Source organism: Bacillus sp. NTK074B (assembly GCF_017303375.1).
Classification (GTDB): domain Bacteria; phylum Bacillota; class Bacilli; order Bacillales; family Bacillaceae_B; genus Rossellomorea.
Genome location: NZ_JAFKOH010000008.1, coordinates 169,761 through 219,211, shown reverse-complemented (window position 1 = coordinate 219,211; position 49,451 = coordinate 169,761). Strand labels below are relative to the sequence as shown.

Below are 49,451 nucleotides of genomic sequence, written 5' to 3'. Positions count from 1 at the left end.
TGCACCACAACCTAATTGACAGAGCATCGTAAATCTAAGTTTGGATGCAAATAGCAACAATCTTTGGGAAAACAGCCTTTTAGTAAAAGGAGAGAAGAGCATGAATAAGGAGAATAACAGAAGAGACGATCTGGAATGGATCAAGGTGATAGCTACATTATGTGTGTATTTGTATCATTGCTCCATGTTTTTCAATCCATTCGACTGGCATGTAAAAAATAATCAATTAGATTCACCCGTCATCCTGGCTTTTTCCCTTTTGATTGGGAGTTGGATCATGCCGATCTTCTTCATCATCTCGGGTATCAGCTCATATTATTCGTTACAACGGAGGAATTGGGATAGGTATGTAAAAGAAAGGTTTATTCGCTTGGGCATTCCCCTCCTATTCGGTGTATTGGTTCTCACCCCTCCCCAGGTCTATGTAGAAAGAAAGGCCAACGAGCAGTTCTCGGGATCATTCCTTGAATTTTTGCCACATGCTTTTAAAGGAATATATGTGGAAATTGGAGGAACCGGAAATTTTGCCTTTTTCGGGTTACATCTATGGTACTTGCTTGCACTCATGGTTTTTTCCCTGTTAACAACGTACTTATTTGTAAAGACCAATCCACTGAAAAGGATCACCGTTTTTCATCTGCTGGTCTTTCAACTGACCATCCTTCTCGTAACGATCTTTATGGAGAGTATTCATCTCGGTGGGTGGGATCTTACTGTTTATCTTCTATTCTTTCTTGCTGGTTATTATGGTTTCAGCAGCAGTTCTTTGCTCGGGCTTTTGCATCATCATTTTCGTGTTTATCTTTCTGTTGGATTGGCTTGTCTTATCCTCTATACTGCATGGTTCATAAAGGGACTTCCACCTGAGGATTCTCCGGTATCCTTTCTCTTTACATGTTTCATGGTAATCGGGAGCTTCAATCTAATCCTGGCATTTTACGCTTTAGCCAACCGCTATTTGTCCTTTTCTAATACATTTCTCCAGTACAGCAGTGAGGCTTCCCTTCCGTTTTACATTCTGCACCAGCCTGTCATCATTATCATGGGGTTCTTTATCAGGGACCTGAACTGGCCTATTTGGGTAAAAGCGCTCATCCTTGTTAGTCTCTCGTTCGGAATCATCTCCATCGCCTACCATGCCCTGATCCGCCGTTTCTCCTTTACGCGCATCCTGTTTGGGATCAAAGAGAAGAAAAAGTCCGTCCCTCAAGCTACGCAGATGAGCCATAATACGCATCCATAGGCAGGGACGGACCTCTCACAGAGAGGTCCGTCCCTTTCATCGATACTGCTTCTTCTTTCTTCCTTTCTTCTTCAGTAAACCTCAAACTGCTTCAAGCTTGTGGGTTTTCCCACTAGCATGCCTGATTTAAGGCATCCATTCCAAAATCAGAATAATGATGCGGAACCTCCAGCAATCAAGCCGCCGTGTCGATTTTTTTTGACAAAAGCCCCCTCCCACAAAGAGGTCCGTCCCTCCCGCTTAACGCAGGGAGGGACGGACCTCTGTTGTACTTGGAGGGGTTGATATTTGCCCTTTTTCCTGTTTGTTGTAGGGTGGGAAGGATAGGATGACGGATGTACCTTTTTCCGGTTTGCTTAGGACTTTGATGGTGCCTTTCATGCCTTCGACGAGTTGGAAGACGGTCATCATGCCGAGGCCAGTTCCGTTCTTGCCTTTCATGGAGAAATACGGTTCACCGAGGCGCATGAGCTGTTCCTTGTTCATGCCAATCCCCGTGTCATTGATGACAATGAATACCTTTCCCGCTTCAAGGTAGCTGAAGAGGCGGAGCGTTCCACCGGTATCCATGGCCTCCATGCCGTTTTTCATGACGTTGATGAGAACTTGCTGAAGCTTATTCGGATCTCCCTTGATCGAATGGTGATGGAGGATATTCGCCTTTAGGATAATCCCTTTTTTGGCGGCAAGGGGCATGATGATTTCCTTTGACCGGTTGATTTCATCCCTGATACTTACTTCTTCCTCAAGTTCTGGGTGAGGCCTCGCAAAGTTCAGGTATTGGTTGATGACTTCTGTCGCCCGGTCGATTTCACTGACGGCGACCTCTGAGAGTTCTTTATTATTGGTCATATTGTTTGGATCTTCATTGATTAATTGAAGGAATCCTTTCACAGTCGTCAAGGGATTCCTGACCTCATGACTCATGCTGGCTGCCAGGTGACTAACGACCTGCATCTTCTCGTATTTAATCGATTCCAATTGAAGAATATAAATGGTCCTGATGATTTCACATAAGTAGAAGACAAAAAACGTAGATCCTGTCAGGACCGCTGAGTAGATTGGGAACGAGCTAAGCTGACCAAAATCAAAGATGACAGACGGTAGCCAAAAAGAAAGAACCGAGTATACGAAAGACAATGCCGTATACGCATAGACCCTCGCCTTCAATGCCTTGTTTGCCATTTTAGGACGCACATACAAAATGACGACAGTGAACAGGATCGCAATGATCATGGTAATGATGACTCCCGTCCCCATCATCGGCAGCCGGATCACAACCATCGTAACCGCAAGCCACGGCATGACCTTCCTGCCACCGTAGATCCCTCCCAGTAAAAAGGGAATGCAGCGCAGGTCATATAGGAACCCATCTTCCAACTGAACAGACAAGCCCATACTGACGAGCATGAGAAATGAGCTGATCAGGTAGATCGAAAGAGATGACATTTGAAGCTTATGTACTTTATTTCTTGATAGATAGTGAAAGTTCAACAGCAATATGACAATTAGAATGACTAGGAGATTAATCAGTAGACCGGTCAATAAATCAAAATGATTCATCGGAATAGCATCCCCGCTTTCGATTATTTTTTTAATATTAAAAAAATAATTCCTCTTTCCCTATTATAACGGAATTTGGCCGAATGTGAATCACCATTAAAAAGTCCTATCTATTTTTCATGAAAATGCCCGAATCAGTGAAAAGAGAAGAAAAAACCCTCAAAAATACCTAAAATATCGTATTCCATTAATGATTTTTGAAAGATGGGGTTTGGGCATACGTGCAACTTGGCAAAGTTGATAGAACCATGGGGACCATGGCTCCTATTCAAAAAACGGGCCAGGGGACCTATCCTCATGGTCTCTTCTGTCCCCCCTGATCTTTTTTTCTCATACCGGGATCCGGATCACAAACTTCGTCCCTTTTCCCTTCTCGCTGAACACATCGATCGTCCCTTCGTGCATGAGCACGAGCTGCTTCACGATGGAAAGGCCGATGCCGAATTCCCCGTAAGGGTTGTTCGTTCTGGAAAGATCTGCTTTATAGAAGCGGCGCCAGATCGACTTGATTTCATCCGGATCCATGCCGATTCCGGTGTCTTCGATTTCGATGCGAGTTTCCTTTTCATCTGAAGACCCCTTTAACGTAATCGTTCCACCGGACGTGAATTGGATGCTGTTTTTCGTAATATTGATCAGAATCTGGATTAGCCGGTCGTAGTCGGCATGAATCCTGGCCTCTTCACTGGCAAGGATTCTGATGTCATTCCCTTTTTCCTCTGCCTGGAAATCAAGCTGTTCTTTGATGACTTCGAAAGCATCAAGGATAGGCAGGGTGACTTTGTTGAGCACCACCTGATTGGATCTGATTTTTTCATAGTCCAGATTTTCATTGACAAGACGGATGAGTCGCTTTGTTTCCTCGCTGACGAGGCCGAAGCTTTTTTCCTTCTGTTCTTCAGGGATCATGTCGTTCCGGATGCCTTCGATAACACCCCGGATCGTTGTAAGCGGCGTTCTCAGTTCATGGGACACATCCGCCATGAACTGGCGCCTCCTGCTTTCAAGATTATCGATTTCCTCTTTGGATGCCTGAAGTTTCGTGACCATTTCATTGAAATCTTCGGCGAGATCCCCGATTTCATCGAAGTTGGAGCTTGGGACGTGAACATCGTAATCCCCTGATGACACTTTTGATGTTGCCTCCCTGATGCGCTGAATCCGTTTCACATGGAGCTTGGATAAGAACAAGCTCACCAGGACGGAAATCGCCAGCGCCAACAGGACGATATATAAAAGATAATGATTGATTTCACTCAGCATTTCCCTTGTCCCGCTGATCGGGGATATCAAGATCAGTCCACCCGTCAGCTGATCGTTGACGATCCGGGGCATGATGACAAGGGATACCGCCTGGTTGAAGCGTCCGAAATCTTTTTTCAACGGAACGGTTTCACCGCTTTCGATCTTCTCCCACTCTTCCTGGGAGAGCTCAATGCGAGGATACACCCCGCCCCTCGAGAAGGAGACTTCCCCCTGACGATTGAACGTGATCACATCGATATTCCGCGCATGAAGCAGGTTACTGTACTCTTCCAGATAAAGGGGTCTTCTCGGACTCGGACGCTCTAAATCCGATAAAATTTTATCGCCATATGTCCTGAGCTCCGTCACCTTATTTTCGTACACAAGATTCTCCACATAATGGGAAAACAGGAGGCCGAGGATCATGAAAGCGATGATGAGGACGCTCGTATGGCTGAGAAGCAGCTGATACAAATACCTAAACTTCATCGCCGACCGCCGTCTCATCGAATTTATAGCCTACGCCCCATACCGTATGCAAGTAAGGCTTGTCCTTGCTTCCGATCTTGTTCCGGAGCCGTTTGATATGGACATCCACCGTTCGCTCGTCTCCGTAGAAATCATATCCCCATACCCGTTCGAGGAGCTGTTCCCTTGAGAACACCTGACGTGGATGCTGGGAAAGGAAATAGAGAAGTTCAAACTCTTTCGGCGTCAGATTCGTCAGGGGGGCACCGTTCAAAAAGACTTCACGGGTTTCCTTGCTGATCCGGAAATCCGATGTGTCGCCCACATCCGAAGTGCTCTTCTCCCCTTGATAGCGACGGGTCACGGCACGGATCCTCGCCATCAGGGCAAGTGGAGAAAAGGGCTTGGTCACATAATCATCTGCACCGAGCTCAAGTCCGAGAACCTGATCGGACTCACTGTCCTTCGCCGTCAACATGATGATCGGGACCTGTGATCCTTCCTCCCTGATCTTCCGGCAGATCGTCACGCCGTCCATCCCCGGAAGCATCCAGTCCAGAATGACCAGATCCCACTCGCCTTCCTTAAAGGCTTGATACCCATCAGCACCATCATGGACAAACTCACCTTTTATATCCTCTTTCGAAAAAAACATTTCAAGCATGCTTGTGACGCTTTGATTATCCTCTACCACCAGCACGTTCATCTCCATCGCTCCTTTCCGGGACAGGCCATGGGGACAGGTACCCTGGTTCATGCGCCACGGTACCTGTCCCCACGGCTCCCTCTTCCTTCAAGTATAGTCGTTTTTCACGATTCGTTCTACAATGGAAAAACCCCCGCTCAGATGGCGGGGATTCCCTGACTTATAAGGCTACACTTTCAGATTCTGCCGATGTTTCATCCCTTTGGTCAGCATCGTGAGGTCCTTTTCCATGTCCCGGACCGTGATGCCCTTTACCGCCCAGGGGGAAAAAGAAGCCTTCCCTATCCTTATTGAATGGGAAGAAATCGAGTTTCTTCGCTTCATCGGGATGTTCGGTCAGTATTTCTTTCATCAACTCTTTCGATGTTTTGCCTTCTGTTTCAATGCCGATTTCTTTCGAAGCTTTCAGGATGGAAGCGTCAAAAATTTCCTGCCTCAACTCTTGATGATCTTTTCCGTCTGTCTCGATCCCAAGGTCTTTTGCCTGTTTCATGAGGACGGCTTCCCTTACCTCATCCGCAAGGGCTTTCAGGTCCTTGCCGTCGGTTTCAACTCCAAGTTCTTTTGCCTTTTGCTTCAATACGGCTTCTTTTATTTCTTGAGCCAGCTCTTTCTGATCTTTTCCATCAGTGGAAATCCCCAGTTCTTTTGCCTTATTGTTTCGTTTTACTTGACGGATTTCCTCCATAATAGCTCGAGGATCTTTCCCTTCTGTATCAATCCCTAATGCTTTCGCTCTTTTCTCAAGCTCTGCCCCCATGATCGCTTTGGCAAGTTCACGTGTATTCTTATCGGTGGTGTCAACGCCCAATTCCTCTGCTTTATCCCTCAACTGATCTTCATTCAGATGAAACTTCCCAGGTCCGCCGCGCTTACCAAATTCATGATCTCCTATCACTGCCGAATCACTTGTCTTCCCTGCAATCTTCTCTTCAGCTGCGAAAGCCGGAAGAGCCGCCGCGATACCAATCGCTAATACTCCGGCCAACGCTATTGTTTTCTTATTCTTCATTTGAATCCCTCCTATTATAGGGTGCAGCTGCACTAACAGTATTTCCACCAATTATGACCAAATCATGAACAAACCATGAGGGGATTATGAATCTTTCAACAGATTTTCAATTTTATAGTCCTCTTTCTTTTCCTGGAGCCACGTTCCATACTCCGCTTGAAGGGCCTGATCGAAGAGGATATCTTTGATTTCGTCTTTATGATCGGCAAGAACGGCCTCTTTCGCTTCTTTCTTGCCCGTCACCTTGATGATGTGATACCCGAACTCGGTTTTCACCGGCTCGCTGATTTCACCTTTTTCCATGGAAAACACCTTATCATCAAACTCCTTCACCATTTCACCTTTCCCAAAATAACCAAGCTTCCCGCCTGACTCGGCATTCGATGTATCCGTGGAGTACTCTTTCGCAAGTTCCGCGAAATCGCCTCCGTCATCAAGCTTCGCCTTCACTTCTTGTGCCGTCTGTTCATCATCCACCAAAATATGACTGGCCTCTATCTGTTCCTCTTGAGCAAACGAATCCTTATTTGCATCAAAGTATTCCTTGACTTGATTATCTGTAATGGAGACCCTGTCTTTCAGCAGCTTCTCCGTCAGCAGATACGTCTTAATATTTTCTTTCACACTATCCAGATCCGCCCCGCTTGAAGTGAGCGCCTCGTTGAATGCCTTTTCACTGTCATATTGTCCTTTAATATTCTTAAGTTCCTTATCGATTTCACTATCCTTCACCGTGAGATTTTCCTTCTCACTCTCAAGCTTCACAATCTTCTCGGCAATCAGCGTATCCAACGCGCCATCCCCGTATTGATCCACTAGGGTGGAATACAAATCGTCTTTCGTAATCGACTCGTTCCCAACCTTCGCTACCACATCATCTCTGGAAAAACCGAATACAGCGAGCAGTGCTCCGATGAGGACCACCCCTCCGACGATGCTCCATAGTGTGATCGATCGTTTTTTATTCGTCACGAACCCGTACTCCTTTTTTGTTCATTTAAATGTACTGGGTGTTGTTTTGGTGCCCTCGTTTTGGTGCCTGGTACAATTCGGGCGGTTGGTACCAGGCACCTTTCACTCGGTTGGTGCCTGGTACGTTCTAATCGTTTTTACCAGGTACACTCCCTTTATACTGCCCACCAAGTCAAACCAGCTGCCTTACCCATTCATCATCGCATTACTAGTCAGTTTCAAACTCACCTTCATTTTCTTACCTTCCCGGATAATGGTCAGGTCGATCTTATCCCCTACGTTCAGGTCTCCGTACAGCTGCCTTCTTAAATCCGACACATTCTCCACTGACTTCCCGTTCATCTCGGTAATCGCATCGCCCTCTTTTATCCCGGCGTCAGCCGCTGCTGAAGTTGGGTCGACATTGGCGATGACTACACCGGATTTGACTGACTCTGGCAGATTCGGCAGGTACGAGCGTGGAATATCGGACAGGTTCTTCATTCCGATTCCGATATATGGACGCTCCACTTTTCCTGTTTTAATGATTTCGCTGACAATCGGCATGAAGTCCTTACTTGGGATTGCAAATCCGAGTCCTTCTACGCCGGAGTTCGAGATCTTCGCGCTGTTGATCCCGATCAATTCACCCTTGGTATTCAGGAGTGCGCCTCCACTGTTACCTGGGTTGATGGCGGCATCTGTTTGGATGACGTTCAGTTCAGACTCTCCTTCTGACGTTTGAACCGGGATGGTTCGGTCCACGGCACTGACGATTCCTTGTGTCACCGTTCTGGAAAGATCCAGTCCGAGTGGATTCCCGATGGCGATCACCTGTTCACCGGCACGCAGGGCACTGGAATCCCCGACTTTCAATAAGTTGTCTGCGTATTTGCCGTCAATCTTCACGACGGCAAGATCCGTCAGTGGGTCGGCTCCGATCAGTTCACCCTCCGTCTTTTCTCCATCATAGAGGGATACTTCAATCTTGGAAGCCCCTTCGATCACGTGATTATTCGTGATGATAAACGCACTGTCCCCGTCTTTTTTGAAGAGGACGCCTGAGCCTGTCCCGGCTGCCGCATCCTGGGATCCTCCCATGCCATTCTGCTGCTGATAGTTGACGATTCCGACGATGGACTGGGAGGCATCCTCCACGATACTTGCTACATCCCCACTGCCCGCAGTGGATACGGTCGTTGGCGTGATTCCTGAGTCTGCGGCCGTATCGGTCTGCCCTTGATGAGTGGATTGTTCGATACTGTCCTGGGCCAGGTTCTGATAGTAATCCGTTTGAGGCAATACGGTCAGGGTCAGGACGGACCCGATGATCCCGGCACCGACTGTGTTCAGAAACCCACGTCCTCTAAATGTCTTCTTCGGTTTCGGGCTTCGCTCCATGCCTTCTTTCTTCTCAACTTCTTCTGACTCTATATGCTGGGTTTCTTCGTTTTGATTATGTTGGTCTAGCATTTCACTACCTCCTAAAGTGGTTTTGCTCTGTTAATCTTTGTTGTTACATTCATCTTAGAAGGTAAATATGACGAAACTATTAACAATGTGTGTACAGGGTGGGAAGATTTCACGAAAAAAAAAACCACGGTGACATTTCGTGGTTCACAAGTCCATTTTTAAACTGGGACAACCCGCCCATCCCACTCTCTCTTAAACTTCGTAAGCGACTGATGGCGCTCCTCCCTGTCATCACTCACAGCCTTCACCGCCACTTCATATAACTCTTCGCTCAGTCTCCATTTTCCCCTGGAACGATCCCTCTCCCCGCCGAACAAGGCAAAGGCGGTGGCTCCCATCACATACACATTGGTGATTTCATCGATTTCGGCACCAAGCTTGAATTCCTCCGGGGACATGAAGCGTGATGACCCCCACATCCTGCCCATCGTATTGATATAAGGGTGTTTTGCATAGAGATCGATATCACAGATCAACGTCTTTCCTTTTTGATAGTCATAGAGAATGCTGCCGTCATAGAAATCGATGGCCACATACCCTTTCTCCGCAGCATGGATGTGAAAGTCGAGGATATCACGGAACACGTCAACCCTTTTACTGTCAGGTAGCTGCATGAACTTCTCCCGGGAACGGGGATACATCCTCCCCATGCACTCCCCATCTGTCCTTCAAAAATGGCAGCAAAACCTTCCCCGACTTCCTCGGAGCGGATCAATCTCGCTAAATGGGGATGGGCCAGATCTTCATACACTTTCACGGCATCCTTCAACCAGGAGACCGCTTCTTCCGGTTTGCCTTCATATCGCGCGGTCGGGGCACCGGCGAACTTGATGAACCGTCTCTCTTCACCGTTCCTGACTCCGAAGCAAATATTGCCCGAGTCCTGATCATCATATACTTTAAAGACCTCTCCGTACTTTTTAATAAAAGAAAAATCGAAGGGTGCCTTTAACTTATGAGGAATGCCATCGATGTACTGAACGTAAAAGTCCTCCACATACCACGTCGGTACAGGATGCCTCATCCCGTCAAACCACCCCAGCACTTCCTTCGCCTGTTTCTTCATTGTCTCCACTTCCTCTTCCCCGAACCTCATGGCCCACGGGAGGGACGACAGCATATTGCTGCTGATGTAAAAGGCCAAGAGCTTGAAGAACTCTTCCGGTGGTCGCCCGTTAAAATAGCCGTTCAGCTGTCCCGTGGCAAAATGAGGACTCGCCGATGCACTGAAGGCGATTCGGTTGAATTCTTCCCACGGATCACCGAAATCATGGCGATTGAAATCGATGATGGACAGTTCACCCTTTTTCGAAATGACCATATTTCCCACGTGGTAATCTCCGTGATGGAACGTTTGTGGACGGCCGGCGAGGAGATGTCTGTTTGCCTCTATGTATTCTAAGATAAGATCGCCGCTTTCAATCGTATGGGGACAATCCTGATACTGCTCTATCTTCTTATTTACTTTCCCGTTGAACTTTGTTTCCCACGTTTCTTCCTCTAAAGGCGCAGGTGTAGAGTGGATTTCCCGTAAATAACGGCCCGACTTCAGACCAAGCTCGTATTGCTCCGTATCCGTAAGCTTCGGGAGTATCTCCGCAGCATCTTCTCCCTCACACCAGGTAAAAAGGGTATACACTAGTTGGCCATCATCACCCATTCCAAATTCCAAAGGCTTCGACATTGGGAGGCCCGATTCAGCCAAACGCTTCATCGCTTCAAATTCGCTCTTCTTACTTTTATATTCAGAAGCGTCCGCCGTCCGAAGCAGCAGCCTTTCACCCGACTCGGCTTCCACATAATACTTCTTATCACTCGACCAGCCTTTGGTGATCGGTTTAATTTTTTTAAAAACATAATTTGTTTTCACTTCAAGCATGTGACACCTCCATAGAGTTTCAAGTTCTCATCTCGCATTCGCAAACCTAATTTTACCAGAAGGTAGTCCGAAATGGGAACGTCTGAGGAATACATTCGAAGGATATATTTGGTTATGTTAAAATAATCCAGGTACTGTATTTTGAACAAAAGATTGGAGCTGTAACAATGAAGAAAAAGAACCTATTTATCGCCACAGCCTTATCCGCCATGTTATTGGTGGGGATGTCCGCCTGCAGTTCATCTTCTGAAGAGGATGCTGCCAATCAGCCTGAGTCGGAGGCCGTTCCGGCAAGCACAGATAAGGGGGATTCATCGGTATCGGATCTCAATGAAAAGGACCAAACAGAAGGAACATCCGCCGCATCTTCCGAAAATCATGGCACAGACAACTCAGAACAGGATCATCCAGTCAAAAAAGCAGAAGGCAAACAAACCTACATAGAAAAACTGGACAACATCCAAAAAGAACTGGATGCCATGCCGGAAAAGAAGGATTCCGATAAAGGCGTCACCAACGCCATGAAAAGCTACTACGGAGTGTCTTACGAAAAATATGATCATGCTTTAAATGAGATATATGCTCTCCTGAAAAAAGAGCTGTCTCCAGAAGTCTTTGCAGATTTAGAAACGGAACAAGTGAAATGGATCGAGGAGAAAGAAGAAAAAGCAGAGAAAGAAAGGCTGAAGTATGAAGGCGGGACGTTTGAAAATGTGGCTTGGTACATTTCGTTGTATGAGTCGACGAAGGATCGGTGTTATGAGTTGGTGAATCAATTCATGACGGATTAACCTCTATTTCAAGATGGATTCTAACTGTCAATGGACTAATGGTATTGACCATTCTGTTATCAACACCCATGGTTCACTGTTTACTGACATTTTTCAAGACTTTATTCATTCCTCAGGCGAATATAGAATAAATTCAATTAATTTGCAAAGACCCGAACGAATGGGCTGACAAAAGCATATAGTATCCCATAGACAGAGAGGTGGGAAACTGTGCAGACTGTAGTAAACCTTTACTGTATGAAGGTAAACAGCATATCCGGAAATGGCTCCATTACCATTGGAGAAGCGGTGCATAACAGCCATACAGCGAATAATAAATCTCAGGGTATTAACTCTTCATACGGTGATACTTCCCCGACAGAATCAATGATGGAAAATGTATATATTGATCCAGATGTAAATGATCAAACGTCCGTGGCCAATGCGGATTCAGTCAATGCGGGAGCACCTTTGCCGGTTCCTGTACCGGTTGACCCAAGAGAAGCCGAGAAGGAGGATCCTCATGCCGTATCAGATCAACATATTTAATATTAAAGTAAATGGTGTGACGCAGAACGGAAACGTTGATATCGGTCCAACGGTACACAACAGTCATACGGCGAATGCAAAATTATTCGGCGCGAACTTTTCATTTGGTGATTTATCGCCTACCGGCTCACAAATGAATACTGGGGTACTTGACCCTGATGTAAGCGACCAGGATCAAATTGCCAACCCGGCTATCCCTTACACAGTTCAAGTGTAAACTTTACGCTTCCTAAGGAGAGGTGATGTGTGAATGGACATGGAAAAGATGAAAAAATGGCTCGAACTGACCAATCAATACAAAAGTGATAATTTCTGGAGCAATATTTTCGACAGCCAAAATCCTTCCCAGTTCTTTCAAACAGATGATGATTTCCCGAGATATGATGTGTATCAGAATGAATCCCATATATGCGTCATCCTTGAAGCCCCCGGCTTATCTCAAGAGGATATAACCTTTTCATTAAGTTCCAACACCAATCTCCTCATCAAAGGGGTTGTCAAACCGATATACCCTAAAGAAATGGAAGTCAGGTCGGAACGGTTTTGCGGGGAATTTGAGCGTACAATTCCCCTTCCAGAACCGACCGAAGCTAAATCAATCAATATCCAATTTCTTAACGGACTCATACAGGTTGCTTATCCCAGAAAAATTGAAAATGTGACATTTCATGGAGGCTCACAGTGAAAAAATAACTAAAAGAATGTGAGAATATGTTATATACTTTCTTTCAGAAGAAATTAACTTCACTCATCAAAAAAAGCATCGATGCAGAGCAAAATGAGATGAAAGACAAGATTAAGAAGCTGGAAAATGAAATCGAATGGCTAAAAACGGGGCTTGTATCAGAGGTCCGTAACAATCTGGCCACTCAGCAAGAACCTTCAAAGATCGTAATCGAGCACCTATCGATTGAGAATGTCAACATTGACCATGCTGATTTGAGCAATAACTTCGGTAATCTTGGAATTAAGGATTTAAAAGGACAGTTATTTATTGGTACGACGTATGACAAACTGTCCACTCATCAAAAGCTGGAAAAAGAAATGTCCCTGCCTGCAAAGGAAAAACAATTTTCCAAGTCACCCCTTGCCCCAACTGTAAATGTCTCGTCCAGAAAAGGAAACTAATGCTCTCCAAACGACATTCCTTCAAAGATGGAATGTTTATTTTGTTGGGACAAACCTTGAAACATTTGGGGGCTGTTTCTTATGCTTTTCATACAGCCAGCATAAGAAGCAGCCTCTTCTGCCAGAAAAAGCGATCTTCCCGGACTTTCGTTATTCATTGATTACTTTCTCGAAATCATTATAGGCTAATATGGCAGCAATAAGTGACCCAATTAGAAAGAGTACAGATCCTCCAAGGGTAAACAATCTGCCAATCAGGATGGATTTTGATTCTAGAACCTGCTCATTGTTCATTTTCACCATCTCCACTCATTTAGTGATATACCATATGCCCAGTTCTTCCGAATGGTTCCCATAAGGTTTTTCACCATCATAGGCGTTTACATATATACTACAACGGTTAATCCTACATGGGAGAAATGATAAAAAATGAACTTGCAGTCATATGGAATTGAACTGACCCCCATTGGATCAGAATCTCTGGGGTGCAGGCGACCCCAACTTACGCCGTAACTGCCACTCTAATATTCAGATATGTGAATCAGCTGTGGAAGAATCAAAGAGACTTGATCCCCCTTCCCTCATAAGGGTAGAACACACCAAGCTAGTTAAGACAATATCCAGGGGGCTATGAAACCCAATTAGAAATCCTGGAAAAACAATATTCCATGTTAGACCGAAGTGCAACGAATCCTCCAAAAAGTCAACCACATCGAAAAACAACTGGAAATACAGCCTCTACCCCTGCAACCGTAATGAGGGACGGACCTACTAATCCTGGTTTTTGATTTGGTGAATTCCGAATCAAGAGGTCCGTCCCTGTAATTTAACGAAAGCTGTCCCCCCTTCTCACCCAAAAGCATTCCATCTGTCAAAATCGCGCTTACGGGGTAGATTTGTCGGGCTTAATGAAGAATAATACGAGCAGAAACATCATGATCCCAAGTAGTCCTGCACCTATAAGACTGGCATTCAGGAGTGATTTCATGACCATTGCCATTAAGGGTGGTCCTGCCGCTACCCCGATGAATCTTGAAGAACTGTAGAAAGATGAGATGGTTCCCCGCTCCTCTTTCTCAATATTTTCAGTGATCAATGCATCCATCGTGGGCAGCAGGGCACCAATGGATAGACCGAGGACGCTCGTAACGACCAGGAGAAGAACCAATCGCTGATCTACCCACCCGATACAGGCAACACTGATGCTCATGAGTATGAGGCTAACGGTCATGATCAGTTTCATCACCTTCAGATCCCCCTTGATCTTTCTTCCGGATACAAACGACGCGATACAGAGAGCCAATAATGGGATCGCCAGGACAAATCCTTTCTTTACCCCATATAAGTCATGCACCTTCTCAAGTGAATCCGAGAGAAAAAACAAGACGCCGAATAAAACAAGCATGATATAGATCCCGACAAGAAACACAGTAAAGATCCATTTCCCTTCCTGCTTGAAAATCTTCTTCGTCTTCTGGAGGAATTCAGACAATGCCACGGGCTTCTCTTTCTTCTTTGGAACCTTTACAAAAAACCACACGAGGAGGATCGAAACGAAACTGAATACTGAAATTGAGAAAAAAGGAAGATACCATAAATACGCAGCAAACAAAGCCCCCAATATGGGACTTAACACTTTACCGAATGTATTGGATGTTTCGATCAGTCCGAGGCAGGAGCTTGTTTTTTCATCATCATCCTTATACAGGTCCCCAACAAGAGGTAAAATGATCGGCGCTGCACCGGCTGCCCCGATCCCTTGAAGAACCCGTCCGATGATGATCCACGTAAACGGATCATCCATCTTCCACGAAGCAAATCCTGAAACCAGCCCACCTAGCAAGGCAATCAAAAGGCTCGGTAGAATAATGATTTTCCTCCCAAATCGATCAGACAGATAGCCTGCGACCGGTATGAGGAAGATAGAAGCAATCGAGTAACTCGTGATGATCATACTCGTTTGAAAAGAGCTGATACCTACTTTTTTTTCGAATACGGGCAGTACAGGGATCAACATGGAATTCCCAAGGGTCATCACCAATGGGATCGAGGCCATGCTGACCACACACCAATTGCTAATTTTCTCACATTGCTGTTTCACCTAATCATCCTTTAAACTGATGTATTATTTAATCAGTATGTGAGAACTTGCCGATCATCATCCTCTTGAAAATATTGAATTATGTCCAATTAGTGGAAGGATCTGAATGATTTATGTACCGGGGGCATCACAATGAAAGAAGATTTCAGGCAGTACAGGCTACCCGGGTGGCTGCCTGATTCATTTGTCGCCGCGACCCTTGTTGCAGGGGCAGGAGACATAAAGAAAGACCGGGGTACCAGCCATCCCCGGGTCTTTCTTCACTCCACCACTCCAGTCCTGATGATGACAAAATCGATGTTGACGTTCACTTTGATGTCCTTGAACATATCATGCCACTCTTCATCAGTCAGATTGGAATGGATTGATTTCGTTCGATATTCTTCACCAAAACCAAATACATCGGATGATTTGGACTGACAGTAGGCGAGGAGATCCTCGATTTCATTGGTATTTTTTTGCTCAGCTTTTTTTCGATTAACGACAGGTTTTCGTTTTTCTTTAAATCAACATTACGGATGATCTCCTGCAAGCGTGCATTGATTTGGATATTCAAGTCGAATTCCATGGATTTCGGTTCGACAAGTTTGATTTCGCTTTTACTTTTGATCGTATCCAAGGCGACAGCGATATCTGAGGATGGGACCTCTTTGTTTCTTGTTCAAAAACATATGCAGCCCCCTCCCATTATGTAGTAGTACCATCCTTGTCTGTTCGGGATGAAATTATACTCTTGGGGTGTGAATGTTCTGTCCAAAAAATGCCGGGGTCAGGAAGGAGAAGAAAGACCTGCACAGAACTCTTTCAGACAAGTCTCCTGTAAAGCTTACGGTTTTCAAGAGAGGTGAATGGAGAGGAAGATTATTTTTTTACTGCGTCTAATTCCTTCCACCAAAGTCAAGAAAGGTAAAAAAAAGAGCCACAGGTGGCCCTGCGGCTCTATTCCTCCGGTTCCAAGGGACCCGATCTTATGATCCCGCTAATTCAAAGAGAGCTGTTTCCCCTTTTCACCCAGCAGCATCCCAGCTGTCACAATCGCGCATACGGCCAGGACCACCAGGATAATAAACACGGTGTGGAGACTGGACTCTAATGCGTGGCCGCTTAACTGATCGCTCAGCCACAGGCCGGAAACCGCGATCCCGATGGACTGACCGAGGTTTCGCATCAAGTTGAATGTTCCCATGGCAGCTCCCCGGACCTTCCATTCAACAGAGGATTGAACCGCCACCGTGAAGGCGGTGAGGGATAGACCGAAGCCAAAGCCGATCATGGCGGTGACAACCATCATCAACGGAACGGTCGTATTCTCCGTTAATAAGACCAACCCGAGACATCCCGCTGTAATGACTGAGATTCCCATGATGGTGATTCGCCCAATCGAGGTTTTGGCCATCAACTTTCCGGACAGCACTGCAGCGAACGGCCAGGTAATCGACATTGGGAGCATCGTCACCCCGGACATGGTGGCGTTTAAACCGGTGACTCCCTGAACCCATAAGGGAATATAAAACGTAACGGCTACCAGAATAAAGCCAAGCATAAAGCCGGCAATCGTCGAGATGGTAATAAAGAGGTTCTTGAATAATGTCAATGGGAGCATGGGCTCTTCCGCCTTGGATTCAATCCAAAGAAACAGGCTGATTCCAACGGCAGCCACAATCAGCAACGTGAATATGCTCCCCGTCATATGATTTTGTTCCTTCAGGAGCGTCAGAGCATATAGGAAGGCAGTAATACTGACAGCAAACGTTATAATACCGCTATAGTCGATTTTGTGCTTTTTCTTCTCGATGTTTTCCTTTAACGACGTCCATAATAGGAAGAGAGAGACAATACCGAATGGCAGATTCATATAGAAGATCCAGTGCCATGAAATCGTATCGACAATAAACCCTCCGGCAAGGGGCCCTGTAATGCCGGCGATCCCCCAGACGCTGCTCATCCATCCCTGCATCTTCGCCCGCATTTCAAACGTAAACACATCGCCGATGATGGTAAACGGCAAAGTCGTGAGGGCTCCTGCCCCGATCCCCTGAATCAGACGGAACAGGACCAGCTGCTCCATGGATTGCGATAATCCTGATAGCATGGATCCAGCGAGAAAGATGCTGACCCCGATGGTAAACATGATCTTTCTCCCGAATAAATCAGCCAGCTTCCCGAAAACGGGCGTACTGATGACAATCGCTAATAGATAGACAGAGATGACCCACGTATACAGCTCACTTCCGCCCAGGTCCTCCACAATCTTCGGCATGGCCGTACTGACGATCGTACCTTCGATAGCTGTGAGGAACGTGGCAATTAAGAGTGCAAAGACAACAGACTTTTGTTTGGTTTCTTGATTCATATTGTCATAATCCTTTCTTCTATGTACATTCATGATAATACTGGACAAAAAGCTTTCTATTTTTTATATCCCACATCTATCTTAACACTCAAGAAGGCGGAGGGACCGACCTAATGCTTCCTTTTATCTGTTATGTTGGAAGCGGGAGAAGCGTCCCCATGCTTACCTGCCTGGAATGAGGATTTGACTGGGATTCTTGAGGAAATGGATTCGAATCCTGCGGGTTTTGAACTATTCATCCGGGAATATCCACAATCAGACCGACGTGTCGAATTTTCTTTATAATCATGAAAAATTAAAAAGGGCCTGACTCACGTTACCGGAAGTCAGGCCCGAAACTATTCCATTCATTCTAGCATTCAGAAGCAAGAGAACCGTTCCCACGCTTCTTTATCCAGCCACTTCACCAAACTGACTATTATAAAGATCAGCATAGAATCCGTTCTCTCGAAGAAGTTCTGCGTGAGTTCCCTGTTCAATGACAGACCCTTGGTCCATGACCAGAATCAGGTCGGCATCCTTAATCGTCGAGAGCCTGTGGGCGATGACGAAGCTCGTTCTGTTGTCCATCAACCGGTTCATGGCTTGCTGGATCAGAAGCTCTGTCCGGGTATCGACACTGGACGTCGCTTCATCAAGAATCATGATCGGAGGATCGGCCAGTATCGCCCCGGCGATGGTAATAAGCTGCTTCTGTCCTTGAGAGATATTCGATGCTTCCTCATTCAGGACCGTATCATAGCCTTCCGGAAGCGTACGAATGAAGTGATCGGCATGGGCCATCTCGGACGCACGCATGATCTCCTCTTCCGTTGTCCCCGTCTTACCATAGGAGATATTCTCCTTGATCGTCCCCTTAAAGAGCCACGTATCCTGCAGCACCATCCCGAAGCTTTTCCTCAGATCACTTCGAGGGACGGACCTTGTGTCGACGCCGTCAATTTTAATTTTACCGTCATTCAATTCGTAAAACCGCATCAACAGATTGATCAGAGTGGTTTTACCCGCTCCGGTCGGCCCCACGATGGCAACCGTCTGGCCGGGCTTCACATGAATGTTCATGTCGTTGATCAACAGATTTTCGCTATATCCGAAGTTCACCTGATTGAACACAACCTCGCCTTTCGGACGGGAAAGATGAGCGACCGTTTCTTCTTTCACTTCTTCTTCCTCATCCAACAGCTCAAATACCCGTTCAGCCGCTGCCACCGTTGATTGGATGATATTCGCGATATTCGCCGTCTGGGTGATCGGCTGGGTGAACTGGCGCGTGTAGGTGATGAACGCCTGAATATCACCGATGGAAATCGCCCGGTTCGTCACCAGGATTCCTCCGACCACACTGATCAGTACATAGCTGATGTTTCCGATGAACGTCATGATCGGCATGATGATACCGGAGATGAACTGGGCTTTGCTTCCCGCTTCATACAATTCATCATTCACCGAATCGAACTCGACACCAGCCTTCTTCTCATGGCCGAACGCTTTCACGACTTGATGTCCCGTGAACATTTCTTCAATGTGTCCGTTCAGTTGACCAAGGGTCCGCTGCTGATCGCTGAAATGTTTTTGCGACCGTTTCAAAATCGGACGGATGGCGAACACGGAAACCGGTAAGCTCACCACGGAAATGAGGGTCAACAAGGGACTGATGGACAGCATCATGATGATGATTCCGACGATGGTCACCACCGACGTGATGAACTGGGTAAGACTTTGCTGAAGCGTACTGCTGATCGTATCAATATCATTCGTCATCCGGCTCAGGGTTTCCCCGTTCGGACGTCCGTCGTAATACTTCAGGGGAAGCTTTTCAATCTTTCGATTCACATCTTCCCTTAAATCATACGCCGTCAGCTGGGCAACGCTTGACATGATGTATTGCTGGATAAAATTGAAGATGCTGCTGAACAGATAGAGTCCGGCAAGAAACAGCAGGATCTCCCCGATTTTGCCAAAGTCAATTCCTGCACCGGGCACTCCCTTGAACTTCGCATAGGCACCTTCGAATAATTCCGTAATGGCATTCCCCATAATCTTTGGACCGATAATAGCAAAGACCGTGCTTAAGATGGCGGCAAAAAGAACGGCGAACAACTGCCCGCGGCGCGGCTTTAAATAACCAAGCAGACGCCTGAGGGTTGCCTTGAAATTCTTGGGCTTCTGCCCCATCATCATCATGTTTCCGCCGCCGGGTCCAAATCCTCCGTGACCTCCGCCTCTTTGAGGTTTTCGTTCCTTACTCATGCCGATTCCTCCTCTGAAAGCTGTGATGCGACGATTTCCTGATACACCTCATTGGTAGCAAGCAGTTCCTGGTGGGTACCGATCCCGGCTACTCTTCCTTTCTCGAGGACGATGATCCGGTCGGCATCGACGACTGTGCTGACCCGTTGAGCGACGATGAGCACCGTGGCGTCTCCGGTTTCTTTTTTCAAAGTGGCACGGAGCACTGCATCCGTTTTATAATCCAGGGCAGAGAAGCTGTCGTCAAATAAATAGATATCCGGCTTCCGGACCAGTGCTCTTGCAATCGACAACCGCTGTTTCTGACCTCCGGAGAGATTGGATCCGCCCTGCTCGACTTCCGCCTCGAATCCACCCTCCATCCTGCTGACGAAGTCTTCTGCCTGGGCGATCCGTGCGGCCTCCGCCACTTCTTCATCCGTCGCATCTTCTTTCCCAAAGCGGATATTCTCCGCGATCGTTCCTGTAAAAAGCGTCGCTTTCTGGGGGACAAGTCCAAGCTTGGATCTGATTTCCTCCTGAGAAGCTTCCCGGATATCCACGCCGTTGACGCGGATGGTTCCACTCGCGACTTCATAAAAGCGTGGAATCAGGTTGATAAGGGTTGTTTTCCCAGATCCGGTCCCCCCAATGATGGCCGTCGTTTCACCGGGATTCGCGGTAAAACTGATATCCGACAGGGCAGGCTCTTCGGCACCAGGATAATGGAACGAAACCGAATCGAATTCAAGGGTCCCTTCGTGAACATCCGCTCGATCTGTTCCATTATCTTCAAAAGAAGGCTTCATTTCGAGTACTTTGTTGATCCGCTTCGCCGATACATCGGCACGTGGCACCATGACAAACATCATTGACGCCATCACGAGGGCAAACATGATTTGCATGACGTATTGAATGAAGGCCATCAAATCCCCGATCTGCATTCCGCCGTTATCGATCCGGATGCCCCCGAACCAGATGACGGCGACGACGGTCATATTCATGACGAGCATCATCACCGGCATCATAAAGGCCATGATTTTATTCACCTTGATCGACACATCGGTCAGTTCCTTGTTCGTTTGCTTCAGGCGCTCCTTCTCTTCCGGTTCCCGGTTGAACGCACGGATAACGCGAATCCCCGTCAAATTTTCACGAAGCACAAGGTTCAATTTGTCCAACTTTTTCTGGACGGTTTTAAATAACGGGATCCCTTTATATAAAATCAGGAGGATCGAGCCCACCAATACAGGCATCGTCAAGATAATGACCAGGGATAGCTTTGCGTCCATCAACACCGCCATGATGATCCCACCGATCAACATAATCGGAGCACTGATGATCATCCGGAGCATCATGATTACAACCTGCTGTACCTGGGTGATGTCGTTCGTCGTTCTCGTGATCAGGGAAGCCGTCCCCACTTCATCGAATTCCTGGAGCGAGAATTTTTCAATATGATAAAAAAGTTTCCGGCGGACATCGCGCCCCAATCCGATGGCGGCTTTCGAAGAGTAGTAACTCGCCACAATGGAGGCCACTGCACCGAGGGCGGAAACGCCAAGCATGAATCCGCCAATCTTCCATATATACGGGATGTCCCCGACGACGACACCTTTGTCAATAATGTCAGACATAAGCGTAGGCAAATAAAGGGTCGACATGGATTGAAGGAAGATCAGCCCAAAGATCCCGACGACCATCCATTTATACGCCGATAAATGTTTCAATAACTTGATCATGTGGCATCCTCCTTTTTCTCTTTTTCATCAAAGAAGTCGGCAATCCGCTCATGGGCCTGCAAGAGTTCGGCAAACTCCTTTTCTGACAGCATCTCCACGGCCCCGGCCGTCAGCTGATGGACGCTCCCTTCCTTTTTGTGAATGCCTTTTAACATCGTTTCCCCCTCACAACTGAGAGAGAGAAGCATTTCCCTTCGATTATCCTCCACCTGCTGCCGATGGAGGTACCCTGCCTGGACAAGGCCATCGACGGCTTGACTCAGTGTACTTTTCGGCAGGAACGTTTTCTCTCCAACGACTTTTTGAGTCAACGCTTTCTCAGGGGCAATCGTCACTAAAATCGTATATTGTGGGACCGATAATCCATTATCTGCAGCCGTTTTCTGAACGAACCTCATCATCGTCTTATTCACCCGTGAAAAGGAACGCAATAACTGCAGCGCTGAAGTGATCCTCTGATTATCCATTGGTATGCCCTCATTCCTTATTATTCATATAGTTAATTGTTCGCAATGGAACTGTTATAGTTTATTCCTTTTCTAAGAGATAGTCAAAAGGATAGGCTCGATATACGTTTAAAAGAATGTAAGGTCCGTCCCTCTCAAATCTTCTTCATACCTCAGCACAAATAAACGTCCCCTGCATGGCTAAGGGACGTTTTCTATACCGTTTTTCTCTAATGTGTATATTTCAAACGTTCGATTCTTCATTCTTCCTTCCCTTGATAAGGTGGATGGCCCGAGAATCATACGTTTTCAGTGCCATCGTCCGGGATTCGGAAAGATCATGAGAATGATGATGGTCTTTCTTTTCAAGGGTCATCCCCCATGGGTCCACGATCACTCCGCCGTTTTCCCTTGTTCCTTCTTCTCGAATTTCTCATTGTACATGGCCTGATCAATGGATGAAAAAAGTTCGTCCAGCTTTTCCTCTTTTGTGGAAACAAAACCGATTCCGGAACTCATGGAAACATCCAGGCGACGCTCGGCCCATGCTTGATTTTGCTGTTGGATTTTATTCTGTATCATGTGACGGACCTCTTTCACCTGATTTTTCTCATGAGGGATATACAAAAGGAATTCATCGCCACCGAAGCGAAAGACCCGATGGTGAACGGCTGTGATTTCTTTCAGACATTGGGCAGTTTCACAGAGGATCTTGTCGCCTATCTCATGCCCCCAAGTGTCATTGATGCCCTTAAATTGGTCCAGATCCACAAATACGACAGTACCCGGCTCTCCAATAGAAGGGAACCCTGCCTTGAAATATTCCCACGAAGCGCGATTCTCCACCCCGGTCAACCCGTCCGTTAAATAAATTTGTTCCAGGTCGCTTGCTTTCTTGAAATAGTGAACGGATGAATAGATAGCATAAAGAAGAAGAACAGGGATAATGGCAGAGGCGACACCATACGCTTGAGACAGTAACACCATACATATGGTGACCAAATAGGTGCTCAGATAGCCCCAATTCAAATCCTGCCTGATCAACATAATCTGTTTTCCCATATGTTGATGCTTCCTATATGAAACAATAAAGGCTGAAATAAAACGATTGACGAGGAAATGGACGGCAAGAGACGGGATGATCCAAAAGAGGGCGTCTGGAAAAGAGTCCCCGAACGGCGGATGCCATTGCACGGTGGTGGCCCTTGCAGCTAAGATCCCAAGGGACAGGTGACCGAAAGTAAGCCAGATATCCCTCCATCTCTCCCCTTTCTTCCATAATGATATGACCATTCCAACAAACGTGATCAAGATGGAATAGTGATAGGGAAAAAGCAGCGCAACATACAAGATCAATCCAATGGAAGGTCTCCAATATGTTCCACTCGGCAGCTTCACGGCTTTCGGAAACATAACTAATAAAAAAAGTGTGATGACAAGGCTCTCCTCCAACAACCGAGTCTCCCATCCCCCTCTTGCCAAAACAATAAGCCCGTAGAGGAAACTACCGATTCCACATAAGGCAATGAGGATGAGAATATAACGCTTCCATCTATGGTTATAATCATTTCTCATTTTTTTCATCCTATCTTCATAAATTCTTTGACTAGGAAAATACTACTATACACTCTCTTAAATTGTATAATACTTTTTTCCTTTTAACCAATAGATTAGAAGGGTGTGTGTGCTAAGGGATGAATCCTGCCTTTGTGACACTCTACCATGAATAAATAAGAACGCATCCAGACAAGCTCAATAGAAAGCTCGGAAACCGTTTTCTTCCACAATTTTTACAATCATATTGATCCATCAAAAAAGAACCCTCTTTCCACAAGAAGGCCCTGCTTCCTATTTTCATCTCAATTTCACTGGTGAATGTAAACGGTCAGCATCCCGGTAGGACCGATAAGAAACAAATCGCTTACCCTCTTTAGATCCGTCCAGATAGAGTATGCGGCCACTCCTTGTTTCCAAATAGAAATCATACTGGTTCAAATTCAATCTGAAAAAAGAAAATGAGTTTCCCAGGAGATCCATCTTCGTGGCTTGAGATTCAGGGTGCAGCTGAATAAAAAACGCCAACTCCTGAACAGACGATGAGGGGATCTCTGCCACCGAATAGTACGTTTCTTTCACATTGTCCTTCAACTTACTCATAGCTGCCCTGGCCTTGTCTTTTAACGTTCTTCCGGCTAATTCCATATGTCCACTCCTCTAACGTTCCTATTAAGAAGAATCCCCTAACTGTCTGAGAATCATCCGTTAAGCAGAATCAATTCATAAGAACCTTGAATGAATAAAATTAGATCTCCGAATAAACCGATGCAAAAAAAGACGACAAGCACTCTTATCACTTAAAATCGCGAAAGGTTCATTCCTGTGATCCCCTTTCATCCATACCCCTGGACCCACCATCACCATTCCAATCACGCTCACATCCATTTCGGCAAGGTAGACCTCCCCATCCCGGAGTAACTGGATGAGAAAGGTTGCCCCAAACCCGGTCAAGATCAATGCTCCTGTAAAGATGAGCCCTTTTTTTAAATAGCCAACTCCTGTCTTCACAAGTGGAGACTTTGAAAGAGAGAAACCGTCAGAACGGGTGTCAACATGGAGCCTGCTGACGTGAGAATCATTACTTTCCGATTGCTCTGGCACTTGTCCGGTTTCAAAAACTCCTGGATCGCAACAAGCCAAATCAGGGTGGTCAGTAAGGAAAGCATTCCTGTAGACATCCTATCGACTCCTTTTTCTTCTATATACGGAATGTGTTTGAACAAAATTTCAGTTAAAAATATTCAGTGATATATAAAAAAAGTAATCCTAATCCGTCCAAGACCAAGATGCTGTTCAAAAACATTGAAACCTTGTTTCTTTTTCGAATGGCTACAATTAATTCGAATAAGCTCATATACACCCAAAACCCAATCATCGCCATCCAGCCTTTATAGTCATTAAAGGGGGCTTCATCGAACATATACTTTGTTGAAATAATGAGAAGGATGACAAGGGGGACCGTTCGAAGGAATGTTCTTTTCTTAAATGGTGTTTTGTTATTCATTCGATTCTCCTTTCCCCTGCTGCTTTATCAAGAGGTCCGTCCCTCAGTTTGATTATCCAAGGACTCTCACAAAATCATGCATTCCGATTGGTGATGCTTTCCCTTGGATATTTACCCATGATGTTCAAAATCAGAGCATACACTAAGCATGTTTTGACCTCTTTATCTTTTTTAATATCTATCAGAATGGACCTTTCCTTGATTACCCACTGATCTTCCCGATCAATTTCACAACCTCTTCATCTTCCCCTGCCTGAACCGAAACATTCTCAACACTGTCCACAATCTTCTGCGTAAACGACTCCATAGACTCCTCGATCTGCTCACCACTCGGCCAGTGCGACGGAACATCATACACATTAATCGTCCCATCCCCATTGCCGCTGTAGGTGACGGTTCCGTCAGCCATGCCTTTACCGCTTAACATGATGACGTCTTCCGGATACGCGACGCTTTCGTCATCATAAGGGTTCACCTTTTCCCCAGCCGGAATCTGCTGGACGTTCAGTTCTCCTACATCCTGATTCCCGATCACCTGCAGCCATACTCTGGCATATTCGATTTTTTCTGAAGAGTAAGAGGAAAGCGGGTCTTCCTTATCATCCAATTGATCTTCTGCCGTGGCTTCTTGTAAATCGACTGAATCCACTTCTTCCTCCGCTTCTCCTGATGGTTCCTCCCCGTTATCACTACTTTCACTTTCCTGTTCAGGCTGTGCCTGTTCCACCACTTCCTGTTTGTCACCGCTGCACGCCATCAGCAGGTAACCCAAGGCAAGGATCATAATGAATACGATTCGTTTCTTCATTTCCGCCCCTCCAACACTCTTTGTATAAAGGCTGCTTTCCCTTCCGAATACGCTTCCCGATCGTGGGAGAATTGGTTCGCCAAATGCATCTTGAGCTCGGCATATTCTTCTTTTAAAGAAGGATCCCCGTTCAACCGGTCCCTGAATAACCGCTGCTCGTCCCACCGGGGTTCCCCTTCCGGCATAAGATGGAGATGGGCCACACGCCTATCATCCTCCACTTTGATGAAAAATCTCCTCCACGCTCGGTTATCCAGCTCAACCGGGACAAAATGCCATTCATCCTCCGCAAGTACCCCTGCGATTTCGTCAACGTCCTCAAAGGACGGAATCTTCGCCATGACGTCAATGATGGGTTTTGCAGGAAGGTCATGGATCGCCGTACTTCCGATATGCTCCACTTCATGTACACCAAAGGGGCGTAAAGAGTCCATGAGTCTCCTCACTTCTTCTTTTCCCGCATTATTCCATTCCGGATGTGGAGCTGCAATCTCAACGGATTCCACCGCCCACTTCGGCCAATCTCTACTTTCCATCAACCGTCACCACCTTCTCCAATTCAATTTCATCCCTGATCGGAATCCCATCATTGCCGACCAATGGGATCTCCGGCTTGATCTGCCTCGCTTTCTCTACGGCATTCCGGTGGATCGCCGCCATCACGAAGCCCCTCTTTTGGTAAAATTTCAGAGCCGCCAGATTGTCATTGGTCGTGATCAACGTGATTCGCCTCCATCCATTTCCGGCAGCCATTTTCTCTACTTCTTTTATCAGGGTCGTGCCGATTCCCTTTTCCTCTTCCAAACTATCAAGGGAGATAATCTCGCATCCCCCTCCCTTGACCACATATGTAATCAACCCTACAATCAACCCGTTATCAAGAAGGACGGCAAATCCGTCCAAAGTAGCACAGTCATAGATTCCGCTTGAAACCACCATCTCAGGGCTTCCCCAATGCTCATGGAAAAAGGCAATCAACTTCTCTTTCCGTATCTCTTTCAGTGACACGACGTTCATCCATGTTCTCCCCTTTTTCAGGTACTCTACTGGAAGATACCACAGATCAAATTGTAAAAAAAGGAAAAATAAAGAAATAGCTATGATAAAATAGAAAAAGTCGATAACACCTACAAAAGGAGAAACAAGCATGCAACTGACCGTTAGAAGAAGAACCCATGAAGATATCAATGAATTCCTCACCTGGACGTATGACGGAATCTACTCGTTTTACGATAATAATAGTCAAATAGAAAAAATGGATGGATTGAAAGAGAGCGTCCACTTGGAACGAGCCTTTTCCGTCGTGGACGACATATGAAGGTCCGTCCCTCCAGCTTAGGTAGTCCTTTTCCCCATCCTATGATGAAAAGTCGTTCGATTGTCTGTTTTTAGTTGATTTCTGCTCTTAAAAGGGATTCGAGGTAAGGATTTTGGATGGATAGATCCCATAGAAAATCCCTCCGATTTGATAATCAACCCAATTTGTACGTTATTCCCCCCTGATTCTCCATTATTCATCCTGTTTGGAATCTATTCCCCCCTCTTTTCGATTTATTCATCCGCTTTTAGAATAATTAATCCTCCTTGTCGAATATTCTTTACATGTGAAGTGCCTGTCCGAGTACTCTGTATGAGGGACGGACCTCCTGCATCCCCTTTTGGATAAAATGATTTCTTCATTTGGAGGTCCGTCCCTCACAATGGGCTTATGTATCAGGCACACTCCCTTTCCCCGTGACATATGTTGATGAAGAGTGTTCACGTTTTTGGTGCATTTACCTAGTTTTGAAATGCTTTTGTGTAGAGAGCCATTGGGTATTTTGTTTAGGAGGTAATGGAGAGAATGAATAACTTTCATAATGAACTTCAAAGTCTGAATATAGGTGATTTCCAGGCAACGCAGCCGGTTTCATGGGATCAGAATATGTATGACCCGAATGATGAGCGGCTATTCCTTGGGTTTGGAGGGTGTTTCGGATTTGGGTTTTCGTGCTTCTTCAGCTGCTTCGGATGCGGTGGCTGTGGTGGTTGTTTCCGCTGTGGAGGATGCGGCAGATGCGGTGGCGGTGGCCGGTGTGGCGGATGCGGCAGATGCGGACGCTGCGGTCGTTAGTCAGCCTTTGAAAATGTAAAAAGATCCCTGCATGAGTCCGTGCAGGGGTCTTTCTTTATACATAAGGGACAAATTGGCTGTCATACGATGATAATGATAGTCACATTTGTGGATGTAAGGAGGAGCACTATGACGAAATTGGACCCTTCTATGATGGTAAAGATGAAAAGGGACACGTTTTACCTCCCTGAACCAAACAGCGGTGTTTACTTCAGGAATAACCAATGCTCTTTCCGGATGCAGGGAAGCGGGATCGATCAATGGGTGGAGAAGCTGCTGCCGATGTTCAACGGGGAATATTCGCTTGAGTATTTAACAAACGGACTGCCTGAGCCTTATCAAAATAGAATCATGGAAATCGCGAAGGTACTGATTGAGAACGGGTTTGCACGGGACGTTAGCCGGGATCCTCCACATGAACTTCCCTCTCATGTTGTGCAAAAGTTTGCCTCACAAATCGAATTTGTTGATAGTCTGGAGGGCTCGGGTGCTTCACGATTTGAAACGTACCGCGGGGCCAATGTCCTGGCAGTCGGATCCGGCACTTTCCTGACTTCACTCGTTTCCTCCCTGATAGAATCGGGGATGGAGAAGCTTCAGGTGCTTATAACCGGCGAAGGACCGACGAATAGACGCCGGCTGACGGAGCTTGTGAAGCATGCACGTCAAACGGATCCAGACGTCGATCTTCTCGAAGTCCCATTCAGCCCCGGCGGATGGCGGGAAACTTTGAGACCATTCGACTCGATTTTATATGTCAGTCAACAGGAGGACCAGGAGGAACTCGACCTCATCCATGCCCTTTGCAGAGCAGATAAGAAGCTGCTTATTCCGGCGCTATGCCACCAGGTGAAAGGGATCGCGGGACCCATCATCCACCCTGACACTGAGGCCGGGTGGGAATCCGCATGGAGACGGCTCCACTCCACGGCCTTAGGAAACGGGCACCATGCATCTGTTGAATCGGGGGTCCCTGGAGCGATGCTTGCCAACATGATCGTCTTTGAACTGTTCAAGGAGCTCACAGGGGTATCACCCTCCACTCAGAGGAATCGAATCTATCTCCTCGATACCGAAACCCTTGAAGGAAGCTGGCATTCCTTCCTCCCTCATCCCCTTGAAACGGGACGGACGGAAGCGGAAGCGATTCACAGTCCTGAAACGCGGCTGGAACAGAACTCTGAAAGAGCCGATCCTGAAAAAGTGCTCTATCTCTTTACACGGCTCACGTCAAAAGAAACGGGAATTTTTCATATATGGGAAGAAGGGGACACAAAGCAGCTCCCCCTCGCTCAATGCCGCGTTCAGCCGGTGGATATCATGTCCCGGGGACCTGCAGAGCTCCTCGATGAAGTGATCTGCAGCGGCTTGACCCATGAAGAAGCGAGACGGGAAGCAGGATTCATGGGCATTGAGATGTACGCATCAGAACTCGGAAGATTCCTCATCCCTCTTGATGAGGGGGAATATATGGCCACCGCAGCAGGAGTGACGTTTGCAGAATGCGTCGGCCGCGGAGTTCAGAAGTGCTTGACGGCTCGATTGAGAAAAAGAGAATCTGATCAAATCAGTACGATCTGTCGTCTTGAGTTGGATCAAGTCGAGGATAAGAAATGCGAATTTTATCTGAGGGCATTGACCACTCTCGGAGGAAAGCCACCGGAAATCGGATTGGGGGAAAAGGTTGCCGGTTTTCCCGTCCTATATGTCCGTGGGGAAAATGGCTGGCATGGCCATACGGGATTAAACGTCACACTGGCCCTGAGAAATGCTCTTCAGCATGCACTCTTTCAGCTTCAAAATGATGTCCGTGATGCACAGCCTGTTGCCGTTACACTTGCAGAAGGCAATGGGGAGAGAATCAGCATTCTATCAAACGATGAGTCTGTGAGAGAAGCACTCGAAACCCTGAAACAGAATCATATGCAGATGGTCATGTACGAACTGAATATCGAACCCCTATTGAAACAGGAGCTTGCAGGGGTGTTCGGCATACTGCTGCGAGAGGAGGGAACGTCATGAGCTCTTTCGTCGTAATCGTTGGGGAAGGGATTCTGGCAGACTCGGTTGGCTCCGTCTTATCAGCCCGCTACCCCGTTTTCCGGCAAAACAGTGTGGAAGCGACATTCCCGGCCAATACGGAGTTGGCCCTCGTACTGGATGACGCATGGAATCCCGCTGTTCATGAACGGACCGAAGAAGTGATGAGGCAGCTTTCGGTCCCCTGGCTGAGAGGATTCGTGTCGTTTGGAGAAGGAATCATCGGACCACTGGTTCGGCCGGACGCACCGGGCTGCTCCCAATGTGCCGATCTCAGGCGTCTCCTTGGTGGAAAGGAACGTCATGAGATGCGGCAGGTTCAGGAAAAGCTTTTAGAAGAAGGCGGAATTTCCAGAGATCCATGGGCATCCCAGACCGCTTTCCTTCACATGACTCATATCTTGTCAGCAGAAGCGGCACGGATTCTTGAAGGAAAAAAGCCATCCTCCGAGGGACGGGTATGTTTCACCGACTTGAAAACATTGAACAGTTCCTGGCATTCCTTCATTCCCGACTCCCTCTGCCACGTGTGCAGCGGGATCCCTAACGATGCGCCGGAACACGCACGTATCACGCTTCACCCCAGTCCGAAGATCCGCTCCGACAGTTTCAGGTGCACTCCCCTGGATGAGTTAAAAAAGGGCCTCGTAAACGACTACCTGGATAACCGGACCGGACTTTTTAACAGCAAGATGTATGACCTCGTCACCCCCTTTGCCGATGCGAGCGTGAATATGCCTATGCTCTCTGGCGATGAAGGGACGGCCGGTCGGACACAGGTATACGGGGATAGCGAACTGACGGCCATTCTTGAAGGATTGGAACGTCACTGCGGACTGCAGCCCCGTGGCAAGAGGACCGTCGTTCATGACAGCTACCGGAATGTGAAGGAACATGCCCTGAATCCACTCAAGGTCGGGGTCCACACGGATGAACAGTACGATTTGCCGGGTTTCCCATTTGAAAAATTCGATCCTGACCGGGCCATCGACTGGGTGTGGGGCTATTCCCTCATTGATGAGCGGCCGATTCTCGTCCCTGAGCTTCTTTCCTATTACAGTCTGGGCTGCCGTTCATCCGGTTTTGTGTACGAAACGTCCAATGGCTGTGCCCTCGGCGGAAGCCGGGAGGAAGCGATCTTCTATGGCATCATGGAGGTCGTCGAACGGGATTCCTTCCTGATGACCTGGTATGCCGAGCTCAACCTCCCCCGTCTTGACCCCCATACCGCAGGGGATGAAGAGCTTCAACTCATGATCGATCGGATGAGGGCCGTTGCCGGGTACGATCTTTACTTGTATAACTCCACCATGGAGCACGGCATACCCAGCATTTTTGCCATGGCGAAAAACAGGAAGGATTCGGGATTGAATCTGATCCTAGCGGCCGGCGCCCATCTCGATCCCGTCAGAGCCGCGAAAAGCGCGATTCAGGAACTTGCCGGGATGATGCTGAATCTCGATGAAAAGCTGGAGAAGAACAAAGCCGACTATGAAAAAATGCTAGATGATGATTCCCTTGTCCGGCAGATGGATGATCACGGCATGCTGTACGGTCTGCCCCAGGCCGAGGAGCGATTTGGTTTTTTACAGGATGACGAGAGGCCATTGCAGAGTTTCCAGGATGCCTTCAAGGAGACGCCTGCCCATCTCGACCTGACCGAGGACCTGAAGGAGATTCTCGATACATTCCGGAACCGGGGCCTTGAGGTGATCGTTGTTGATCAGACCGCACCGGAACTCGCAAAGAACGGCCTGCACTGCGTGAAAGTCTTGATTCCCGGCATGCTTCCCATGACGTTCGGACACCATCTCACCCGCCTGACCGGGCTGGATCGAGTCCTGAACGTACCGGCGGAAATCGGATATGCCGGCCGCCCGCTGACGTTTGAAGAGCTTAATCAAAAGCCACATCCGTTTCCTTAACGTAAGAGGAGGTGAAAAGGATGAGTCTCGAATCCTTTCTGCACAATCTGCAATTTGATATCAATCGGGCCAATCAGCCAGTTTTCGAAGTGGACTGGGAGGATGCCCCCCTCCCCTACAAGCTGTACCGGGGATTGCCGGCTGTCCCGCTTTCCATGGAAGTGCCCTTGTCGCTTTCCGGGAGACCGGGATCTGTCAGCCTGGAACGAATCGGGCACTTTCTCTGGTATGTGTATGGCATCAGCGGGGTGAGCGAGTCCCTGTATCCTGATGATACGGGGAGCGAGGAAGTCTCCCCCGTCCATTCCTGCCGGCGATTCGCCCCATCGGGAGGGGCACTGTATCCGAATGAACTGTATATCTATTTAAAGCTGAATGATCTCCCACATGGAATCTATCATTATGATGCCGCCCACCATCGCCTCGTCCTCCTTCGGGAAGGCAATGTGGACTCCTATGTGGAACGGGCACTCGGCAACCGATGTGACCTATCATCCTGTTTTGCCACGACCTTTGTTTCCACACGATTCTGGAAAAATTATTTTAAATACAACAACTTTTCCTACCGCCTTCAGGGACTCGATGCCGGCGTTCTCATCGGGCAGCTCTTGGAAACGTCCAAACGGTTCGGATTCGAGTCGGGGGTGTATGGTCAATTTCTGGACGCGGCCATCAACCGATTAGTCGGGCTTTCTGAAGAAGAGGAAAACGTCTATGCCGTTATCCCCCTTTCGGTTGGACCAACGAATTGGGCTGCGGGGAGGAGCGGGATGGGACGGGAAGTCAGGTCGGAAGAATTGAGTCGGGAGCTTCCTTCCGTCGATCATGAAGTCTTTGAAAAGTCTGAAACGCTGAGAGAGTTCCCTATGCTCCTGGCGGTGAATGAGGCTTCTCAAATCCGGTCAACCGGGGAATTTCATAAACGAGGAAAACAGTTCGCCACTGGTATAAGAGGAGGAACCGAAATCCTTCTGCCTGAGGTGGAGTCCTCTGCGTATGACTTTGTGGAAGCGTGTAAGGATCGCCATTCCCCTGAAATGGATTTTGTGATGGGAAAGGTCAGTATGCAGAGACTTTCGGCTTTATTGAAAACAGCCATTCACTCCTATTCTTATCGGAGTGATATTGACGAAGTACCTTATGACAATGGGAATAGTGTTTCGATTGCTGGCTGTTTCTATAACGTAGAAGGCGTACCGAATGGAGCATACGCCTATGACAGCAACCGCCATGCCCTGCGGAAAATTCAGACAGGGGATTTCCGCCTGGAACTGCAGACGGGTCTCACACTCGATAACGTCAACCTGCTTCAGGTACCCTTATGCCTTCATATCATCGGAAATAGAAAAGCCTACCGGGACACCCTCGGATACAGGGGATACCGGATCATGCAAATGGAAGCCGGCATGCTCGTCCAACGCCTCCTGTTGGCATCAACTGCCACAGGCTTCGGCGGCCATCCCCTCCTTGGATTCGACACCAAACGGACCGACCACATCTACCAACTAGACTCAGAAAACCAAACCACCCTCATCCAACTACCCATCGGCCCCTTTCGCCAGCGTGCCTGGCTCAAAGGAAGGTTGATGAGTTAGAGGGACGGACCTCTATTTTCCCGTTTTGATTTTGAGGGCGGAGGGATTTGGAGGTCCGTCCCTCTTTTTATGCAGGAAAGAGTCGGTAGATTGTCTATTTTAGCTGGGGAGTGTTCCTGGATGGATAGTAGATATGAGGGTTGGAGAGAGAGGTGCCACGGAATATCCGTGTGGAATTGGAATTGATCCGGTTTGAGCGTTATTTAAGCAGGATTTTCGATTATTAATCCCTTTTCGGGTTTATTTCCCCCCTCATTCCAATTAATTAATCCGCTTTTTTAATAATTGATCCTCCGTGTCGAATTTTCTTTACATCAAAAGCACGGGATCGCTCCCGTGCTTCCCTTTTTGAGAGGGACGGACCTCCAACACCACACTTTCGATGAAACGAATGCTGAATTTGGAGGTCCGTCCCTCACTTCACTTCCAGCACTTTCGTCTTGATCCAGCTCCGGCCGAATAATCCTGTATATACGAGGACCGTTCCGATCATGACGATGAAGCCGATATAGACACTCATCATTGTCGGTATCAGGAAGGCCCCGATGATAATGGTGGACCGTGCGACAAGATCAGCTCCGCTGAAGGACAGGTTTGAAAAAGCGGAATAAGATCCTCGTTTGTCGCCAGGGATCATGTTCGCCTGCTCTGCGTTGCGAATCGGAGAATAGATCAGCTCTCCCAACGTTGCAATCAGGTTGAAGGCGATCAGGACGTACCACGTATTGGCGGATGTAACCGTCACATAGCCGATGCCATACAGAACCAACCCCATCAACAAGGCATGCTTTTTATTCAATGTGTCTGTGTAGCGATTGATGATGAAAGTCAGACACACAACGAGCATCATGTTCTCGATGTTCAGGATACTGAGCATCCTGACCCCGACGATGTCAAATTCCCCTATACTCACAGCTTCAAACGTTTCCGCCAGGCGGATCCCGATATAGCTGTTCAAGGAAAACTCCGCCGCGAAGATGAACGTCGACCCTGCCACTACTTTCACAAATGCCGAATCCTTGAAGGCAATCCGGTAATTGTTCACTAGGTCGATGAATACATTCTCATGCTTTTTCTCGAGCTGATCTTTAAAGTTGTCCTGGAGCCAGATCCCATACGCAACAGGAATCGTCGTCGACGTGAAGGTAAGCATCATGAATAGCTCGGTCTGATGGTTCAAGTACAGCAGTCCCCCGAGGGCCGCCCCAATCGCCATACTCAGATTGATGAGCCAGTAATCCAAAGCATAGACGGCTTTCCGGTTCTCCGGCGTCGTCGAGTCGATGATGATGGCATGCATCGCCGGACGTCCCAGGCTGCTCGTGATGATGAATCCGATATAAGCCCCTGCGAACAGCAGGATCAGATTCTCTTCTGGAAATAAACTTGCCGTCATCACCAAGAAAAACAAGGCGTTCAGCCAAGACGTCGAGAGCAGAACCTTTTTCCGGGGAAAGCGGTCAGATATATATCCCCCGACCAGGTTAACGAAGAATCCGATCACCACAGTCCCGATCAGGAAGATCCCTGCCCAGATCTTGCTCAGTTCCTGGGCAAAGAATAGCGCCATGAACGGCATGACGGCAGATGAAACGGCACGATTGAAGAATGACGTAATCATCCGTACTTTAATATTTCGAGGTAATTCCTTCCACTTCATGTTGTTCCCCCTCCTCTATTTACTGTATAGTAAACTAGACGGAACATTATAAAAATAGACATTTTTCTAATTGATGTCCCCTTTTAGGAGGAAAAACATATGGAGAACAAATTACTCACCCTGTGGAGGTACTATCCCTCTGGCAGCATCCGAGTGGAAGAAATCTCTGAAACCCTGCAGTTAAGCCATAAACAGACTTCCCGCTATTTGAAAAAATGGGATCAGGAAGGCTGGATCACCTTCACTCCCGGTCGCGGACGTGGGAATGTCTCCACCCTCCAATGGAAGAAAGACGTGGAGGACGTGTTTGAAGAAGAAGTCGTGAGGCTGATGGATGAGGAGCCGATTGACGAAAGCAGCAAATATCTCATGTACAACTGGTCCACGGACAGCAAGATGAGGCTGATGACACATTTTCACAGTAAGCTCGGGTTCGTGAAGGAATCCAAGGACAAGCTGATTGTACCGAAGCGCTATCCCTTTTTCTCCATCCATCCGTTGGAGGCCGCAGACGTCATGAGCGCCCACCTGGTGGCAAACGTCTTCAACCGACTTGTCTCGATTACTGAAGAAGGGGAAATCCTCCCGGAACTCGCCCACAGCTGGGATGTTTCCCCTGGCAAACTGCGACTTTATCTAAAAAAGGATGTCCGCTTCCACGACGGATCGATGGTAACGGCGAAGGATGTCGCTCACTGTCTCGAGGAGCTCAGGACCTGTCACCACTATCAGGAAATATGGAAACCCGTTAAAAGGATCGAGGTGAAGGCGCCCCTCATCGTCGACATCCACTACCCTGGAGGCTGCACCTATATCCTCCCCATGCTCAGTATGATGTACGCCAGTATCTATAAAGAAGCCAAGGGACGGACCTTGGGTACAGGATGCTTCTCCCTTGAGGAGAATAACGATTCGAAGACGACTCTCGCTGCCTTTAAAGAGCATTTCCAGGAGAGGCCGCTCCTCGATGCCGTTGAATTCGTCCAGGTGCCGAAAGACTTCAAGGGAATCTATCATTCTCATATCGAGGAAAATCAAACTTCCTCATTTGAAGTCGAGAGTGACTCTGGATTCGGGATTGTGGTCATGAATGCGATACCGGGACGAGATTCCCAGATTCAACGAAAAGACGTCCGGGATTATCTGCATTGGATGATTGCGAAGAACCGCGACACCCTCCGTGACCTGGATCCCCGCCTGATACCGAACGGGAAAAGCATTCTCGTCGGGCAGGATCAAGGCATGACCATCCCTGAAGTCGACCGTCCCCTGTTCATGGAACCCATCGTGATCCGGTCCGCGGCCCATACGGCGAAAACCACCGAGTGGCTTGTAGAGATTCTTGAAAAAGAAAGGATACCCGTTGACGTGCAGTGGTTTTCATTCGCCGACACCTTGACGAGGCAGCCGGAAACCTTGAATGTTGATTTGTTCGTACACGGGGAAATCTTTGAATCGAACCAGGATTTTTCGTTTTATCATTTCCTGAAGAACGGTTATTCACCTCTTCACGGACTTTTCGAAAAAGAAAGCCTGTGGAATCAGCTTCTGGACGAGTATCGGCATACGCCATTTGAGGATTGGACGTCGTTGAATAAGAACTTGGAGAATAGGTTAATGAAGGAATCCATTATGATCCCGCTATATTATGAAAAACGCTATATCCCTTTTTCAACGGATATTATGAATATTGAAATCAAGCATTTTGGGTATGTGGACTTTTCGAAGCTGTGGGTGAGGCCGGAGATATGAGCCGGGGGGGAAGCATGGGGGCGGTTCTCATGCTTCCTTTTCGGGGAGAATCGTGATGATTTATTGATCCCCACTTTGATTAATGGTCGAATCCCTCTGGATCAGCCCCCTCCAAGAGTCTCTTCTCAACCTGCCGCCCATCTGTTATGCTATCAAAAACACAGACTATTAAAGGAGTCACTTACCTATCATGATTTCATTTTCCCTCACATTAAAACGACTGGTCAAAGCTTTATGGCAGGCCTTTAAACTGAAAAACTTCCAGGTTCTCTTTACATTGGTGCTCGTTCTGTTGTTCTCAGGCACAACCTTTTATGTGAAGCAGGAAGGGCTCTCTGTGATTGATGCTCTCTATTTTTGCGTGGTGACTTTAAGTACAATCGGGCACCCTACCTTTGAACCTCAAACGACTTTCGGTAAGATATTCACGATGATCTATATCTTTGGCGGAAACGGGGTCTTCATTGGAATGATCGGATACGTTGCCTATGCCATGATTCAAAAACCGGAAAAGTTGAAAAGGAATGCGGAAAGGGAATAGCATTCCCGGGGAGGTCTCCTATGAATTCATTAGCGAACCTAAAGAATTATGCCAAAACCGTTAAGCAGGATCTGATCGTGCTTTATCTCTCCTATAAAGACCCAAGAACCCCTCTGTATGCAAAAATGTTGGCCATGTGTGTAGTCGCCTATGCCTTCAGTCCCATCGATCTGATCCCTGATTTCATTCCGGTCATCGGGTATCTGGATGATCTGATTCTGGTTCCCCTCGGCATTATCGTCACCCTGAAAATGATCCCCCCGGACATACTCGAGGAGAAACGGGAACAGGCGAGACATATGGTGAAGAGCGACAAACCTAAGAACTGGTTTGCCGGAGCTGTTTTTATCATCATTTGGATTCTATTGGCTGTATGGCTAGGGAAATGGCTGGTTGGATAGGATGCTGCAGATAAAAAGGCAATGGCCAAAAATCCAGACATTGCCTTTCCCTATTCAAATAATCTTCCCGCTAACCGATGAAGAAAGATTCATCATCGTATACGGTTCTCCATACTCCATGGATGCATCAATAAATGCTTCCAGCAATGAATTATCTTCCGTGACCACCTTCACCAGATAACTGTACTCCCCCGTAAGCCTGTGACATTCCACAACGTGTGGATGGTCTTTGCAAAAGGCTCTGAAGGCTTTACACCGATGGGTTTTCATCAATACAAATGCTTTAACGGGTTTGTTCACCTTTTCCGGATTAACGATGGCTTTGTATCCCTCTATGACTCCCTGCTCCTCAAGCTTCCTTACCCTCTCTGTGACGGCAGGTACGGAAAGAGAGATTTCCTTCCCCAATTCAGTCATCGAGATTCTGCCGTTCCCTTGCAATACATCCAATATGTGCCGATTTATGTTATCCACGATTCTCCACCTTCAAATGTAATGTAAACTCCAATCAATTCCTTAATGATTTAAGAATAACAGTAAAAACGCCTAAGAAATAGCCTGTAAACAGGTTCTTTTTTTCAATAAGATAATAGTAAGTCAAAGAGAAAAGGGGTTTGGTTATGGGATTAGAAATGAAGCCAATATGCGAAAAATGTGGAGAACATGTGCATGAGGAGGCTTATATTTGTGTTCATGAATGTACGTTCTGTTCTTCATGTACAGATGAAATGGCCAACATTTGTCCAAATTGTCATGGAGAACTGGTCAGACGGCCGAAACAGGCTGCGTCCTGTCCATTGGGAGGGCGGTCATGAAACGTGCACTGCTCATCATAGATGTACAAAAGACGTTTGCTCATCCTCAATGGGGGAAGAGAAATAACCCGGATGCAGAGGAAAACATCAAACAATTATTAGATGAGTGTCGGGAAAAGGATGAAGAGATCATCTTTATTACACATGTTTCAAAATAGGTTACAAATTTATTTGAAAATATAGTATAATGGAAGTAGTCTGATAAATTACAGACTAAAGTTGGTTAAGGAGGCGTTCATTATGACAATCAAGAGAATGTTTATGATTCATGAGCACAAGGGGTTAACGTCTAATTAACAACAGAGTTGTTTAGCGTTTCCCCGGATACTGAAAGGGGAAAATAATGAGTACAGAAAATGTGAAAATCGTAGAAGTAAATGCAGAAAACTGGTATGACTGCTGTGAATTAGAAGTAACGGCAGAACAAGAAAACTATATTGAATCCAATGCTATATCAATAGCACAGTCAAAGTTTGAGCCTACATTAAAGCCTTATGTCATCTATGCTGATGAAAAAGCAGTCGGCTTTCCTAATGTACAATTCAGTTCAAGAAGAACTCGATGCTTATTGGGTATATAGAATAATGATTCATAAGGACTTCCAAGGGAAGGGTATCGGCAAAATGGCAACTAAGTTAATGATTTCGGAAATGGCTAAGTTACCCAATGCCAAAAGAATCGTTGTAGGCTATCATCCTGAAAATGGTGGAGCCCATCAATTATACGCTAGTTTGGGATTCATCGATCATGGCGATACGTTTGGGAAGGAAATGGCAGTGATCAAGAATATAAACGAGTAATCGTTCAATAGAAATGGTTCAAAACGGAAGCAGGGAAGTTCCCCATGCTTCCGTTTTTCGTTTAAGAGGCAGCACCAGAACCGTCGCCCATTCTCCCCTTAAATAAAGCGGGAATACCTCAACGACCGATATTCCCCCGTCTCATTCCCATAAACAGGCTGTTCGCTCTCATACACAAACCCCTTCGCTTCGTAAAAAGGAACCCCCTTTTGGTTTCCTTTTTGAACTGACACCCACTGCTTCTCCGCTTGGAATTCTTCTTTCTGCTGCCTGGTAATGGCCTCTAACAAGAGTGTCCCGATCCCTTCATTGCGCCTCGAAGGATCCAGGTATAAGACATACAGCTCTCCCTCGGTCTCACTCATCATCCCGCCCCCGCCAGCACCAAGGACTTCCTCATTTTCAATCGCGACAAAGTAACCTATGGTTTTTTTCATGGTCCCCCTCCCTTTACCCAATTATTTCAAACTCCCTCTGTCCAATCCTCACCTTTTTCCATCTAGTCATTACGACATACAAACCTCTCACTCCTGAGGAACATCTGATGCTGAAGGTACAGGCATAAAGTTTCATCTTTCTAAAATGACCCTGATTTACAAAATATTTACTTGTGAGAAGCTTATTCCATCCCCTATCATTTCAAGTAGAAGCGAACACACCTGATGCCCATTCTTCCATAAACATTCATTTCTTACTGCCTGACTACGTTGTTTTACTATTAACATTTCATTCTCTTACGAATGAATGTTGATATAAAAAAAATACATACAGGAGGCATCCCCATGCTAAAGAAACCATTGTTGTTTGTCGTTGCCCTGCTTCTCTCGTTCGCTACCTTTCTCCCGAGCGCATTCGCAACTCCGCCCGGGACACCGTCCAAATCCACGGCCCAATCACAGTTGAACGCGTTGACTGTCAAATCGGAAAGCTCCATGACCGGTTACTCCCGTGACAAGTTCCCCCACTGGATCGGCCAGGGAAATGGGTGTGACACCCGTCAGCTTGTCCTAAAGCGTGACGCCGATTATTACAGCGGCAGCTGCCCTGTAACATCCGGGTCGTGGTACAGTTATTACGACGGCGTCACGTTCACGAATCCGTCCGACCTTGATATCGACCACGTCGTTCCCCTTGCAGAAGCATGGCGCTCCGGAGCCAGCAGCTGGACGACTGATAAGCGAGAAGACTTCGCCAATGACCTGAGCGGTCCCCAGCTGATCGCCGTCAGCGCAAGCTCCAACCGCTCTAAAGGCGACCAGGATCCATCCACTTGGCAGCCACCCCGTTCCGGTGCCGCCTGCGGTTACTCCAAATGGTGGATCAGCACGAAATACAAATGGGGCTTGAGCCTGCAGTCATCAGAGAAGACGGCCCTTCAAGGCATGCTGAACAGCTGCGTGTATTGATCACAGGGAAGCATGGGGACGGTTCCCGTGCTTCCTTTTTCCATCCAATCATAGAAATGGAGGTACACATATGGACAAGATATCGACTATTTTGACAGCGACTCACGGGGTCATGACGTCTGAAGTCGGGGTGATCAGTGGAGAACTTGAACTGGTTACCACATGTAGTGAGGACGGTGCCCTTACGCTTTCAATCACCTACCTCGGGGCGGAGGAATGGTATTCACTGCCCGGTGATGAATATCGCTTACATGATGTGCGGGATCACGAAGTTGTGCATAGAATGCTCGCTTCTGTGTTGGAAAGACCTTAAAAAAACCAAGGGGACAGGTCCCCCGGCCTCTTCTTGCAATCGGGCAAGAGAACCACGGCACCTGTCCCCTTGGCATACCCTTGGCATATCACCTTACTTCCTCTCCATCACCGCAAAATAATTTTCTTCATGGTCCGCAAAGTTGAATACTCTGCCCCCTGGCATCTCGACGATTTCCCCTACTTTGACCTTTTTATTGGATAAACCGGAATATAGCTCATCAAATTGATCCGTGAAAAACATTAAAGAAGGCGTACCCAGATTGAGGCCAGGCGACATTTTTGCCACGAATTCTTTATTATGCAGAATGATGCTTGTTTCGGCTTCATTCGCTGGTGCCACTTCAATCCATCTCATTCCTTGACCGTTATCTTCCTCTGCCTTCACGGTAAATCCTACATTTTCCGTCCAAAATCGGACCGCCTCATCCTGGTTATCCACATACAACATAATTTGAACGACTTTCGTGATCATGAATTCTCCACTCCTTACAATCATGTATTATTTCAGCTTTTGTAATGCTTCACCCAGACGATCCCATGTTTCCGTGATGCCTTGCTCCATTCCCATGTCCAGGACGGTCTGAAGGGCTTCTGCTGAAGAGTATACAGAACGATTGACCAGCTTCGTTTTGCTTCCCATATCAATGAATTCCAACGTCACTTCCGTTGCCGGCATGTCTTCGTTCGTCTGGCCTTCCGCATCCGAGAAGACATCGACGTAGACGATCTTCTCCGGTTCAATGATTTCTTTATATATCCCTTTCCCCCAGGACTCCATCCCGTAGAATTGACCCTGGCCCTGGTCCACGCACTTCATGCAGTAGTGCCAGACACCGCCAGGATGGAAATCCACATGGCACACAGGCAGCTCCCAGCCTCGCGGGCCCCACCACTGTTTAAGGTGCTCAGGATCTTTGAACATCTTGAACACAAGGTCACGCTGGGCATCAAAGATCCTCTCAAGGATAAGAACCCCGTCATCTTCCACTCTCGAAAGCATTTGATTGCTGTTAGACATGTCGTTTCCTCCTCAAGTTCTATATGAGTTGAAAATACGTATGTGATGACATGATGGCTATCTGAAAAAAAAGGCACTCTTTGTACTATTCTTCAGAAAAACCTTAATTCCTTCTGTGTTTCTAACTCCGTGCCATGGGGACAGGTTCCGTGGCATCTTTCGCGGGAACCTGTCTGACCTGAAGATGGCGCAAAAAAGAAACTCTCCGTCTTCATATTCAAGAGAAAATGGACCATATTATCAATAGGAGGTGATAGGATGACCAGCAACAAGAAACCATCCCAACACAACGAAAAAAACAGTACATCAGAAAACGTAAAGAAAACCGATCGACACAATGATAATGCCAGAGAAGCTGCATCTCTTGAGCCTGAAGCGCCAAGGATCAGTACAGATCATCTTTGAGGAAGGAATGGAAGGGTCAGGTTCACGTGCTCCGCTTTCCCTCTAAACAAAGCAGCGCTCCCCCCTTGATTCCTTACAAATTATGTTATCATTTTCATAGAAGCAAATATGTTTTCCAGGATCAGCAAATGCTGATCTTTTTTTATGGAATTCAATCGTTTTTCAAGAAAAGTGAACCTTTACTCGATTTAATGGTAATAAAACAGTGAAAGGGGGATGAACGACATTGGAAGAAGATACGTTAGTTGAAATGGCCACTAAGGGGAATGAGGAGGCGTTTGAAGCGTTACTCGGCCCCCATATTCTAAATGCTCGGAAGACGGCATATTTATTGCTTCATGATTATTCTTTAGCTGAGGATGCGGTACTAGAAGCCATGTTGCAGACTTACTATTCACTGAAGCGATTCAATCCCAACAAAGGATTATTCAAAACATGGTTTAATGGCATTGTGGTGAATTGTGCCTTAAAAACATCAAGAAGAAAACGGTTCTGGTTACAGATCGGGAAGCAACCTGCCGATCATCACACACCCGAAATGAAGCATTTAATTGATGAGAATGCTAAAAGTATCTACTCATGTGTTCAACAGTTAAGCTTTAAACTTCGTGCTGTTATTATCCTTCATTACTATCAGGAATTGTCCATAGAAGAAATTGGGGACACTTTACAAATCAATCATGGTACAGTGAAATCCCGGCTATTCAATGCCAGGAAGAAACTAAAGAAACTGATGAGGGAAAATCCTGATGTAGATAACTCTATGGGAGGGAACGCAGTATGGAACAAGAATTAAAACAGACGTTGAATAAAGTCGCAGACGAATTCGATTTTTCGGATAAAGTGACCTTTAAAAGGAAGAAGAAACAATGGTATAAGAGTCCTATCTATCAGATTGCACTTGTATTTCTTCTGCTGACGGGAACCGTATTTACCCTCTCTCCAGAAGTGAGATCTATGACTGAAAAATGGACATCCCAAGTCTTTCACATCGATATCTCATCCAATGACCGTATCGAAATTCATGACGGTTATATTTACATCGATGGAGTAAAGACCATATCAGAAGAAAAGTATACCTTAGCAAAGTATGAGCCGATTTATACAGAAAATGGATATATCTTAAAACAAACCAAGCAAAAGGACTTTATCGTCCAGAAGTTCGAGGAAGAAGAGTTGGGGAAATCCTATCAACATTCAAGAGATGCAATGAAGACAGCCGGATTCACCATAATGGAACCGTCATCCTTACCTGAAGGATTAACCCTGAATCGATTTTACTGGAAAGACGACCATATGCATATCACGTTTCAGACCGAAAATCAGAAAGACCTATGGATAGAAGCCTACAAACGAAAAAACATGGAAGGTGCTGTTGTCCTCAATGATGTGAAAAACATTGAGATTGGACAGAGAGGCATCATCGGAAAAAGACCGGTAAAGTACTGGGATGATCAAAGGAATGAACCTGCCGTAAAAGCAGAATACCTCATCACCTTTCTAGATAACGGAGTGCAATACGAATTATTTGGTACAAATCTCTCAAAAGAAGAGCTGACCAACATCGCAAAATCCATGAAGTAAGCAGTGCCGGGACGGATCAAGGCCCAATCAGGAGAACCGTCCCCACACTTCCTTACAAATACCCCTTCAACCCTTCCTTCACCTCATCACTCGCAAAAGCCGCTTCTACACTATTCATGTAAATCTCCCTGTAATCCTCTTCACTCATGGCAAATTCTCCCCACACCAACTCACATTCCTGTGTCATCGTCGTATCCGATACCGTCCGGTTGTCCGTATTGATGGTAATCTTGATTCCGTCCCGGTGAAAATCGTAAAGTGGGTGATCACGGAACGCCTGGACCGCTTTGGTCTGAACATTGCTCGTTGGACAGATTTCAAGCACAATCCCTTTTTCCTTTACCACCTGATACGCTTCCGGACAGTCTTTTATATACACACCGTGACCGATTCGTTCTGCCTTCAGCCATTCAACCGCCTCAAGGACATTTCTTCCCACTCCCGTTTCACCTGCGTGAATCGTGACTCGGTAACCATACTCCCTCGCAAGTGCGATGGGTTCAATGAATTCCCCGCAGAATCCTTCCTCTTCAGACGCACATAAATCGATGGCGACGACTCCATTTCCAAGGAAGCCCTTCCCTTTTTCCACCACCTGAAAAGCGCTTTCCGGCGTCATCGTTCTCATACAGCACAGAATGACATTCCCTTTAATATCAAACTGCTCTTCTGCTTCTTTCATCCCTTCGATCACACTTCCGATGATCTCTTCTACCGATAATCCCTTTCGTGTATGAAGAAGAGGAGCAAATCGGACCTCCATATATTTCACATTCTCCCCTGCTGCATCTTCATACAGTTCAAAGGTGATTCTCTTCAGATTTTCCTTTGACTGCATCACGTCATTCGGAATTGAGAACTTCTCCAAGTATTCATCCAATGATTCACAGTCCAACGGGGCAATGAGCTCCCCTTTCATCTCTTCTCTATCAAATGAAGGAATATCGATCCCGTCTTTCTTTGCTAAATCAATAATTGTCTCAGGCCTGACACTCCCATCCAGATGGCAGTGCAGTTCAATCTTTGGCATTGTAGAATAATTCATGTTGGACCTCCTCAATTTTCATAAAAAAAATCCTGATTACGAAGAAAATACAAATAAAAAGTACCTTCTTCGTAATCAGGATTTCTTGGTTCCTGGTAGAGACCTCCAAACCATATTATTGGAGTTATACGAATCTGAAAATCGTATTCGGTTTTTTATAACGATAATAAAGTTTCGGTTGATTGTCAAGGGAGGCAGAGGGACGGTTCTCTTGCTTCCTTTGGATCAGGATGGAAGCAGAAGAACCGTCCCCATGCTTCTTCTACCCATCACTCGGCATCTGCACATCCTGCGTGACATCCACCTCCCAGAAAATGATGGTTGTACTATCCCGTACATGATTTTCCCTGATGGTGCCAAGGAGAGCTATGATGCCGTCGCTTCCTTGATGACGCTGGAGTTCGTTGTAGATCTTTTCAGGGTCAGAGTAAGGTTCATTGGGACATTCCACTAATCCATCTGTAGTCATCAGAATCCGATTCATTCCTTTTCTTAGTTCGCGTATGCCACTGCTGAAGCAGGGAACGTCTTGATCGAAGGTGTTGACGTGCCCTACCCATTCGTAAAATTGCCGTTGGTTGATTTGATATTGTCCCAGTTTCGCAAGTTCAGGGTGAAACAGATAGGAAAGGCAATCCCCTATTGAGAACCACCACAGGTACTTGTCTTTTCGTAAGAGAATCAAACAAGCTGTTTCGCCTTTGACTTTTCGACAATCAGACAGAAACTCCTCTTCCTGAAACATGTGCAGGAAGGTTTCTTCTATTTCTTTAAACGTTTGCGCATACGGCTTCGTTAAGAGGCCTTGAATGTCTGCCTTATAAGTTAAAAACTGTTGAAGGACCAATTCAGCACTTTCGGCGGAATGATGGGCATCCAGGATCACAACAAATTCCCAGCTTCTTGTCTCATCCGCCCATATTAAGCATCCATCTTCGTTCTTATACTGTCCTGCCGCTGAATTACCGCCAAATCGTCCCAGAGTCAGGTGACTGATGTGATCCATGCGAATCTCATCTACATAATGGATGTGACTGCCGTTCCAACTGAACTCAACGATAGAACTCATATGGAGTTCTTCTCCATATATTCCTTCAAGCGGGTACTTAGCTTTACCACTTCATCGTTATCACCCATCGGAGCATCTTCCCAGTCGTACACCTCCATGGGACCCCAGAACTCTTTCGGTGTGTGCGGGTAACGAGCGACCAGATGCATATGAAGATGGGGAACGGAATTGCCTGACACAAGGGAATAGATATGCTCAGCCTTCTCTGATTCTATGAGAGCCTTACTGACTCTCGCCATAGTGATGCCAAACGCCTTTGCTTCCTCTTCTGTCATATCTGCAAGCGACGGGGCATGCCTCTTTAAATCAATCATAATATGACCTAGATAGTTTGGTTTACCGTTTCGATCGATATGTCCCACATACACATAGTCGTCTTCGTAAATCGATACTCCCGATGTATCAATATCACCGGTGTGCTTATCACAGATAAAGCAATCTTTCCCCATTGTACTTCCCCCTTTAAAAGTGTAGAAAAACAAAAAACCCCACCGTCTCATAAAGAGACGATAGGATCCCTATCGCGGTACCACTCTTCTTGTTTTCATTCCAATCGAAATTAAACATCTCAAGACCCGATGACGGAAGTTACCCGTATAGACCTGCCTGTCGATCTATCCACTCCTAGGCGAGTTGGGGAGGTCATTGACTGCCTTTCACCTTCCGGCAGCTCTCTGCACAATAACGTATCCTTACTACTCCTAATCAACGCGTTTACCTATATCTTTTAGAACATTCTATATATTACCAATTTACTTGTCAATATATATGTAAGAACGATAGGCAGAGCCAAGGGGCCTGTCCCCTTGGCTCATAGAAATATCCTTAGGAAGCATAGGGAATGGCTATGCTTCCTTCTGGCTAGTCATGAACCTCTAAGGCTGGTGTCAGGCAAAGACCACACCATCACTCCAATTCAACCACCACACACCCATAAAAGTCCCCATCCTCTATCTTCTCGTTCGCCTCTGCTATGTCATCCAGCTTATACGTCTTTGCAATCCGGTGCTGCAGTTGATTATTCTCAAGTGCCTTTGTAATATCCTCAATCGCATCCTGCTTCGCACGTTCCGGCATGGCATACACAATAATCATGCGCAGCGTCAAGTCCATAAACATCATGTCTCGAAAAGGCAAGGTTGGTTCTGGAACAACAGTGGACGAGTACGTCGCTATCACTCCCCCGGTGCGGATCAGCTCCAGTACCCTCGGAAGATTCGCCCCAAATTCAACATCGATCACTCGATCCATCTTGACTCCGCCTGTCATCTTAAGCACCTCATCGACCATGCCATCGCTTCGATGATCGACGACATAATCCGCTCCCGCCTCCACACAGTGCTGACGGGCTGTCTCGTTGCTCGCGGTCGCAATGACCTTTGCACCTGCAAGTTTGGCCCACTGGATCGCATAGTGACCGACGCGGCCGGCACCACCTGTGATCAACAACCATTGCCCCTCCACAGGACCATCCGAGAACACACTGCGATGCGCGGTCATAGCCGGGATCCCTAAGCAAGCCCCTTCCACAAAGCTGGTGTTCTCCGGGAGAGGAACGGCCCGTTTACTTTCAATCGATACATATTGTGCGGCCGTCCCGTGAAGGCGTCCATACTGGGCCTGATACACCCAGACCCGTTCACCTATACGGGAATGAGGGACACCTTCCCCTACTGCCTCAATGATTCCTGCACCGTCACTATTCGGAATGACGGGACCGTTATCAAGTAGATCCTGGAATGACCCAAGGCGTTTCTTCGTATCGGAAGGGTTGACACCCGACGTGTGCATCCGGATCAATACTTCCCCATGTGACGGGACCGGCGTATCAACCTCCCCTAGTTGAAGAACCTCTGATGGTGAACCAAATTCATTAAACCACGCTGCTTTCATACAAAAAAACCTCCACTTTCTCGTTAATATCGCTATTCTTTAGCTTCACCAGTATCGATGATTTTATATCAGGAGCATAGAAACGGTTTAATCTATTCAAGCGGCAACACCGCTCCTTCATTCCTCGTTTCCCTTAAAGATCTCCTGACAAACACCCCCATTATTCCCAATTCCCCGTTTATGCATGAGCCAAGGGACCCGTCTCCATAGCCTCTGCCATTCCCACTCTTCCCCATGTTAAAATATAATTGGAATCTATAGGTAAAGGAGAGACGGTGGATACATGATTGAACAAGGCAGACGAACATACATGAAAGCCATTTGTGTTAAAATATTGAGCCAAAAGCAGGAGCTTATCGTTCAAAAAGACAATCTTAGAACAAATCAATACAACAACATAGAATCAAAACTTCATAGTTGGCGGGAAAATATCATTGACATCTATGCGAAATCCATTGAAAGTGACTTGGATACGTCCTTTGAACAACTACAAGAGTGGGGATCAGAAGCCGTTGACACACTCGTCAATTTCAATCTTCCATTGGAAGTTGCTCTTGACGAAGTGAGAGATTACCGGAACTTAATCGGGCACATCATTAAAGAGGAAGCGGCGGCTTTCAATTTGACATTCGATCAATTCTATAACCTGATCTCGGACTTTGACGCAGTGGTGGACAGGGCCGTTCATTGGCTGAGCTTGTCGTATACAAGAAGGTTCTATACGCGGATCAACGCGGCAGAAGCGACAGCGTTGGAGCTATCGATTCCCGTGATTAAAATCACCAACCAAATCGGCATCCTCCCTTTAATCGGTGACATTGACACCGAAAGAGCCCAAGAACTCATGGATAAAGCACTCTCAAGAGGAAACGAATTATCCCTGGAATGCTTAGTAATAGATCTCTCCGGCGTTCCCATCATCGATACAATGGTGGCAGACCGCATCTTTAAGGTAGTGGAAGCCTTATCACTGATTGGAATCAAAGCCATCCTGTCTGGAATAAGACCTGAAATCGCCCAGACCATGACGCATCTTGGAATTGATAGTTCTAATATCACAGTGACTTCAAGTCTTCATATGGCTATGAAGGAATATCTGTAAGCCAGGGGAACAGATGTCCCGGCTCCAATAAGCACGGGAACCGTCCCTGTGCTTATTTTTTTTCGCGTCGTCATCCACATCATAATCGGTGGTAGACACCATCTGCCAGGGTATATTCCCTTTCCAATAGGTTAATACCTAGGAGGTTGTGAAACAATTGTATGCATTTATGAGTGATATCGAAGTGACACTGTTATGGATTTACGTGGGGAGTATGTTTGCAGGAGCAACGGTCTTTGCCTTAT

54 protein-coding genes, 2 pseudogenes, 1 riboswitch and 1 other annotated feature (1 of these 58 only partly in view) are annotated in these 49,451 nt (G+C 46.8%); of the genes and pseudogenes, 24 read left to right on the top strand and 32 right to left on the bottom strand.

Going from position 1 to position 49,451, the window contains the following annotated elements; genetic code table 11:
- The first annotated feature begins 100 nt into the window (after positions 1-100).
- The gene (locus JI667_RS15155) at positions 101-1,243 is read left to right on the top strand and encodes an acyltransferase family protein (RefSeq protein WP_206856619.1); all 1,143 of its coding nucleotides are present in this window, start codon (positions 101-103) and stop codon (positions 1,241-1,243) included.
- A gap of 240 nt (positions 1,244-1,483) precedes the next feature.
- Here JI667_RS15155 and JI667_RS15150 read toward each other — a convergent pair whose 3' ends face one another.
- The 8 genes from JI667_RS15150 to JI667_RS15115 all read right to left on the bottom strand — a co-directional run bounded on the left by JI667_RS15150 (position 1,484) and on the right by JI667_RS15115 (position 10,540).
- Entirely contained in the window at positions 1,484-2,806 is a 1,323-nt protein-coding gene (locus JI667_RS15150; RefSeq protein ID WP_206856618.1) for an ATP-binding protein, read from the bottom strand.
- A 330-nt stretch (positions 2,807-3,136) separates the two neighbouring features.
- Complete coding sequence (locus JI667_RS15145) at positions 3,137-4,540, bottom strand: sensor histidine kinase (RefSeq protein ID WP_206856617.1); 1,404 nt, start codon at positions 4,538-4,540, stop codon at positions 3,137-3,139.
- Positions 4,530-5,225: a winged helix-turn-helix domain-containing protein gene (locus tag JI667_RS15140; RefSeq protein ID WP_206856615.1), complete on the bottom strand. Its 696-nt coding sequence runs from the start codon at positions 5,223-5,225 to the stop codon at positions 4,530-4,532. The genes JI667_RS15145 and JI667_RS15140 overlap by 11 nt, the downstream gene beginning before the upstream one ends.
- Positions 5,226-5,385: 160 nt before the next feature.
- On the bottom strand, positions 5,386-6,237 hold the full coding sequence (locus JI667_RS15135) for a hypothetical protein (protein ID WP_206856613.1): 852 nt from the start codon (positions 6,235-6,237) through the stop codon (positions 5,386-5,388).
- A gap of 84 nt (positions 6,238-6,321) precedes the next feature.
- The gene (locus JI667_RS15130) at positions 6,322-7,209 is read right to left on the bottom strand and encodes a peptidylprolyl isomerase (RefSeq protein ID WP_206856612.1); all 888 of its coding nucleotides are present in this window, start codon (positions 7,207-7,209) and stop codon (positions 6,322-6,324) included.
- Between the two features lie 186 nt (positions 7,210-7,395).
- Positions 7,396-8,661 (bottom strand): S1C family serine protease, encoded by a 1,266-nt coding sequence (locus JI667_RS15125; RefSeq protein ID WP_206856611.1) that lies wholly within the window; start codon positions 8,659-8,661, stop codon positions 7,396-7,398.
- Between the two features lie 158 nt (positions 8,662-8,819).
- The gene (locus tag JI667_RS15120) at positions 8,820-9,194 is read right to left on the bottom strand and encodes a hypothetical protein (RefSeq protein WP_206856606.1); all 375 of its coding nucleotides are present in this window, start codon (positions 9,192-9,194) and stop codon (positions 8,820-8,822) included.
- Positions 9,134-10,540 (bottom strand): aminoglycoside phosphotransferase family protein, encoded by a 1,407-nt coding sequence (locus tag JI667_RS15115; RefSeq protein ID WP_206856605.1) that lies wholly within the window; start codon positions 10,538-10,540, stop codon positions 9,134-9,136. The genes JI667_RS15120 and JI667_RS15115 overlap by 61 nt, the downstream gene beginning before the upstream one ends.
- Before the next feature lie 167 nt (positions 10,541-10,707).
- On the opposite strand from JI667_RS15115, the gene JI667_RS15110 reads away from it, so the two are divergent.
- The 5 genes from JI667_RS15110 (at position 10,708) to JI667_RS15090 (ending at position 12,987) form a co-directional block, all read left to right on the top strand.
- Entirely contained in the window at positions 10,708-11,331 is a 624-nt protein-coding gene (locus tag JI667_RS15110; protein ID WP_206856603.1) for a lysozyme inhibitor LprI family protein, read from the top strand.
- A gap of 237 nt (positions 11,332-11,568) precedes the next feature.
- Positions 11,569-11,859 carry a spore germination protein gene (locus tag JI667_RS15105; RefSeq protein WP_206856660.1) on the top strand — a complete coding sequence of 97 codons (291 nt, stop codon included), beginning with the start codon at positions 11,569-11,571 and terminating at the stop codon, positions 11,857-11,859.
- Entirely contained in the window at positions 11,834-12,076 is a 243-nt protein-coding gene (locus JI667_RS15100; RefSeq protein ID WP_098353960.1) for a spore germination protein, read from the top strand. The genes JI667_RS15105 and JI667_RS15100 overlap by 26 nt, the downstream gene beginning before the upstream one ends.
- 33 nt (positions 12,077-12,109) lie before the next feature.
- A complete protein-coding gene (locus JI667_RS15095) occupies positions 12,110-12,544 on the top strand; it encodes an Hsp20/alpha crystallin family protein (RefSeq protein ID WP_206856602.1) in 435 nt (144 codons plus the stop codon).
- A gap of 26 nt (positions 12,545-12,570) precedes the next feature.
- Positions 12,571-12,987 carry a hypothetical protein gene (locus tag JI667_RS15090; RefSeq protein ID WP_206856600.1) on the top strand — a complete coding sequence of 139 codons (417 nt, stop codon included), beginning with the start codon at positions 12,571-12,573 and terminating at the stop codon, positions 12,985-12,987.
- 150 nt (positions 12,988-13,137) lie between these two features.
- Here the strand turns inward: JI667_RS15090 and JI667_RS15085 are convergent, their stop codons facing one another.
- The 15 genes from JI667_RS15085 to JI667_RS15015 form a co-directional block, all read right to left on the bottom strand.
- Entirely contained in the window at positions 13,138-13,281 is a 144-nt protein-coding gene (locus tag JI667_RS15085) for a hypothetical protein (RefSeq protein WP_206856662.1), read from the bottom strand.
- A 589-nt stretch (positions 13,282-13,870) separates the two neighbouring features.
- The gene (locus JI667_RS15080; protein ID WP_206856659.1) at positions 13,871-15,043 is read right to left on the bottom strand and encodes an MFS transporter; all 1,173 of its coding nucleotides are present in this window, start codon (positions 15,041-15,043) and stop codon (positions 13,871-13,873) included.
- A gap of 305 nt (positions 15,044-15,348) precedes the next feature.
- Entirely contained in the window at positions 15,349-15,531 is a 183-nt protein-coding gene (locus JI667_RS23185) for a Ger(x)C family spore germination C-terminal domain-containing protein (RefSeq protein WP_206856652.1), read from the bottom strand.
- A gap of 536 nt (positions 15,532-16,067) precedes the next feature.
- The gene (locus tag JI667_RS15070) at positions 16,068-17,441 is read right to left on the bottom strand and encodes an MDR family MFS transporter (RefSeq protein WP_206856598.1); all 1,374 of its coding nucleotides are present in this window, start codon (positions 17,439-17,441) and stop codon (positions 16,068-16,070) included.
- A 390-nt stretch (positions 17,442-17,831) separates the two neighbouring features.
- Positions 17,832-19,691 (bottom strand): ABC transporter ATP-binding protein, encoded by a 1,860-nt coding sequence (locus tag JI667_RS15065; protein ID WP_206856596.1) that lies wholly within the window; start codon positions 19,689-19,691, stop codon positions 17,832-17,834.
- Complete coding sequence (locus JI667_RS15060) at positions 19,688-21,412, bottom strand: ABC transporter ATP-binding protein (protein WP_206856586.1); 1,725 nt, start codon at positions 21,410-21,412, stop codon at positions 19,688-19,690. The genes JI667_RS15065 and JI667_RS15060 overlap by 4 nt, the downstream gene beginning before the upstream one ends.
- Positions 21,409-21,879 carry a MarR family winged helix-turn-helix transcriptional regulator gene (locus tag JI667_RS15055; protein ID WP_211201305.1) on the bottom strand — a complete coding sequence of 157 codons (471 nt, stop codon included), beginning with the start codon at positions 21,877-21,879 and terminating at the stop codon, positions 21,409-21,411. Before JI667_RS15055 ends, JI667_RS15060 begins: the two co-directional genes overlap by 4 nt.
- A gap of 223 nt (positions 21,880-22,102) precedes the next feature.
- On the bottom strand, positions 22,103-22,255 hold the full coding sequence (locus JI667_RS15050) for a hypothetical protein (protein ID WP_206856584.1): 153 nt from the start codon (positions 22,253-22,255) through the stop codon (positions 22,103-22,105).
- Positions 22,252-23,433: a GGDEF domain-containing protein gene (locus tag JI667_RS22955; protein WP_206856582.1), complete on the bottom strand. Its 1,182-nt coding sequence runs from the start codon at positions 23,431-23,433 to the stop codon at positions 22,252-22,254. Before JI667_RS22955 ends, JI667_RS15050 begins: the two co-directional genes overlap by 4 nt.
- Positions 23,434-23,712: 279 nt before the next feature.
- Complete coding sequence (locus JI667_RS15040) at positions 23,713-24,060, bottom strand: hypothetical protein (RefSeq protein ID WP_206856580.1); 348 nt, start codon at positions 24,058-24,060, stop codon at positions 23,713-23,715.
- Between the two features lie 359 nt (positions 24,061-24,419).
- A complete protein-coding gene (locus tag JI667_RS15035) occupies positions 24,420-24,593 on the bottom strand; it encodes a hypothetical protein (protein ID WP_206856579.1) in 174 nt (57 codons plus the stop codon).
- A 53-nt stretch (positions 24,594-24,646) separates the two neighbouring features.
- Complete coding sequence (locus tag JI667_RS15030; protein WP_206856578.1) at positions 24,647-24,919, bottom strand: hypothetical protein; 273 nt, start codon at positions 24,917-24,919, stop codon at positions 24,647-24,649.
- Between the two features lie 202 nt (positions 24,920-25,121).
- On the bottom strand, positions 25,122-25,727 hold the full coding sequence (locus tag JI667_RS15025) for a hypothetical protein (protein ID WP_206856575.1): 606 nt from the start codon (positions 25,725-25,727) through the stop codon (positions 25,122-25,124).
- Positions 25,724-26,263 carry a GrpB family protein gene (locus JI667_RS15020; RefSeq protein ID WP_206856573.1) on the bottom strand — a complete coding sequence of 180 codons (540 nt, stop codon included), beginning with the start codon at positions 26,261-26,263 and terminating at the stop codon, positions 25,724-25,726. Before JI667_RS15020 ends, JI667_RS15025 begins: the two co-directional genes overlap by 4 nt.
- On the bottom strand, positions 26,253-26,744 hold the full coding sequence (locus tag JI667_RS15015) for a GNAT family N-acetyltransferase (protein WP_206856571.1): 492 nt from the start codon (positions 26,742-26,744) through the stop codon (positions 26,253-26,255). The genes JI667_RS15020 and JI667_RS15015 overlap by 11 nt, the downstream gene beginning before the upstream one ends.
- 130 nt (positions 26,745-26,874) lie before the next feature.
- On the opposite strand from JI667_RS15015, the gene JI667_RS15010 reads away from it, so the two are divergent.
- From JI667_RS15010 to JI667_RS14990, 5 genes are all read left to right on the top strand, one after another.
- Positions 26,875-27,045 (top strand): hypothetical protein, encoded by a 171-nt coding sequence (locus tag JI667_RS15010; protein WP_206856570.1) that lies wholly within the window; start codon positions 26,875-26,877, stop codon positions 27,043-27,045.
- Between the two features lie 525 nt (positions 27,046-27,570).
- Positions 27,571-27,840 (top strand): heterocycloanthracin/sonorensin family bacteriocin, encoded by a 270-nt coding sequence (locus JI667_RS15005; RefSeq protein ID WP_206856568.1) that lies wholly within the window; start codon positions 27,571-27,573, stop codon positions 27,838-27,840.
- Positions 27,841-27,969: 129 nt separating this feature from the next.
- Complete coding sequence (locus JI667_RS15000; RefSeq protein WP_206856566.1) at positions 27,970-29,862, top strand: putative thiazole-containing bacteriocin maturation protein; 1,893 nt, start codon at positions 27,970-27,972, stop codon at positions 29,860-29,862.
- Entirely contained in the window at positions 29,859-31,805 is a 1,947-nt protein-coding gene (locus JI667_RS14995; protein ID WP_206856564.1) for a TOMM precursor leader peptide-binding protein, read from the top strand. Before JI667_RS15000 ends, JI667_RS14995 begins: the two co-directional genes overlap by 4 nt.
- A gap of 20 nt (positions 31,806-31,825) precedes the next feature.
- Complete coding sequence (locus tag JI667_RS14990) at positions 31,826-33,400, top strand: SagB family peptide dehydrogenase (RefSeq protein WP_206856556.1); 1,575 nt, start codon at positions 31,826-31,828, stop codon at positions 33,398-33,400.
- Between the two features lie 415 nt (positions 33,401-33,815).
- Here JI667_RS14990 and JI667_RS14985 read toward each other — a convergent pair whose 3' ends face one another.
- The gene (locus JI667_RS14985; protein WP_206856547.1) at positions 33,816-35,060 is read right to left on the bottom strand and encodes an MDR family MFS transporter; all 1,245 of its coding nucleotides are present in this window, start codon (positions 35,058-35,060) and stop codon (positions 33,816-33,818) included.
- A 99-nt stretch (positions 35,061-35,159) separates the two neighbouring features.
- Between JI667_RS14985 and JI667_RS14980 the strand changes: the two genes are divergently transcribed.
- From JI667_RS14980 to JI667_RS14970, 3 genes are all read left to right on the top strand, one after another.
- The gene (locus JI667_RS14980) at positions 35,160-36,812 is read left to right on the top strand and encodes an ABC transporter substrate-binding protein (RefSeq protein ID WP_206856545.1); all 1,653 of its coding nucleotides are present in this window, start codon (positions 35,160-35,162) and stop codon (positions 36,810-36,812) included.
- A gap of 190 nt (positions 36,813-37,002) precedes the next feature.
- The gene (locus tag JI667_RS14975; RefSeq protein ID WP_206856537.1) at positions 37,003-37,353 is read left to right on the top strand and encodes a potassium channel family protein; all 351 of its coding nucleotides are present in this window, start codon (positions 37,003-37,005) and stop codon (positions 37,351-37,353) included.
- A gap of 20 nt (positions 37,354-37,373) precedes the next feature.
- The gene (locus JI667_RS14970; RefSeq protein WP_206856536.1) at positions 37,374-37,754 is read left to right on the top strand and encodes a YkvA family protein; all 381 of its coding nucleotides are present in this window, start codon (positions 37,374-37,376) and stop codon (positions 37,752-37,754) included.
- Between the two features lie 54 nt (positions 37,755-37,808).
- Here JI667_RS14970 and JI667_RS14965 read toward each other — a convergent pair whose 3' ends face one another.
- Positions 37,809-38,228, bottom strand: coding sequence for an Lrp/AsnC family transcriptional regulator (locus JI667_RS14965; protein WP_206856535.1), 420 nt, complete (start codon positions 38,226-38,228; stop codon positions 37,809-37,811).
- Positions 38,229-38,374: 146 nt separating this feature from the next.
- On the opposite strand from JI667_RS14965, the gene JI667_RS14960 reads away from it, so the two are divergent.
- From JI667_RS14960 to JI667_RS14950, 3 genes and pseudogenes are all read left to right on the top strand, one after another.
- The gene (locus JI667_RS14960) at positions 38,375-38,569 is read left to right on the top strand and encodes a DUF1272 domain-containing protein (RefSeq protein WP_206856534.1); all 195 of its coding nucleotides are present in this window, start codon (positions 38,375-38,377) and stop codon (positions 38,567-38,569) included.
- Entirely contained in the window at positions 38,566-38,727 is a 162-nt protein-coding gene (locus tag JI667_RS14955) for an isochorismatase family protein (protein ID WP_206856532.1), read from the top strand. Before JI667_RS14960 ends, JI667_RS14955 begins: the two co-directional genes overlap by 4 nt.
- A 185-nt stretch (positions 38,728-38,912) precedes the next feature.
- Positions 38,913-39,369 (top strand): annotated as a pseudogene (locus tag JI667_RS14950) (GNAT family N-acetyltransferase).
- A 98-nt stretch (positions 39,370-39,467) separates the two neighbouring features.
- On the opposite strand, the pseudogene JI667_RS14945 reads toward JI667_RS14950, so the two are convergent.
- Positions 39,468-39,791, bottom strand: a pseudogene (locus JI667_RS14945) (GNAT family N-acetyltransferase); the annotation flags it as partial.
- A gap of 360 nt (positions 39,792-40,151) precedes the next feature.
- Between JI667_RS14945 and JI667_RS14940 the strand changes: the two are divergent.
- Positions 40,152-40,775, top strand: coding sequence for an HNH endonuclease family protein (locus tag JI667_RS14940; protein WP_206856649.1), 624 nt, complete (start codon positions 40,152-40,154; stop codon positions 40,773-40,775).
- 70 nt (positions 40,776-40,845) lie between these two features.
- On the top strand, positions 40,846-41,088 hold the full coding sequence (locus JI667_RS14935; protein WP_206856527.1) for a hypothetical protein: 243 nt from the start codon (positions 40,846-40,848) through the stop codon (positions 41,086-41,088).
- A gap of 93 nt (positions 41,089-41,181) precedes the next feature.
- On the opposite strand, the gene JI667_RS14930 is transcribed toward JI667_RS14935, so the two are convergent.
- Entirely contained in the window at positions 41,182-41,562 is a 381-nt protein-coding gene (locus JI667_RS14930; protein ID WP_206856524.1) for a VOC family protein, read from the bottom strand.
- A 27-nt stretch (positions 41,563-41,589) separates the two neighbouring features.
- Positions 41,590-42,108: an SRPBCC domain-containing protein gene (locus JI667_RS14925; RefSeq protein ID WP_206856521.1), complete on the bottom strand. Its 519-nt coding sequence runs from the start codon at positions 42,106-42,108 to the stop codon at positions 41,590-41,592.
- 258 nt (positions 42,109-42,366) lie between these two features.
- Here JI667_RS14925 and JI667_RS14920 point away from each other — a divergent pair, with 258 nt between their 5' ends.
- The 3 genes from JI667_RS14920 to JI667_RS14910 all read left to right on the top strand — a co-directional run bounded on the left by JI667_RS14920 (position 42,367) and on the right by JI667_RS14910 (position 44,097).
- A complete protein-coding gene (locus JI667_RS14920) occupies positions 42,367-42,513 on the top strand; it encodes a hypothetical protein (RefSeq protein ID WP_206856505.1) in 147 nt (48 codons plus the stop codon).
- 226 nt (positions 42,514-42,739) lie between these two features.
- The gene (locus JI667_RS14915) at positions 42,740-43,309 is read left to right on the top strand and encodes an RNA polymerase sigma factor (RefSeq protein WP_206856503.1); all 570 of its coding nucleotides are present in this window, start codon (positions 42,740-42,742) and stop codon (positions 43,307-43,309) included.
- Entirely contained in the window at positions 43,294-44,097 is an 804-nt protein-coding gene (locus JI667_RS14910; protein WP_206856500.1) for a DUF4367 domain-containing protein, read from the top strand. Before JI667_RS14915 ends, JI667_RS14910 begins: the two co-directional genes overlap by 16 nt.
- A 52-nt stretch (positions 44,098-44,149) precedes the next feature.
- Here JI667_RS14910 and add read toward each other — a convergent pair whose 3' ends face one another.
- The 4 genes from add to JI667_RS14890 all read right to left on the bottom strand — a co-directional run bounded on the left by add (position 44,150) and on the right by JI667_RS14890 (position 48,104).
- On the bottom strand, positions 44,150-45,142 hold the full coding sequence (add, locus tag JI667_RS14905) for an adenosine deaminase (protein ID WP_206856497.1): 993 nt from the start codon (positions 45,140-45,142) through the stop codon (positions 44,150-44,152).
- A 52-nt stretch (positions 45,143-45,194) separates the two neighbouring features.
- Positions 45,195-45,294: riboswitch (purine riboswitch) on the bottom strand.
- Between the two features lie 110 nt (positions 45,295-45,404).
- Positions 45,405-46,211, bottom strand: a complete 807-nt coding sequence (locus JI667_RS14900) for a protein phosphatase 2C domain-containing protein (protein ID WP_206856482.1) — start codon at positions 46,209-46,211, stop codon at positions 45,405-45,407.
- Positions 46,208-46,660, bottom strand: coding sequence for an HIT family protein (locus JI667_RS14895; RefSeq protein WP_206856465.1), 453 nt, complete (start codon positions 46,658-46,660; stop codon positions 46,208-46,210). Before JI667_RS14895 ends, JI667_RS14900 begins: the two co-directional genes overlap by 4 nt.
- 50 nt (positions 46,661-46,710) lie before the next feature.
- Positions 46,711-46,929 (bottom strand) — a binding site (T-box leader).
- A gap of 188 nt (positions 46,930-47,117) precedes the next feature.
- Positions 47,118-48,104, bottom strand: a complete 987-nt coding sequence (locus JI667_RS14890; protein WP_206856462.1) for an NADPH:quinone reductase — start codon at positions 48,102-48,104, stop codon at positions 47,118-47,120.
- Between the two features lie 283 nt (positions 48,105-48,387).
- Between JI667_RS14890 and JI667_RS14885 the strand changes: the two genes are divergently transcribed.
- The gene (locus tag JI667_RS14885; protein ID WP_206856458.1) at positions 48,388-49,206 is read left to right on the top strand and encodes an STAS domain-containing protein; all 819 of its coding nucleotides are present in this window, start codon (positions 48,388-48,390) and stop codon (positions 49,204-49,206) included.
- Positions 49,207-49,354: 148 nt separating this feature from the next.
- Positions 49,355-49,451: the 5' end (the start) of a bacteriorhodopsin gene (locus JI667_RS14880; protein ID WP_206856455.1), read on the top strand. The gene runs 611 nt beyond the window's last position; only the first 97 of its 708 coding nucleotides appear in the window; its start codon is at positions 49,355-49,357; its stop codon lies beyond the right edge, outside the window.

Bases quoted from the DNA above. Each gene is read 5' to 3' on its own strand.
- JI667_RS15105 (WP_206856660.1), top strand. From the start codon at position 11,569: ATGAAGGTAAACAGCATATCCGGAAATGGCTCCATTACCATTGGAGAA.
- JI667_RS15060 (WP_206856586.1), bottom strand. From the start codon at position 21,412: ATGATCAAGTTATTGAAACATTTATCGGCGTATAAATGGATGGTCGTC.
- JI667_RS15150 (WP_206856618.1), bottom strand. From the start codon at position 2,806: ATGAATCATTTTGATTTATTGACCGGTCTACTGATTAATCTCCTAGTC.
- JI667_RS15135 (WP_206856613.1), bottom strand. From the start codon at position 6,237: ATGAAGAATAAGAAAACAATAGCGTTGGCCGGAGTATTAGCGATTGGT.
- JI667_RS15010 (WP_206856570.1), top strand. From the start codon at position 26,875: ATGCAACTGACCGTTAGAAGAAGAACCCATGAAGATATCAATGAATTC.
- JI667_RS15055 (WP_211201305.1), bottom strand. From the start codon at position 21,879: ATGGATAATCAGAGGATCACTTCAGCGCTGCAGTTATTGCGTTCCTTT.
- JI667_RS15000 (WP_206856566.1), top strand. From the start codon at position 27,970: ATGACGAAATTGGACCCTTCTATGATGGTAAAGATGAAAAGGGACACG.
- JI667_RS15040 (WP_206856580.1), bottom strand. From the start codon at position 24,060: ATGGAATTAGCCGGAAGAACGTTAAAAGACAAGGCCAGGGCAGCTATG.
- JI667_RS14900 (WP_206856482.1), bottom strand. From the start codon at position 46,211: ATGAGTTCTATCGTTGAGTTCAGTTGGAACGGCAGTCACATCCATTAT.
- JI667_RS14940 (WP_206856649.1), top strand. From the start codon at position 40,152: ATGCTAAAGAAACCATTGTTGTTTGTCGTTGCCCTGCTTCTCTCGTTC.
- JI667_RS14975 (WP_206856537.1), top strand. From the start codon at position 37,003: ATGATTTCATTTTCCCTCACATTAAAACGACTGGTCAAAGCTTTATGG.
- JI667_RS14910 (WP_206856500.1), top strand. From the start codon at position 43,294: ATGGAACAAGAATTAAAACAGACGTTGAATAAAGTCGCAGACGAATTC.
- JI667_RS15080 (WP_206856659.1), bottom strand. From the start codon at position 15,043: ATGGCCTCGATCCCATTGGTGATGACCCTTGGGAATTCCATGTTGATC.
- JI667_RS14935 (WP_206856527.1), top strand. From the start codon at position 40,846: ATGGACAAGATATCGACTATTTTGACAGCGACTCACGGGGTCATGACG.
- JI667_RS15030 (WP_206856578.1), bottom strand. From the start codon at position 24,919: ATGAATAACAAAACACCATTTAAGAAAAGAACATTCCTTCGAACGGTC.
- JI667_RS14980 (WP_206856545.1), top strand. From the start codon at position 35,160: ATGGAGAACAAATTACTCACCCTGTGGAGGTACTATCCCTCTGGCAGC.
- JI667_RS14920 (WP_206856505.1), top strand. From the start codon at position 42,367: ATGACCAGCAACAAGAAACCATCCCAACACAACGAAAAAAACAGTACA.
- JI667_RS15095 (WP_206856602.1), top strand. From the start codon at position 12,110: ATGGACATGGAAAAGATGAAAAAATGGCTCGAACTGACCAATCAATAC.
- JI667_RS15090 (WP_206856600.1), top strand. From the start codon at position 12,571: ATGTTATATACTTTCTTTCAGAAGAAATTAACTTCACTCATCAAAAAA.
- JI667_RS15085 (WP_206856662.1), bottom strand. From the start codon at position 13,281: ATGAACAATGAGCAGGTTCTAGAATCAAAATCCATCCTGATTGGCAGA.
- JI667_RS14955 (WP_206856532.1), top strand. From the start codon at position 38,566: ATGAAACGTGCACTGCTCATCATAGATGTACAAAAGACGTTTGCTCAT.
- JI667_RS14925 (WP_206856521.1), bottom strand. From the start codon at position 42,108: ATGTCTAACAGCAATCAAATGCTTTCGAGAGTGGAAGATGACGGGGTT.
- JI667_RS14885 (WP_206856458.1), top strand. From the start codon at position 48,388: ATGATTGAACAAGGCAGACGAACATACATGAAAGCCATTTGTGTTAAA.
- JI667_RS15035 (WP_206856579.1), bottom strand. From the start codon at position 24,593: ATGTCTACAGGAATGCTTTCCTTACTGACCACCCTGATTTGGCTTGTT.
- JI667_RS15070 (WP_206856598.1), bottom strand. From the start codon at position 17,441: ATGAATCAAGAAACCAAACAAAAGTCTGTTGTCTTTGCACTCTTAATT.
- JI667_RS15145 (WP_206856617.1), bottom strand. From the start codon at position 4,540: ATGAAGTTTAGGTATTTGTATCAGCTGCTTCTCAGCCATACGAGCGTC.
- JI667_RS15025 (WP_206856575.1), bottom strand. From the start codon at position 25,727: ATGAAGAAACGAATCGTATTCATTATGATCCTTGCCTTGGGTTACCTG.
- JI667_RS14995 (WP_206856564.1), top strand. From the start codon at position 29,859: ATGAGCTCTTTCGTCGTAATCGTTGGGGAAGGGATTCTGGCAGACTCG.
- JI667_RS14960 (WP_206856534.1), top strand. From the start codon at position 38,375: ATGGGATTAGAAATGAAGCCAATATGCGAAAAATGTGGAGAACATGTG.
- JI667_RS14930 (WP_206856524.1), bottom strand. From the start codon at position 41,562: ATGATCACGAAAGTCGTTCAAATTATGTTGTATGTGGATAACCAGGAT.
- JI667_RS15140 (WP_206856615.1), bottom strand. From the start codon at position 5,225: ATGAACGTGCTGGTGGTAGAGGATAATCAAAGCGTCACAAGCATGCTT.
- JI667_RS14985 (WP_206856547.1), bottom strand. From the start codon at position 35,060: ATGAAGTGGAAGGAATTACCTCGAAATATTAAAGTACGGATGATTACG.
- JI667_RS15015 (WP_206856571.1), bottom strand. From the start codon at position 26,744: ATGAACGTCGTGTCACTGAAAGAGATACGGAAAGAGAAGTTGATTGCC.
- JI667_RS15125 (WP_206856611.1), bottom strand. From the start codon at position 8,661: ATGCTAGACCAACATAATCAAAACGAAGAAACCCAGCATATAGAGTCA.
- JI667_RS15065 (WP_206856596.1), bottom strand. From the start codon at position 19,691: ATGAGTAAGGAACGAAAACCTCAAAGAGGCGGAGGTCACGGAGGATTT.
- JI667_RS14890 (WP_206856462.1), bottom strand. From the start codon at position 48,104: ATGAAAGCAGCGTGGTTTAATGAATTTGGTTCACCATCAGAGGTTCTT.
- JI667_RS15115 (WP_206856605.1), bottom strand. From the start codon at position 10,540: ATGCTTGAAGTGAAAACAAATTATGTTTTTAAAAAAATTAAACCGATC.
- JI667_RS15100 (WP_098353960.1), top strand. From the start codon at position 11,834: ATGCCGTATCAGATCAACATATTTAATATTAAAGTAAATGGTGTGACG.
- JI667_RS15155 (WP_206856619.1), top strand. From the start codon at position 101: ATGAATAAGGAGAATAACAGAAGAGACGATCTGGAATGGATCAAGGTG.
- JI667_RS14990 (WP_206856556.1), top strand. From the start codon at position 31,826: ATGAGTCTCGAATCCTTTCTGCACAATCTGCAATTTGATATCAATCGG.
- JI667_RS15110 (WP_206856603.1), top strand. From the start codon at position 10,708: ATGAAGAAAAAGAACCTATTTATCGCCACAGCCTTATCCGCCATGTTA.
- JI667_RS14895 (WP_206856465.1), bottom strand. From the start codon at position 46,660: ATGGGGAAAGATTGCTTTATCTGTGATAAGCACACCGGTGATATTGAT.
- add (WP_206856497.1), bottom strand. From the start codon at position 45,142: ATGAATTATTCTACAATGCCAAAGATTGAACTGCACTGCCATCTGGAT.
- JI667_RS15005 (WP_206856568.1), top strand. From the start codon at position 27,571: ATGAATAACTTTCATAATGAACTTCAAAGTCTGAATATAGGTGATTTC.
- JI667_RS14970 (WP_206856536.1), top strand. From the start codon at position 37,374: ATGAATTCATTAGCGAACCTAAAGAATTATGCCAAAACCGTTAAGCAG.
- JI667_RS15020 (WP_206856573.1), bottom strand. From the start codon at position 26,263: ATGGAAAGTAGAGATTGGCCGAAGTGGGCGGTGGAATCCGTTGAGATT.
- JI667_RS22955 (WP_206856582.1), bottom strand. From the start codon at position 23,433: ATGAGAAATGATTATAACCATAGATGGAAGCGTTATATTCTCATCCTC.